The organism is Streptomyces sp. NPDC020747, assembly GCF_044334695.1.
Lineage (GTDB): Bacteria > Actinomycetota > Actinomycetes > Streptomycetales > Streptomycetaceae > Streptomyces.
In genome coordinates, this window is sequence record NZ_JBIRTJ010000014.1 from 113559 (window position 1) to 170021 (window position 56463).

At 69.7% G+C, this 56463-nt stretch carries 51 protein-coding genes and 1 tRNA gene (2 of these 52 running past the window's edge); 21 read left to right on the plus strand and 31 right to left on the minus strand.

The features are described from left to right. The 3 genes in view from ACH4YP_RS32915 to ACH4YP_RS32925 are tightly spaced (at most 54 nt apart) and all read left to right on the plus strand, a layout consistent with a single transcriptional unit that may run on beyond the window. Positions 1-971: the 3' portion of a sensor histidine kinase gene (locus ACH4YP_RS32915; RefSeq protein ID WP_398494409.1), read on the plus strand. The gene continues 319 nt to the left of window position 1, outside the view; only the last 971 of its 1290 coding nucleotides appear in the window; its start codon lies beyond the left edge, outside the window; it ends in the stop codon at positions 969-971. Beyond that, positions 968-1618: a response regulator transcription factor gene (locus ACH4YP_RS32920; protein ID WP_361056857.1), complete on the plus strand. Its 651-nt coding sequence runs from the start codon at positions 968-970 to the stop codon at positions 1616-1618. The genes ACH4YP_RS32915 and ACH4YP_RS32920 overlap by 4 nt, the downstream gene beginning before the upstream one ends. A gap of 54 nt (positions 1619-1672) precedes the next feature. After that, entirely contained in the window at positions 1673-3124 is a 1452-nt protein-coding gene (locus ACH4YP_RS32925) for a peptidoglycan D,D-transpeptidase FtsI family protein (RefSeq protein ID WP_398494411.1), read from the plus strand. A 93-nt stretch (positions 3125-3217) separates the two neighbouring features. On the opposite strand, the gene ACH4YP_RS32930 is transcribed toward ACH4YP_RS32925, so the two are convergent. Continuing rightward, entirely contained in the window at positions 3218-4669 is a 1452-nt protein-coding gene (locus tag ACH4YP_RS32930) for an NCS2 family permease (protein ID WP_361056863.1), read from the minus strand. 271 nt (positions 4670-4940) lie between these two features. Between ACH4YP_RS32930 and ACH4YP_RS32935 the strand changes: the two genes are divergently transcribed. Further along, positions 4941-5507: a SigE family RNA polymerase sigma factor gene (locus ACH4YP_RS32935; RefSeq protein WP_361056866.1), complete on the plus strand. Its 567-nt coding sequence runs from the start codon at positions 4941-4943 to the stop codon at positions 5505-5507. After that, complete coding sequence (locus ACH4YP_RS32940; RefSeq protein WP_361056869.1) at positions 5504-6340, plus strand: hypothetical protein; 837 nt, start codon at positions 5504-5506, stop codon at positions 6338-6340. The genes ACH4YP_RS32935 and ACH4YP_RS32940 overlap by 4 nt, the downstream gene beginning before the upstream one ends. A 301-nt stretch (positions 6341-6641) precedes the next feature. Here ACH4YP_RS32940 and ACH4YP_RS32945 read toward each other — a convergent pair whose 3' ends face one another. The 16 genes from ACH4YP_RS32945 to ACH4YP_RS33020 form a co-directional block, all read right to left on the minus strand. After that, complete coding sequence (locus ACH4YP_RS32945; protein WP_398494414.1) at positions 6642-7754, minus strand: pectate lyase; 1113 nt, start codon at positions 7752-7754, stop codon at positions 6642-6644. Between the two features lie 128 nt (positions 7755-7882). Beyond that, positions 7883-8917, minus strand: a complete 1035-nt coding sequence (locus ACH4YP_RS32950; RefSeq protein ID WP_398494416.1) for a pectinesterase family protein — start codon at positions 8915-8917, stop codon at positions 7883-7885. 1 nt (position 8918) lies between these two features. After that, positions 8919-10037 (minus strand): pectinesterase family protein, encoded by a 1119-nt coding sequence (locus tag ACH4YP_RS32955; RefSeq protein WP_398494418.1) that lies wholly within the window; start codon positions 10035-10037, stop codon positions 8919-8921. A 2-nt stretch (positions 10038-10039) separates the two neighbouring features. After that, positions 10040-11383, minus strand: coding sequence for a polysaccharide lyase family 1 protein (locus tag ACH4YP_RS32960; protein ID WP_398494420.1), 1344 nt, complete (start codon positions 11381-11383; stop codon positions 10040-10042). Between the two features lie 138 nt (positions 11384-11521). Beyond that, positions 11522-12325 (minus strand): rhamnogalacturonan acetylesterase, encoded by an 804-nt coding sequence (locus tag ACH4YP_RS32965; protein WP_361056944.1) that lies wholly within the window; start codon positions 12323-12325, stop codon positions 11522-11524. A gap of 150 nt (positions 12326-12475) precedes the next feature. Beyond that, positions 12476-13834, minus strand: a complete 1359-nt coding sequence (locus ACH4YP_RS32970; RefSeq protein WP_361056883.1) for a sugar ABC transporter substrate-binding protein — start codon at positions 13832-13834, stop codon at positions 12476-12478. Between the two features lie 65 nt (positions 13835-13899). Continuing rightward, positions 13900-14982 carry a polysaccharide lyase family 1 protein gene (locus tag ACH4YP_RS32975; RefSeq protein ID WP_398494421.1) on the minus strand — a complete coding sequence of 361 codons (1083 nt, stop codon included), beginning with the start codon at positions 14980-14982 and terminating at the stop codon, positions 13900-13902. 42 nt (positions 14983-15024) lie between these two features. Then, positions 15025-16575: a family 43 glycosylhydrolase gene (locus tag ACH4YP_RS32980; RefSeq protein ID WP_398494423.1), complete on the minus strand. Its 1551-nt coding sequence runs from the start codon at positions 16573-16575 to the stop codon at positions 15025-15027. Continuing rightward, the gene (locus tag ACH4YP_RS32985; protein ID WP_398494424.1) at positions 16572-17414 is read right to left on the minus strand and encodes a PmoA family protein; all 843 of its coding nucleotides are present in this window, start codon (positions 17412-17414) and stop codon (positions 16572-16574) included. Before ACH4YP_RS32985 ends, ACH4YP_RS32980 begins: the two co-directional genes overlap by 4 nt. Further along, entirely contained in the window at positions 17414-18601 is a 1188-nt protein-coding gene (locus ACH4YP_RS32990; protein WP_398494426.1) for a Gfo/Idh/MocA family protein, read from the minus strand. The genes ACH4YP_RS32985 and ACH4YP_RS32990 overlap by 1 nt, the downstream gene beginning before the upstream one ends. Before the next feature lie 190 nt (positions 18602-18791). Then, entirely contained in the window at positions 18792-19694 is a 903-nt protein-coding gene (locus ACH4YP_RS32995) for a carbohydrate ABC transporter permease (protein WP_361056895.1), read from the minus strand. Beyond that, complete coding sequence (locus ACH4YP_RS33000; protein ID WP_055616478.1) at positions 19691-20626, minus strand: carbohydrate ABC transporter permease; 936 nt, start codon at positions 20624-20626, stop codon at positions 19691-19693. The genes ACH4YP_RS32995 and ACH4YP_RS33000 overlap by 4 nt, the downstream gene beginning before the upstream one ends. Positions 20627-20809: 183 nt before the next feature. Continuing rightward, complete coding sequence (gene araD / locus ACH4YP_RS33005) at positions 20810-22570, minus strand: L-arabinonate dehydratase (protein WP_398494611.1); 1761 nt, start codon at positions 22568-22570, stop codon at positions 20810-20812. A gap of 47 nt (positions 22571-22617) precedes the next feature. Further along, complete coding sequence (locus ACH4YP_RS33010) at positions 22618-23535, minus strand: dihydrodipicolinate synthase family protein (protein WP_398494429.1); 918 nt, start codon at positions 23533-23535, stop codon at positions 22618-22620. Further along, the gene (locus ACH4YP_RS33015; protein ID WP_361056903.1) at positions 23532-24188 is read right to left on the minus strand and encodes a GntR family transcriptional regulator; all 657 of its coding nucleotides are present in this window, start codon (positions 24186-24188) and stop codon (positions 23532-23534) included. Before ACH4YP_RS33015 ends, ACH4YP_RS33010 begins: the two co-directional genes overlap by 4 nt. A gap of 396 nt (positions 24189-24584) precedes the next feature. Next, positions 24585-25187, minus strand: a complete 603-nt coding sequence (locus tag ACH4YP_RS33020) for a TIGR03086 family metal-binding protein (protein ID WP_398494431.1) — start codon at positions 25185-25187, stop codon at positions 24585-24587. A 172-nt stretch (positions 25188-25359) separates the two neighbouring features. On the opposite strand from ACH4YP_RS33020, the gene ACH4YP_RS33025 reads away from it, so the two are divergent. Both ACH4YP_RS33025 and ACH4YP_RS33030 read left to right on the plus strand, forming a co-directional pair. Then, positions 25360-26328 (plus strand): NAD(P)-dependent alcohol dehydrogenase, encoded by a 969-nt coding sequence (locus ACH4YP_RS33025; RefSeq protein ID WP_398494433.1) that lies wholly within the window; start codon positions 25360-25362, stop codon positions 26326-26328. Between the two features lie 172 nt (positions 26329-26500). Further along, the gene (locus tag ACH4YP_RS33030) at positions 26501-27757 is read left to right on the plus strand and encodes an MFS transporter (RefSeq protein ID WP_398494435.1); all 1257 of its coding nucleotides are present in this window, start codon (positions 26501-26503) and stop codon (positions 27755-27757) included. Here ACH4YP_RS33030 and ACH4YP_RS33035 read toward each other — a convergent pair. Together ACH4YP_RS33035 and ACH4YP_RS33040 are read right to left on the minus strand one after the other, a co-directional pair. Continuing rightward, positions 27691-28860 (minus strand): hypothetical protein, encoded by a 1170-nt coding sequence (locus ACH4YP_RS33035; RefSeq protein ID WP_398494437.1) that lies wholly within the window; start codon positions 28858-28860, stop codon positions 27691-27693. The genes ACH4YP_RS33030 and ACH4YP_RS33035 overlap by 67 nt on opposite strands. Continuing rightward, the gene (locus ACH4YP_RS33040; RefSeq protein WP_398494438.1) at positions 28857-29798 is read right to left on the minus strand and encodes a 5-dehydro-4-deoxyglucarate dehydratase; all 942 of its coding nucleotides are present in this window, start codon (positions 29796-29798) and stop codon (positions 28857-28859) included. The genes ACH4YP_RS33035 and ACH4YP_RS33040 overlap by 4 nt, the downstream gene beginning before the upstream one ends. A 293-nt stretch (positions 29799-30091) precedes the next feature. On the opposite strand from ACH4YP_RS33040, the gene ACH4YP_RS33045 reads away from it, so the two are divergent. The 9 genes from ACH4YP_RS33045 (at position 30092) to ACH4YP_RS33085 (ending at position 39396) form a co-directional block, all read left to right on the plus strand. Then, positions 30092-30916, plus strand: a complete 825-nt coding sequence (locus tag ACH4YP_RS33045) for an NAD(P)-dependent oxidoreductase (protein WP_361056920.1) — start codon at positions 30092-30094, stop codon at positions 30914-30916. A 314-nt stretch (positions 30917-31230) separates the two neighbouring features. Next, the gene (locus ACH4YP_RS33050; RefSeq protein WP_398494440.1) at positions 31231-32001 is read left to right on the plus strand and encodes a DeoR/GlpR family DNA-binding transcription regulator; all 771 of its coding nucleotides are present in this window, start codon (positions 31231-31233) and stop codon (positions 31999-32001) included. 113 nt (positions 32002-32114) lie between these two features. Next, positions 32115-33485, plus strand: coding sequence for a sugar ABC transporter substrate-binding protein (locus ACH4YP_RS33055; RefSeq protein WP_361056926.1), 1371 nt, complete (start codon positions 32115-32117; stop codon positions 33483-33485). Beyond that, positions 33482-34420, plus strand: a complete 939-nt coding sequence (locus ACH4YP_RS33060) for a sugar ABC transporter permease (RefSeq protein WP_361056929.1) — start codon at positions 33482-33484, stop codon at positions 34418-34420. The genes ACH4YP_RS33055 and ACH4YP_RS33060 overlap by 4 nt, the downstream gene beginning before the upstream one ends. Next, a complete protein-coding gene (locus tag ACH4YP_RS33065; protein WP_359725924.1) occupies positions 34417-35298 on the plus strand; it encodes a carbohydrate ABC transporter permease in 882 nt (293 codons plus the stop codon). The genes ACH4YP_RS33060 and ACH4YP_RS33065 overlap by 4 nt, the downstream gene beginning before the upstream one ends. Further along, a complete protein-coding gene (locus tag ACH4YP_RS33070) occupies positions 35295-36284 on the plus strand; it encodes a zinc-dependent alcohol dehydrogenase family protein (protein ID WP_398494443.1) in 990 nt (329 codons plus the stop codon). Before ACH4YP_RS33065 ends, ACH4YP_RS33070 begins: the two co-directional genes overlap by 4 nt. Before the next feature lie 122 nt (positions 36285-36406). Then, positions 36407-37591, plus strand: coding sequence for an RNA-guided endonuclease InsQ/TnpB family protein (locus ACH4YP_RS33075; protein WP_398494445.1), 1185 nt, complete (start codon positions 36407-36409; stop codon positions 37589-37591). Between the two features lie 257 nt (positions 37592-37848). Beyond that, positions 37849-38070 carry a hypothetical protein gene (locus ACH4YP_RS33080; RefSeq protein WP_398494447.1) on the plus strand — a complete coding sequence of 74 codons (222 nt, stop codon included), beginning with the start codon at positions 37849-37851 and terminating at the stop codon, positions 38068-38070. Between the two features lie 114 nt (positions 38071-38184). Then, positions 38185-39396: a TerD family protein gene (locus ACH4YP_RS33085; protein ID WP_361056953.1), complete on the plus strand. Its 1212-nt coding sequence runs from the start codon at positions 38185-38187 to the stop codon at positions 39394-39396. Between the two features lie 70 nt (positions 39397-39466). Here ACH4YP_RS33085 and ACH4YP_RS33090 read toward each other — a convergent pair whose 3' ends face one another. The 4 genes from ACH4YP_RS33090 to ACH4YP_RS33105 all read right to left on the minus strand — a co-directional run bounded on the left by ACH4YP_RS33090 (position 39467) and on the right by ACH4YP_RS33105 (position 43520). Next, positions 39467-40345, minus strand: coding sequence for a carbohydrate ABC transporter permease (locus ACH4YP_RS33090; protein ID WP_361071414.1), 879 nt, complete (start codon positions 40343-40345; stop codon positions 39467-39469). Continuing rightward, entirely contained in the window at positions 40335-41366 is a 1032-nt protein-coding gene (locus tag ACH4YP_RS33095; RefSeq protein ID WP_398494449.1) for a carbohydrate ABC transporter permease, read from the minus strand. The genes ACH4YP_RS33090 and ACH4YP_RS33095 overlap by 11 nt, the downstream gene beginning before the upstream one ends. A 1-nt stretch (position 41367) precedes the next feature. Continuing rightward, complete coding sequence (locus ACH4YP_RS33100) at positions 41368-42657, minus strand: extracellular solute-binding protein (RefSeq protein ID WP_361071408.1); 1290 nt, start codon at positions 42655-42657, stop codon at positions 41368-41370. A 509-nt stretch (positions 42658-43166) separates the two neighbouring features. Beyond that, the gene (locus ACH4YP_RS33105) at positions 43167-43520 is read right to left on the minus strand and encodes a hypothetical protein (protein WP_398494451.1); all 354 of its coding nucleotides are present in this window, start codon (positions 43518-43520) and stop codon (positions 43167-43169) included. A 170-nt stretch (positions 43521-43690) separates the two neighbouring features. Here ACH4YP_RS33105 and ACH4YP_RS33110 point away from each other — a divergent pair, with 170 nt between their 5' ends. Further along, positions 43691-44227, plus strand: a complete 537-nt coding sequence (locus ACH4YP_RS33110; RefSeq protein ID WP_361071403.1) for a SigE family RNA polymerase sigma factor — start codon at positions 43691-43693, stop codon at positions 44225-44227. Next, complete coding sequence (locus ACH4YP_RS33115; protein WP_361071400.1) at positions 44217-44810, plus strand: hypothetical protein; 594 nt, start codon at positions 44217-44219, stop codon at positions 44808-44810. Before ACH4YP_RS33110 ends, ACH4YP_RS33115 begins: the two co-directional genes overlap by 11 nt. A gap of 27 nt (positions 44811-44837) precedes the next feature. Here the strand turns inward: ACH4YP_RS33115 and ACH4YP_RS33120 are convergent, their stop codons facing one another. The 5 genes from ACH4YP_RS33120 to ACH4YP_RS33140 all read right to left on the minus strand — a co-directional run bounded on the left by ACH4YP_RS33120 (position 44838) and on the right by ACH4YP_RS33140 (position 49762). Then, positions 44838-45878, minus strand: coding sequence for a LacI family DNA-binding transcriptional regulator (locus tag ACH4YP_RS33120; protein WP_361071397.1), 1041 nt, complete (start codon positions 45876-45878; stop codon positions 44838-44840). Positions 45879-45972: 94 nt separating this feature from the next. Next, entirely contained in the window at positions 45973-46989 is a 1017-nt protein-coding gene (locus ACH4YP_RS33125; protein ID WP_361071394.1) for a 1-aminocyclopropane-1-carboxylate deaminase, read from the minus strand. 14 nt (positions 46990-47003) lie between these two features. Beyond that, positions 47004-47654, minus strand: coding sequence for a GntR family transcriptional regulator (locus ACH4YP_RS33130; protein WP_361071391.1), 651 nt, complete (start codon positions 47652-47654; stop codon positions 47004-47006). 85 nt (positions 47655-47739) lie between these two features. Next, complete coding sequence (locus ACH4YP_RS33135) at positions 47740-49323, minus strand: TROVE domain-containing protein (protein ID WP_361071387.1); 1584 nt, start codon at positions 49321-49323, stop codon at positions 47740-47742. Between the two features lie 369 nt (positions 49324-49692). Then, positions 49693-49762, minus strand: a tRNA-Arg gene (locus tag ACH4YP_RS33140). Between the two features lie 207 nt (positions 49763-49969). On the opposite strand from ACH4YP_RS33140, the gene ACH4YP_RS33145 reads away from it, so the two are divergent. Then, complete coding sequence (locus ACH4YP_RS33145) at positions 49970-50740, plus strand: SDR family oxidoreductase (RefSeq protein ID WP_361071384.1); 771 nt, start codon at positions 49970-49972, stop codon at positions 50738-50740. A 5-nt stretch (positions 50741-50745) separates the two neighbouring features. Here ACH4YP_RS33145 and ACH4YP_RS33150 read toward each other — a convergent pair whose 3' ends face one another. Next, complete coding sequence (locus tag ACH4YP_RS33150; protein ID WP_398494455.1) at positions 50746-51654, minus strand: LysR family transcriptional regulator; 909 nt, start codon at positions 51652-51654, stop codon at positions 50746-50748. A 96-nt stretch (positions 51655-51750) separates the two neighbouring features. Beyond that, a complete protein-coding gene (locus ACH4YP_RS33155) occupies positions 51751-53211 on the minus strand; it encodes an alkaline phosphatase PhoX (RefSeq protein WP_398494457.1) in 1461 nt (486 codons plus the stop codon). A gap of 331 nt (positions 53212-53542) precedes the next feature. Here ACH4YP_RS33155 and ACH4YP_RS33160 point away from each other — a divergent pair, with 331 nt between their 5' ends. Next, positions 53543-53737 (plus strand): hypothetical protein, encoded by a 195-nt coding sequence (locus tag ACH4YP_RS33160; RefSeq protein ID WP_398494459.1) that lies wholly within the window; start codon positions 53543-53545, stop codon positions 53735-53737. A 175-nt stretch (positions 53738-53912) separates the two neighbouring features. Here ACH4YP_RS33160 and ACH4YP_RS33165 read toward each other — a convergent pair whose 3' ends face one another. Continuing rightward, entirely contained in the window at positions 53913-55340 is a 1428-nt protein-coding gene (locus tag ACH4YP_RS33165) for a hypothetical protein (protein ID WP_361065791.1), read from the minus strand. Between the two features lie 458 nt (positions 55341-55798). On the opposite strand from ACH4YP_RS33165, the gene ACH4YP_RS33170 reads away from it, so the two are divergent. Then, positions 55799-56463, plus strand: partial view of an endonuclease/exonuclease/phosphatase family protein gene (locus tag ACH4YP_RS33170; protein WP_398494461.1) — the beginning only. 1168 nt of this gene lie beyond the right edge of the window; only the first 665 of its 1833 coding nucleotides appear in the window; the start codon lies at positions 55799-55801; the stop codon falls past the right edge of the window.

A 56463-nucleotide genomic window follows, 5' to 3' on the forward strand; every position in this document is an offset into this window, starting at 1 on the left:
CGGCGGTGTGGTTCACGCTGCACCTGGGGTTCGGCGGGGTGATCGCCGGAATGTCCCTGGCGACGCCGCCCTTCGCGGTGGTGCTGATCGTGCTGCCGCTCTACGTGTGGCTGCGCGGCTCCCGGCTCGATCTGCCCGAACTCTTCGACCACGCCTGGGTGTTGGCGCTCTCCCCGGTCGCGGGCGCGGCGACGCTGGCGGCCCTCGCCGGCTGTGCGGCGGGCGCGGGCGCGCTGCTGGCCCGCTGGGCGCCGGAGTTGCTCGGGCCCACGCCCGAGGATCGGCTCGCCGCCGCGGAGGCCCGCGCCGCCGACCTCGCCGTACGCAACCGGCTGGCCCGCGAGCTGCACGACTCCGTCGGCCACGCGCTGAGCGCGGTCACGCTCCAGGCGAGCGCGGCCCGCCGGGTCCTGGACAGCGACCCGGAGTTCGTGCGCGAGGCGCTGGCCGCGATCGAGGACACCACGCGGCGCACGGTGGGCGAACTCGACGCCGTACTGGGTGTGTTGCGCGATGCGGGCTCCTCCGGCGGCGCACCGGGCTCCCCGGGCACGACCCCGGCCCCCGCTCCCTCGCCCACCCTCGCCGCCGATCTCGACGGACTGCTTCGCCGCACCCGCGCGGGCGGCCTCCGCGTGACCGCCGCTGTAGAGGCCGACTCCGAGGCGCTGCCCCCGCTCGTCTCCCGCGAGGCGTACCGCATCGTGCAGGAGGCGCTGAGCAACGCCCTGAAGCACGCCGGTCCCGGGACCTCCGTGGCCCTCCGGATCAGGGTGGTCCGCGACGGCGAGGAGCTGGCCATCACCGCCGAGAATCCCGCGCCGACGGCCGCGGTCCCCCGCCCCGGCGGCGGCCACGGCCTGCGCGGCGTCGCCGACCGGGCCCGGCTCCTGGGCGGCAGCACGGAGTGCGGCCCGGTGGACGGGGTGTGGCGGCTGCACGTACGACTCCCCCTGGAAGGACCCGTATGACCATCCGGATCGTCCTCGCCGACGACGAGCGCATGGTGCGCACCGCGCTGCGCGCGATCCTGACGGCCGAGCCCGGTCTGGAGGTCGTCGGCGAGGCGGCCACGGGCGCCGAGGCCGTGTCCGTCGTCCGCGAGCTGGCGCCGGACGTCGTCCTCATGGACGTCCGCATGCCCGAGATCGACGGCATTCGCGCCACCGAGCAGATCCTGGCGACGCTTCCCGATCCCCCGCGCATCGTCGTGGTGACGACCTTCGAGAACGACGCGTACGTGTACGAGGCGCTGCGCGCCGGGGCGTCCGGGTTTCTGCTCAAGCGGGCCGACGCCGACGCGCTGGTCCAGGCCGTCCGGCTGGTCGCGCGCAGCGACAGCCTGCTGTTCCCGGCGGCCGTGCGGGCGCTCGCCACCGAGTACGGGCGGGCGAAGGCGGCGCCGCCGGCCTGGGTGGCGCGGCTGACCGGCCGGGAGAGCGAGGTCCTGCGGCTGATGGCCGCCGGGCTCACCAACGCCGAGATCGCCGGCCGCATCGGCGTCGGGCCCGCGACGGTGAAGACCCACGTGGCGGCCGTCCTGGCGAAGACGGCGACCCGGGACCGTACACAGGCGGTGATCGCGGCGTACGAGGCGGGCTTCATGAAGGGTGTATGAGAAATCCGGGTGGGTGGGAACGATCGGGTCCGTCCCGGTCGTCGTCCATATGGGATGAACAAAACGATCAGGCGCGCGTCCGTCTTCACCCTGCTGCTCGTCCTCGCCCTCCTTGTCCGGGCGACCTGGGTGCAGTTCTACGAAGGCCAGGCGCTCGCGGACAGCAAGGACAACCGACGGAACGCGATCGAGCAGTACGCGTACCCACTCGGGAACATCATCGTGGCCGGCGACGCGATCACCGGTTCCGCGCAGACGACAGGAAGCGACCTCAAGTACAAGCGCACGTACACCGACGGCAGCCTCTACGCGGCGGTCACGGGCTACAGCTCGCAGGTGTTCGGGGCGACGCAGTTGGAGGGCGTCTACCAGGATCTGCTCGACGGCACGGACAACCGCCTGAAGGACCCTCTCGACACGGTCACCGGCAAGCGCGCCGACCCGGGTGACGTGGTCACCACGATCGACCCGGACGTGCAGAAGGCGGCGTACAACGCGCTCGGTGACAAGAAGGGCGCCGCCGTCGCGATCGACCCGAAGACCGGCAAGATCCTCGGCGCCGTGTCCACCCCGTCGTACGACCCCTCGGTGCTCAGCGCGGGCGACTCCGCCGCCTGGAAGAAGCTGACGAAGGACCCGGAGAAGCCGATGACGAACCGGGCGCTGCGCCAGCCGCTGCCGCCGGGCTCGACGTTCAAGCTGGTCGTCGCGGCCGCCGCGCTGGAAAACGACCTGTACGCCTCGGTGGACACGAAGACCGACAGCCCGAACCCGTACACACTGCCGGGCACGACCAGGGTCCTGGAGAACGAGAGCAAGTCCGCACCCTGTGAGAACGCGACGATCCGGGTCGCCCTCCAGTACTCGTGCAACAACGTCTTCGCGAAGATGGCCGTCGACCTGGGCCAGGACAAGCTGAAGGCGATGGCCGAGAAGTTCGGCTTCAACGACACGTCGCAGGACGTGCCCGTGCGGGCGTACGAGAGCGTGTATCCCTCGGACATGGACCGGTCGTCCACCGCGCTGACGGGCATCGGCCAGTTCGACGTGACCGCGACGCCGTTGCAGATGGCCATGGTGTCGGCCACCATCGCCAACGGCGGGAAGCTGGTCTCGCCGCACATGGTGTCGCAGATCAGTGACTCGGACGGCAACGTGCTGGAGAACTACGACGACTCGACGGACTCGACGGAGATCGTCAGCTCGTCCACGGCCGAGCAGCTGCGGTCGGCGATGCAGACGGTCGTCGAGGAGGGCACGGGAACGAACGCCCGGATCTCCGGGGCGACGGTGGGCGGCAAGACCGGCACGGCTCAGCACGGTGAGAACAACAGCCAGACGCCGTACGCGTGGTTCACGTCGTACGCGAAGGACGACTCCAGCGGCAAGGAAGTGGCTGTCGCCGTGCTGGTCGAGCAGTCGGATGCGGCACGGTCGGAGGTCAGCGGCAACGGGTTGGCCGCGCCGGTCGCGAAGGCGATGATGCGGGCCGCGCTGAAGAACTGACGGTTCGCGCAGTTCCCCGCGTCCCAAAAGGCTGCGCAGTTCCCCGCGCCCCTGAGAAGGGGCGCGGGGAACTGCGCAGTCTGGCGGTGACCCCTACTTCACGCCCAGGATCTGTTCGATCGGGTCGATGGCGAAGTAGATGAGGAACAGCACCGACGTTCCCCACAGCAGCCAGTGGACCTCCTTCGCCTTGCCGAGGACGGTCTTGATCAGGACGTAGGCCAGGAAACCCGCGCCGATGCCGTTGGTGATCGAGTAGGTGAAGGGCATCACGGCGATCGTCAGGAACGCCGGGATGGCGATCTCGTAGCGGTCCCAGTCGATGTGCTTGACCTGGGTCATCATCAGGAAGCCGACCGCGACGAGGGCGGGCGCCGCCGCCTGGAGCGGGACGATCGTCAGCAGCGGGGTCATGAACAGGGCGAGGGCGAAGAGCCCGCCGGTGACGAGGTTCGCGAAGCCCGTGCGCGCACCCTCGCCGACGCCCGCCGCCGACTCGATGTACGAGGTCGAGGAGGAGGCGGAGGCCGCGCCGCCCGCGACCGCCGCGGCGCCGTCGATGAGCAGGACGCGGCCGAGGTTGGGAACCTTGCCCTCCTCGTCCAGGAGGCCGGCCTCGGCGCTGATGCCGACGACCGTGCCCATGGTGTCGAAGAAGTCCGACAGGATCAGCGTGAAGACCAGCAGCACGACGGTGATCACGCTCGCCTCGCCGAAGGCGCCGAACAGGCTGAAGTCGCCGAGCAGCCCGAAGTCGGGCGAGGCCACGATGTCGTCGGGGATCTTCGGTGTGGTCAGGCCCCAGCTCTTGATGTCCGCGATCTCGTTGATGACGATCGCGACGACCGTCATGGTCACGATGCTGATCAGGATCGCGCCCTTGACCTTGCGGGCGAGCAGCCCGATGGTCAGCAGCACGCCGAGGCAGAAGACGAGGACCGGCCAGCCGGCCAGCGCGCCGGTGCCGCCGAGCTGCACCGGGACCGTGGTGTTCGCGACGTCGGGTATGCGGGTGACGAATCCGGCGTCGACGAAGCCGATGAAGGCGATGAACAGACCGATGCCGACGCTGATCGCCTGCTTGAGCGGCTGCGGTATCGCGTGCATGACGGCCTCGCGCAGCCCCGTCACCACCAGGACGCAGATCAGCAGGCCCTCAAGGACGATCAGGCCCATCGCGTCGTCCCAGCTCATCAGCGGGGCGATCTGGAAGGCGACGACGGCGTTGAGGCCGAGCCCGGCGGCGAGCGCGAGCGGCAGGTTGCCGCCGACGCCCATGATGACCGTCATCACGGCGGCCACCAGTGCGGTGGCGGTGACCAGTTGGACGTTGTCGAGCTGGTGGCCGAACTTGTCCTTGGCGCTGCCCAGGATGATGGGATTCAGGACAAGGATGTAAGCCATCGTGAAGAACGTGGCGAAGCCGCCGCGTACTTCACGGGCGAAGGTGGAGCCCCTGGCGGAGATCTTGAAGTACCGGTCGACGCTGTTCGCCGGGGGCGGTCCGGCGCTCGGCCGGTCTCCCACCTTCTGAGTTTCGGACATGGCGGATGCTCCTCGTTGCCTGCGGGTTCGGAGTGCGGATGCTGGCTGGATTGTTCCCTCGTTGAACCGTTTTCAGGTTTTCCCCGTGTTACGGAATCGAGTTCGGCCCGCCATACGATGTTCGAAGCGCTGTACGAGCGCCTGATACTCTCTCGGATCTCGCCCCGCAGGACACCGTTCCTTCACACTCGCAACGCAGGGGCCGTATACGTACGTACCCCGTGAGAGCCGTCAGGCGTACCGTGCGGGATTCGACAGGGAGAGGTCGCCCGTGGGCACTGTCGTCGACGACGCCGCCTCTGTGGAGTTCCACGCCTTCTTCGAGCGCCACTACACCGAACTGGCCCGCCTGGCGCATCTGTTGACGGGCGAGTCGGACGCCGCCGACGATCTGGCGGCGGACGCGCTGCTCGCGCTGTGGCACCGCTGGGACCGGGTGCGAGCGGCGGACCATCCGGTGGCGTACGCGCGTGGCGTGGTCGCCAATCTGGCCAGGAGCCGGATCCGCAGCGCGGTGCGTGAGCGCAGACGGATCACGCTGTTCTGGTCGCAGCGCGAGGACAAGACCGAGAACCCCGACATACCGGGCATGGTCGATGTCCAGGAGGCCCTGCGCAGACTGCCGTTCCGCAAGCGGGCGTGCGTGGTTCTGCGGCATTCTTTCGACCTCTCGGAGAAGGACACCGCGCTCGCCCTCGGGATCTCGGTCGGTACGGTGAAGAGCCAGACGTCGAAGGGGATGGCGGAACTGCAGCGGTTGCTGGGGTCCCAGGAGGCCCCGCCGAGGATGCACGCGGCGGCACTGCGCGCCACCGGAGCCGAGGGGAGGGAACGATGAAGGACGTGCACGAGGAGCTGCGCGCCACGCTGCGGGACGCGGCCGAGGCGCACGAGCCCGACCGGGCGCACATCCTGGCCCGTGTCGAACGCGGCATGGCCGGCGCGGAGAGTGCCCGGCATCCCTCCCCGCGGTCGTCCCCGCTCGGCTGGTTCCGCGTCGTCGGCGCCACGGCCGCCGCGGCCGGTGTGCTCGCGGTGGGCGGCTACGCGGTCGCGTCCGCGGTGAAGGACGACAAGCCGGCCGACCAGACGGTCGCGGTCTCCCCCACCCCCGACCCGTCGCCGGAGGCCACGAGCCGCACCCCGGTCCCGCCTGACCCGGCCAGGTCGTCGCCCCCGCCGGACAGGCCGAGCACGCCGAACTCCCCGACGGGCAGGCCGACTCGGACCGCCCCGGTCGTTCCACCCGCGAAGGCCGACAGCGAGGACGGCCCGCTGTGGTCGGACGGCTCGGTCGACCCGCACAGCAACGAGTTCTGGGCGCAGAGCAATGTGACCCTGAAGACGGGCAGGCAACTCACCGCGCTCACCGTCGTGTTGAAGGTCAAGCAGACCGGCGGGGTCACCTCGGCGGGTGCCTGGCGCTCGGCTCCCGAGGACGACTTCACGGTGACGGTCGCAGAGAAGGACGGCTTCCTCGTCTACACCTGGGTGCTCAGGCCGGGCCGCACGGTGTGGCCGGGCGAGTGGGTGTTCGCGGGCCAGTACGACCACGACCGCGGCGGACGCGACGCCGGGGACGACACGTACGCGGTCGGCGCGCGGGCCGGGGATCAACAGCTGGACGTGGCGGGCGACTTCACGCGCGACGCGTCCGACGACGACTCGTAACACCGGGCACGTCACCGTCGCAGGACCAGCCGAAGGCGTGCCGTGTCCGGTGCCGAGACGCACGGGGACGTCTCTTTCCCGGGGAGCGGGGAGAGAGGCGGGGCCGGGGCCGCTTTCCTTACTCGGCCCCGCCTCTGGTTCCTGGTCGCCGCCTGCCCGGAAAAGGTTGCCGGGACCACCCGAAACGAATCGAAACTTTCGCCGGCCCCCGTCCTCACCGCGTTTCGCGGGTGAACGGGCTCCGTTCGGCTCGATCGCGGCCCTTGAGTCGAGCAGGCCCCTGGGCCGGTAGTACCGGCTCTCAGTCCATCGTCGCGCCGATCGTGGTGCTGCCCGTGGTCAGGAACGTGGTCACGGGCAGCGCGCCGTTCGACTGGCGGGCGTTGTACGTGGTCGTCGCGCTGGTGGACCGGAAGGCGGGCGTCGAGACGCCCGAGTCCCAGTTGTTGCCGGACGAGACGACCGACGAGCCCTTGTTCACCGAGCCGCCGCTGTTGCTGACCGCCAGGTTCTTGCCGAGCCTGGCGGCGCCGGTGGCGAAGTAGTAGCCCCACTTGGCGTTGGCGTAGGCGGTGGTGCGGTTGATGACGATGGCGCCCTTGTTGCTGTTCTCGGTGAAGCCGTTGCCCGCGTTGTCCCAGGCCGCCGAGTTGTTGACGACATGGGCGACGACCTCGCCGTCGCCGCCCAGCTTGTAGCCGTTGCCGTCGCCCGCGAACGCCGAGTCCGACCAGCGGTTCCTGCCGTTGCCCATGGCCCAGGTGTGCTCGACGGTGACCGGGGACGAGAACGACCAGAAGTCCAGTCCGTCGTCCGAGTTGTTGTAGAGGCGGGCTCCGGTGACCAGGTTGCCGCTGCCGGAGCCGAACTTGATGGCGATGCCGTCCGCGTTCTCGCCGTGGTTCGCGGCGTCGTAGTGGCCGTAACTGTCGATGTTCCGGACGGTGTTGTTGGTGGTGCTGTCCCCGGTGAGCGTGAAACCGGAGTCGCCGCCGTTGATCGTCTTGATGTTGTCCCAGACGGTCGAGGCGCAGGACTGGCAGACGACCGCGCTGTCCGGGGAGTTCTGGAAGGTGATCCCCGAGACGGTCCAGTAGTCGGCGGTGAGCTTGAAGATCCAGTCGCCGTCGGGGAGGTTCGAGCCGTCGATCTTCACGGTCTCGGAGCCGTAGGGCTGGAGGTAGATACGGCTGGAGGACGTGCCGTTGGCGGTCGACTGGAGAGTGGCCGTCGGGTAGTAGGTGCCGGCGCTCACCTGGATGGTGGTGCCCGCGGTGGCGTTCTTGATGGCGTTGGACAGGTCGGTGGAGTTGCTGACGACCACGGTTGCGGCCTGCGCCTGGGTGGGGATCACGGCGAGCCCGGCACCGAGGGCGAGAACTGCGCCCAAGGACAGAGCGGTTCGACGGGACATGGGTGTGGGGACCTTTCGTCGAGTGGTGTGGGGAGATTGCAGGTCACAGGGCGGGGTTCAGCCATGCGGGAACCTCGTCCTGCTGGGGCCGGGGGCTGCTCAGGACTGGCACTCATGCCGGGGGCCACTCAGGACTGGCACTCGTAAGGCCTCCAGTCCCCGAGATACGCCTCCCGGGTGTGTGATCGCGCCTCCGCGTCCGTGAGCTGCGGCCGGTTCTCCGGCACCGAAATCACCGCGCCGGGCCCGGAGTTGGCGTACTCCCGGAAGCGCATGCTCTGCCACGGATACGCCTCGCGCATGTTGGTGTAGGGCTCCACCGCGTCGATTCCGGGCCCGAGCCAGGTGTCCCGCACGACGAGGGAGGGCCAGGCGGTCGTCTCGTACGAGGGCACCCACGGCCGGGCGATCTTGTACGCGGTGTCCTCGGCACCCGAGGTGATCCGGCACCGCACGGCCAGGAACCCGTACGGATTCGCGCGGGCCGTGGCAGGGGCGAACACCATGCCCTCGGGCCTGAACGTGACGTCCCGGTCGAGGGTGTGGAAGTGGCACCGTTCGAAGACGGCCCGCGCCCGCCCGAACACGAAGTCCACGTCACCCTCGACGTAACAGTCCCGGTAGTACTGCCGGTCGAAGGCGTCGAGCGCGGTGGTGTCGGCGAACAGCGTGTCCTGGTGGCCGAGGAACCGCACCCGCTCGAAGAGCGACCGGTCGCCGGTGACGTACGCCGCCACGGCCTGTGTGCCCGTGATGTCGGGGTGGTCGGCGCGCAGCCAGTCGTTGGCGAGCGTGAGGTCCCGGACGGTCAGGCCGGGCGCCGCCGAGGTGAGGGTGGCGGAGCCCGCGGTGCCGTAGGTACCGCCGCCGGGCCTGGGGGTGCCGTTGGCGTTGTCGAAGACGATCACGGCGGCGCGCGGATCGCGGGACGCACCGCGAAGCGTCAACTCCCCCTTCTCCGCAGGGATGTTGACGACCTCGCGATACGTGCCCGGGTGCACGACGATCGTCCAGCCCTCCCCCTCCACGGCGTCCACCGCGTCCTGGACGGAGCCGCCGGGGCGGACGTGCAGGACACGGCGGCGGGCCTCCGCGAAGGCGGGGGTCGTGCCGACGGCGACCAGGCCACCGGCGATCCCGGTCAGCAGTGTGCGCCGGCGCACGTCAGCATCCCTTCCAGGGGGTCCAGTCGCCGAGGTACACGGCTCGGGTCGCGAACGCGGCCTCCGCGTCGGTGAGTTGGGGCCGGTTCTCCGGTACGGAAATCACGGCGCCCGGTCCCGTGTTGCGGTACTCGGCGAACCGCTGGTCCTGCCAGGGGAAGCCCGACGACATGTTGGTATAGGGCGCGACCGGGTCGATCCCGGCTCCGAGACGGGTCCCGCGCACGGTGAGCATGGGCCGGGCGGTGGTGTCCGAGCTGGGCACCCACGGGCGGGCCAGCTTGTAGTAGGCGTCCGGCGCCTCACTGGTGATCCGGCCGCCGGTCACCAGGTAGCCGCGCGGGTTGGCGCCCGCGGTGGAGGGCGCGAACACGAACCCGTACGGGGCCCCGGTCAGGTCGTTCCTGGTCAGCGTCCGGAAGTGACAGTTCTCGTACACGGCCGTGGCCCGCCCGAACACGAAGTCCACGTCACCCTCGGCGTAACAGTCCCGGTAGTACTGCCGGGCGAAGGTGCCGAGCGCCATCGAGTCGGCGTACAGAGTGTCCTGGTGGCCGAGGAACCGGCAGCGCAGGAACGCCGACCGGTCGCCCTGCACCTTGACGGCGACGGCCTGGGTGCCGCTGATCCCGGGGTGGTCGGCGCGCAGCCAGTCGTTGGCGAAGGTGACGTCCCGCGCGGTGAACCCGTCGGCCTGCACGAGGGTGGTCGCCGACCCGGTCGTGCCGTACGTGCCGCCGCCGGGCTTCGGAGTACCGGCCGCGTTGTCGTACACGACCACGACGTCCCGCGCCTCGCCGGAGGCTCCGATCCAGGTCATCCCCGTACGGGCGACGCTCACCGAGACCGTCTCCCGGTACGTGCCCGGGGCGATGACCAGCGTGTAACCACTGCCGCTCGCGGCGTTCACCGCGGCCTGGACGGTGGTGTGGTCGCCGAGGCCGCCGGGGTGGACGTACAGGGTGCGCTCGTCCAGCCGCGCCGACGGCGAGCCGTACCGCCCGAAGGGGGACCGCCCGCGCGCGTGGGCCTGGGCCTGGGAGGAGAGCCCCAGTGCGAGGGCGGCCCCCACACTCGCCGCCACGAACGACCGTCTACTGACCGGTGCCGGAAGGGTCATGATCAGCAGACCTTTCCGGCACCTGCACCGGCGCGTCCGCCGACGATGCCCGGCACGGCCCGCGGCGAGTCGACCTTCGTCCGCAGGGTCGGGGTCCACCCGGCCCCCGACTGGAGGGTCTCCCCCGGGATCTCCGCGTTGTGGACGGCGATGAGGTCGGTCGGCTTCCCGTTGACGTAGTTGTTCTCGGCGGTGAGCGGGGCCTCGTTCCACTTCTTCAGGGTCTTGGCGGCGCTGACACCGGCGGGCAGCGAGAACGCGTTGTCCGAGGCGTACAGCTGCGAGGAGGCACCGATGCCGAAGGTGTAGCCGTACGACTGCCCCTTCGCCACCACGAAGTGGTTGTTGTACGCGTCCACCTGCCCGAATCGCACGCGCGGCGCACGCTCCACGATGCCCTCGAAGCGGTTGTGGTGAAGCGTGACCTTGAGCTTGCCGGTGTCGGTCGATCCGGCGCTGTCGCTGTTGCCGATCAGCATGGTCTTGTCGTGGTCCTCGACCGAATTCCAGGACACCGTCACGTGGTTGGCGCCGCGTACGACATCGAGGAGACCGTCGTGCTGCTGGTAGGTCTGGCCGTAGTACATGGGCAGGGTGCTGTCCGGGTAGCGGCCGTCGGTCAGGGTGTTGTGGTCGACCCACACATGGGTGGAGCCGTAGACGACGACCGCGTCGTACTCCGAGTTCCACGCGCCGGTGTCGGTGTCGGTCGGGTCCCACTGCGGGAAGCAGTCCAGCGGGGCCTCGATGGTGAGGTTGCGCAGGATGACGTTGTCGACGCCCTTGATCTGCAGGCTGCCGCCTCTGATCCCGGCGTTCTTCCCGACCCCGACGATGGTGGTGTTGGCGGGCACGTTCGCCTTGATCGCCTTGTCCTGGTTGGCGGCGGAGGCGGCCCGCAGGCCCTCCGGGCTGTCGGCGGGCTCCCCGGACAGATCCTTGTCCAGCCCCCAGTTCTCCGGCGAGTACTTCTCCAGATACGCGTCGAAGTCGTACCCCGGCGCCGCGAAGGAGGCACACCCCTCGGCCACCGGGTCGATGACCCCCTTGACCTTGATGATCTTCGGTGCGTCCCCACCGGCCTTCAACGCGGCCTTGAACTCGGCCCAGTCGGCGACGGTGTAGACGTGCTCGGCGGTGGCGGCGGCACCGCCCGTGGTGCCGGTCCCCTCGGACCCCCAGCCGTCACCGACGGCGAGGGTCTCCCGCCCGAGCTCACGGCCCTGAGCGGCCTGGGCGGCCGAGCCGGCCTGGGCATGGGCGACGGTCCCGGTGACACCGAGGACGAGAGCGGTGCATCCAGCAAGGCATGTCATGACATGGGCATGCCATATACGACTACGCATGAGTGCGGGGTTCCTTCCAAACAGAGGGAGGGCCAACTTCTTTTAGGGGCGCGGGGCTGTATCGATTTGCGGCTCCGCCGCGTGGGCGCACCCAGCCACGACGAACCGTCAGCTGTAATCGAACCTTCAGCTGCAGCACTACGACTCAGGCCAACTGATCCAAGACTCTGGAATCACCTCACCGAGCCGCCGAACATCCCGCCGCACCAGAACCCGCCGGCGCAGCAACTCCGCACCCACCATCCGAGCCACAGCAATGGCCCCCGGCGGATTGAAATGCGTGTTGTCCTGCTCGGTGGCGGTCCAGTTGAAGTACTTCTTGGTCTCCTCGACACCGAGCCGCTGCCAGAGGGCAATCGACAGCGCCTGAATGTCGAGCAAGGCCACTCCCTCCTCCTCGGAGAGGGCCCGCACGGCCGCGGGATATTCACCATGGGTGCCCACGGCACCCCCACCGGCGTCGAACTTCCGCCGCTCCACGGACGTGGCCAGCACGGGCCGGGCCCCCCGCGCCCGTGCCCCGTCGACGTACTGACGGAGACAGTCCTGGTACGTCGTCCACGGCTCGGTGTACCGCGTGGGATCTGCGACCTTGGAGTCGTTGTGCCCGAACTGGACGAGAAGGAGATCACCGGGCCGGATCGCGGCGAGGATGACGTCGAGACGCCCTTCGTCGATGAAACTCTTCGAACTGCGCCCGTTCACCGCATGGTTGGCGACGGCCAACCGCTCCCGCAGGAAGAACGGAAGCGCCATGCCCCAGCCGGTCTCGGGCGCGGCATCGGCGTATTTCTGGGCGGCGGTGGAATCACCGGCGATATAGAGCGTGCGCTCTCGGGGCCGCCCCTGCGGGGAGGCGGCGGCAGCGGGCCCCGTCGCCGCGACGGCGAGGGGAACGGCGGCAAGCGCCGCGGTGGTGACCTGTCTGCGGGTGAGTGACACGACGATGTGCCTTTCGGACATGGGAAAGCTGCGGTTGGTGCAGGAGGTGGCGCCCGAATCGCGCCCCTTCGGGGGCGCGGGGAACCGCGCGACCAGCACAACGGCCCCGCAGCTCCCCACGATCGACCCCTGCGAAGGAACGGCGAAGGGCTACCCCTTCTGCTCGTTCCACTCCGTCTGAGCCTCGTTGAGCTGATCGGCCAGGGTGTCCAGGAAGTCCTTGGCGCTCATCGACCCGTTCATGACCTTCTGGAACGCCGGCTCGTTGTCCGTCTTGGAAATGGTGTTCCAGTCGGGCAGGTAGTACGGCAGCTGAACGATGGTCGTGGAACCGTCGGACAGCGCCTCGGCGGCGAGCTTCGTGGGCTCGGCCTTCGAGACCCACGCGTCCTTCGCGGCGTCGTTGTTCGACGGCACCTGTCCCGCGGACTCGTTGAACATGGAGTTCTCCGCCTTCGAGGTCGCGAAGTCGATGAACTTCCAGGCGGCGTCCTTGTTCTTGGAGCTCTTGAACAGGCCAAGACCGTCCACGGGGTTGGAGACCTGGACCCGCTTGCCACCGGGTCCGACCGGCTGCGGAATACCGCGGAACTTGTCGACGCCGAGCGCCTTCACATGGTCCTGGTAGGAGCCCAGGTTGTGGTTCAGCATTCCGATCGTGCCGGAGTCCCACTGGGCGACCATCTTGGTGAAGTCGTTGTTGAGGTCGGCGGCCGGGGTGACCTTCTTGAAGAGGCCCACGTACTTCTCCAGGGCCGCCACGTTCTTCGGGTCGTTGACCGTGGTCTTCTCGTTGCCGGTGTCCCAGAAGGACGTGATGCCGGACTGCCCGTACATCGCGTCGAGCGCCTGGGCGATGGAGCCGGCGCCGCCACGGATGGTGTAGCCGAACTCGTTCTTGCCCTTGGCGGTGAGCTTGTCGGCGGCCTCGTAGAACTTGTCCCAGGTGCTCGGCTCGTCCAGGCCCGCCTGCTCGAACAGGTCGGTGCGGTAGTAGAGGACGCCGTTGTTGGCGGAGGTCGGGATCGAGTACAGCGTGTCGTCCCGGCCGCCGGCGGCCTTCAGCGACTTGACCATGTCCTCGTTGAGCTTGCCGTTGAGGGCGGACTTGCCCAGGCGGTCGTCCAGCGGCTCCAGCGCGTTCTGGGCGGCGAACCCGGCGAGCATCGCCGCGCCGACACCTCCGACGTCCGGCAGTCCGCCGCCCTGGAGGGCGGTGTCGACCTTGGACTGGTACTCGGTGGCGGCGATCCCGACGTACTTGACCTTGATGTCCGGGTTCGCCTTCTCGAAGTCGGCGATGATCTTCTTCCAGACGTCGGTGCGGATACCGCCGTTGTTGTCCCAGAAGACGATCTCGCCCTTGCCGCTGCCGTCGGCGCCCTTGTCACCGGCCGACCCGCTGCCGTCGTCGCCGCAGGCCGTGGCGGTCAGCGCGAGTACGGCGCTCACGGCGACGGCGGCCGAGCGGCGCGTTCCTCTACTGCTCCTGCGCATACTGGTCTTCATGATCGGCTCTCTTCTTCTGGATCCAACGAGGGTTGTGTCGCTGTGACGTTGTGAAGCTGTGGGGGTCAATGAGGGGCGTGCGGCGCCCGGTTGTCGGCGCCGAGCCACTTCTGCGGACCGGAGAACGTGGACACGAGCGCGGGGACGGCCGCCGCCGGGTCGAGCCGGTAGTCGTAGAAGTCCCGCGGGTCGAAGGCCGTGCCCCACGCCTCGTGGCGCCCGCCGGTGTTCTTCAGGATCGTCCCGCGCTGCACCAACTCGGCGGTGGCGTCCGCCTGGTAGGGGTGCTGGACGTCCTGGTAGTAGCTGTTCTCGATCACCATTTTTGTCCTGCCGCGCGACCAGTTGCCGTACGTCCATACGGGGTCGCCGGGGTCCGCCTGGGCGGTCATGTAGTTGTTGTAGAGGTGTGCGTAGGCGCAGTTGTCGGCGGACGGGTTGCGCTGCTTCGTGCCGCGGAACCAGTTGTGGTCGATGGTGATCTGCGTCTTCACGTTCGGCGTCCAGCCGATGCCGAAGGTCTTGTTGTTGTTCTCGAAACGGTTGTAGGAGACGGTGACGTACTCGCTGTCCTTGCGGATGTCGAGCTGCCCGTCGCAGATCCGCGAGAAGCGGTTGTGGTCGACCCAGACGTGGTGGACCGTGTCCATCTGGATACCGTCGAAGTCGGTGTCCTTGCAGTCCCAGTTGCCCTCGACGTACGAGTCACGGACCGTCAGGTTTCGGATGATCACGTTGTGGGTGCCGGGTGTGAGGTGCAGCTCGCCCTGGACGAGTTCCCCGGCCGTGCCGACGCCGATGATGGTCTTGTCCGAGGCCACGACGACGTTCGCGCCGAACGGCTCGGCCTTGATCGTCCCGGCGACCCGGATGACGTACGGCTCCTCGGCGGCCGCGTAGCGCTCCAGGTCGGCCTGGGTGGTCACGGTGACGACCTCTCCGCCGGCGCCTCCCGTCGTACCGCCCTCCAGGGACGCGAAACCGTGGGCCTCGGCGGTCCGGCCGACGCTCTCGGACACCGCCTCGGCCGGGGCGACGACCCCGAGCCCCAGTGCGGCCACCAGGGCGGTGACCGTGATCAGGACCCGGCCGGGGCCAAGCCCTGGCCCCGGTACGGGCAAGCGCTTGCTGCTACGGAAGTGCGTCATTGCGGCTCCCAACAGGCTTACAACGGCGATGACTTGAAGCGGTCAGGCAGGTGGCGCGGTGATGCGGAACCGCGTGAACGTGGCCGCCCCGGCGTGTCCCCCGCCGTTCGGCGCGAGCGCTACGAGGCCGAGCAGGGCGCCGACCCAGCGCCAGGGAGTGGCGGCGAAGACCTGACCGGACGGCTCCCAGCCGTCGCCGAGGTCGTACGAGAAGCGGCAGCGCGCCCCGGCGCCGGCCTCGATCCGCAGCCGTACCCGCCCCTCGGGGGCGAGCCGCGGATGCGCGGCGTCCCGCTCCCGCTCGGCGACCGACTCGGCGAACCGGTGCACGAGGTGGACCGTCCCGTCGACCCCCCGTTCGAGCCCGATCCAGCTGAACGCGTCGCCCAGGACGGCGAGTCCGGCCCGTGCGCCCGGCTCCTCGGCGTCGAGCCGCAGCTCGACCTCGACGGTGCACGGGGTCCCGGGCAGCCGCTGGGTGAGCACGTTCGGTAACTTGCGCAGATCCTGCGCGTCGACCGTCCGTACGCAGGCCAGCCGCAGCCCGTCGCCCGAGTGCTGGGTCGCCCAGCCGTCCTGCGGGTTGGCGGTCCACTGCCACTGCCGTCCGAACCGGCCGCCGGGGAAGTCGTCGTCGGTGGCGGGCGCCGACAGCGGCTGCCGCGGCAGATCGGGCTTGCGGTGTACGGCGACGGGGGCGCCCTCGTCCCCGAGGACCGGCCAGCCGTCCGCGCCCCAGCGCATCGGCTGGAGGTGGACGACCCTCCCGTACGCGCCCTTCTCCTGGAAGTGCGCGAACCAGTGCTCGCCGGACGGGGTGCTCACCCAGCCGCCCTGGTGGGGGCCGTTGACGTCGGTGTCGCCCTGCTCCAGGACGACCCTCTCCTCGTACGGTCCGAAGAACTCGCGTGAGCGCAACGCGCCCTGCCAGCCGGTCGCGACGCCGCCGGCCGGGGCGAAGATCCAGAACCAGCCGTCGTGCCGGTACAGCTTCGGCCCTTCGAGCGTGAACCAGCCGGGTATGCGGTCGCCGTCTACGATCACCTTGCCGTCGTCGAGCAGCCCGGTGGCGTCGGGCCGCATCCGATGGCCGGTGAGCCGGTTCTTGACGCCGGAGCGGGACTTGGCCCAGGCGTGCACGAGATACGCCTCGCCGGTCTCCTCGTCCCACAGCGGGCAGGCGTCGATGAGCCCCTTGCCGGCCTTGACGAGGTGGGGACGGGTCCAAGGGCCGCGTATCTCGGGGGCGTTGACCTGGTGGATGCCGTGGTCGGGGTCGCCCCAGAAGATCCAGAAGCGGTCGTCGTGGTGGCGCAACGACGGCGCCCAGACACCGCGGTCGTGGCGTGGCTTCCTGAACTCCCTTGCTGGTTCCAGGAGTTGGAGGGCGTGGCCGACGAGCGTCCAGTTGACGAGGTCGCGGGAGTGCAGCAGCGGCAGGCCCGGGACGCGGCCGAAGCTGGAGGCCGTCAGGTAGTAGTCGTCGCCGACCCGGATGAGGTCCGGGTCCGACCAGTCGGCGTTCAGTACCGGGTTGCGGTACGTGCCGTCGCCCTGGTCGGCGGTGAAGGCGGGTGCGCTCTGGCCGCTCATGGGCTCACCGCCTTGCGGACGAGGGCCGCCGCCTCGCCCCGGTCGAGGCGGCCGTCGGCGACGACGGTGACGACCCGGCGTACGACGGTCTCCCCGGCCGGGATCGGCAGCCGTTCCTGGTGGGCGAGGGAGGAGCCGACGCCCGGGTACTCGGTGGTGCGCACGAACCACGGGTCTCGGCGGGTCCGCTCGGTGGCCCCGGCGAACACCAGCGTCCAGTCGGTGCCCGCGAGCGCCAGCCAGTCGGCCCGTGTGCCGTGCACGGTCTCCTCGCCCTCGGTGCCGGCCGTGAACACCGCTGGCGTCTCGGCCTCCTTGCGGGCCCGCCAGAAGAAGCCGCCGTAGGCCGCGCCGGGACGGCCGTTGGTCGCCGGGCTGCCGATCGACAGGGGTTCTGCGGTCGTGTTGGTGAGGGAGAACGTGAAGTCCAACGCCCAGGCGGTGTCGGTGAGTTCGGTCGCCGCGGCCGTACGCCGCTCGCGCAGCAGCTCACCGCCCGCCGCGACCCAGCGCAGCTCCTCCACGAAGCCGTCGGGGTCGCTCAGCTGGAACGTGGAGTGCCGCTGGGCTCCGTGGTTGTCCAGCTCGGTCGGCCCCCGGTCGCGTACGTAGGTGCGACCGCCCCAGAAGTTGAACCCCTCGACGTCGGGAACGGCGACACCGACGCCGAGGTGGTGGATGTGGTCGGCGGGGCCGAGTTCCGTGACAGCCGTGCCGGCCAGGGTGGTGACGGGGTGGAAGTACGGACGCGGCGACAGCTTCGGCGGCAGCTCGGGCCGGGTGATGTAACGGCCGACCGGGCGGCCCGCGACGCGCAGGACCAGCGACTCGTTGTGCATCAGGTACTCACCTCTTTCGGGAGCGCCCAGGAGGCGCCCAGCTCGGAGTAGAGGGCGAGGGTGTCGGCGGCGGCCGTGACGAGTCCGTCGACTCCGTGCACGATCCGGCGGTTCTCGTCGACCTTCAGGTACCAGGCGTCGGCGGGCAGCGCGACGGGGTCCGGCGCCTGTCGAATCGCTTCAACGACCTTCATGAAGGCGCCCGTCGAGTCCGGCGCGACCAGCAGTCCCGCCCGGCCTTCGAGATGCTCGACGAGGTTCTCCAGCAGGTCGGTCCTGCCGTACGTGATCTCCTGCGGGCCATGCCCCGACCGCTGGACGAGGACGCGGTCCTGCTTGTACCAGAAGGTGATCCGGCCGCTGGTGCCGTGCACGAGGACGTACGGCTCGTCGGGGTGCTCGGCGCACAGGGTCGCTGCGACGGTGATCCGGTGGCCGGCCGCGGTGGTGACGCGGACGCAGGAGGTGTCGTCGGACTCGATGTCGTTGGCGCGCAGCAGCTCGGTCTCGATGCCGGTGACGTCCTCGGCGCGGGTGGCGCCGTCGAGCGCGAGGGCGGTGGCGACGGCGTGCGCGAGGGGGTTGGTCAGCACCCCGTCGAGGACGTCGGCCCCGTTCATCCGGCGCCGCCCTGCCCAGGGCACGCGGCGGTAGTACTCCTCGGCGCGCGCCCAGGCCCCGGCCCCGCCGATGCCGTCCACCCGGCCGATCGTGCCCTGCGCGATCAGCTCCCGGATCGCGGGCACGGCCTGCGAGCCCAGCGACTGGAAGCCGATCTGGCAGACCACCCCGGCCGCGGCCACCCCGTCGGCCATCCGGCGGAACTCGGCGTACGACGGAGCCGGCGGCTTCTCCAGCAGCAGGTGTACGCCCCTGGCGGCGGCCGTCAGCGCGAGGTCGGTGTGAGTGGGGATCGGCGTGCAGATCACGGCGATCACGGCGCCCGTGGAGTCCAGCAGGGCCCCGAAGTCGGCGGACTGCTCCGGGAGTTCGCCCGGCGCGGTGAAACCGTCCAGCTCCGCCTCGGTGAGCGGGGTCAGCTCGCAGATCCCGGCGAGGCGCACCAGGCCCTTGTCCTGGAGGCGGCGGATGTTCGCGAGATGCCAGTGCCCGTGACCGCGGGCGCCCGCGAGGACGACGGGGAGAGGGGACTCGTAGGAGGGCAGGGACCCTGAGGAAGAGTTCATGGGCCCTATCGAAGCGGTTCCGGGTCCGGTGGCGGCGCTCATCGGGCCGGTGGCGGAGTTCATGGGACCGGTGGCGGCGCTCATCGGGTCCTCCCCGCTCCCGCGCCGAGAGCCGCGTCTCGGTCCGCCTTGGCGGCGCTGTCGACCGGGCCGATCGTCCCCGCGGCCTTCAGAAGGGTGCGTACTGCTCTCATCCCTTCACCGCCCCGGCGCTGAAGCCCGTGATCAGCCACTTCTGGATGAAGGCGAAGACGATCACGACGGGCACGGCCGCGATGATGCCGCCTGCGGCGAGCGCTCCGAGGTCGACGCTGTCGGCGCTCATCAGGCTGTTGAGGCCGACGGGGATCGTCTGCTTGTCCTGGTTGCTGAGGAACATCAGGGCGAACAGGAAGTGGTTCCAGGAGTGCACGAAGGCGAAGGAGCCCACCGCGATCAACCCGGGCCGCAGCAGCGGCAGGACGACGACCCTGAAGCCCGTGAAGCGGTTGCAGCCGTCGACCCAGGCGGCCTCTTCCAGCGAGTACGGCACGTTCCGGATGAAGCCGCTGATCAGGATCATCGACAGCGGCAGCTGGAAGACGGTCTCGGCGATGATGACGCTGCCCAGCGAGTTGATCATCTGGAGCTCGGCGAAGATCTGGAACAGCGGCACCAGGAGCAGCGCGCCCGGCACGAACTGGGAGCAGAGCAGCGCCAGCATGAAGGCGCGCTTGATCTTGAAGTCGAAGCGGGCGAGGGCGTAGCCGCCGGCCAGTGCGACGAGCGTGGTCATGAAGAGCGTGGCGACGCCGACGTAGACGCTGTTCTCGAAGTACGTGCCGAAGCTGCGGTCGTTCCACACCTTCTCGAAGTGCTCGAAGGTCATGGGCCAGGGCACGAGCGAGGTCGAGCCGGGCTTGCGCAGGGCGAAGAGCAGGATCCAGTAGAAGGGGATGAGTGTGAAGAGCAGGTAGATGCCGAGCGGGACGTAGATCTGCCAGCGCGGGGCCTCGTCCCAGGCACGCCTGCGCTTCCCCGGGCGCTGCGGCGGCTCGTCGGCCACCGGTGCGGGCACGGCCGGGGCGACGGTGTCGATGTCCTTGGTGATCACTTGTCCCCGCCTCCGAACTTGCTCAGCCGCAGATAGACCATCGAGAAGAAGAGCAGGATCACGAACGCGACGGTGGTCAGGGCCGATGCGTAGCCGAAGTTGTGTGCGTCGACGCTGGTGTTGGCGATGTAGAGCGGGAGTGTCGTCGTCTCCCCCGCGGGTCCGCCGCCGGTGAGTGTGTAGAGCAGGTCGACGTTGTTGAACTCCCAGACCGCGCGCAGCAGCGTGGAGAGGATGATCGCGTCCTTGAGGTGCGGCAGCGTGATGTGCACGAACTGCCGGAAGCGGCTGGCTCCGTCGACCTCGGCGGCCTCGTACAGGTCCTTCGAGACGGACTGGAGGTCGGCGAGGATGAGGATCGCGAAGAAGGGGACTCCTCGCCAGAGGTCGGCGACCACCGCCGCCGGAAAGACGGTTGAGGTGTCGGACAGCCAGCTCGTGCCGTAGTCCCCGATGCCCATGTCGGCGAGGTAACGGGTGATGCCCGTCTGGGAGTTGTAGAGGAGCACCCAGATCGCGGAGGTGAGCACACCGGACACGGCCCAGGGCGAGAAGACCAGGGCGCGGCCCAACGAACGCCCCACGAAGGTCTGGTTGACGATCAGCGCGAGCGCCAGACCGAACAGCAGCTGCAGCCCGACCTCGACGACGACCCACTTGGCGCTGAAGACCAGCGTGTCCCAGAACTGCGGGTCCTCGGTGAAGGCGTGCACGAAGTTGTCGAAGCCCGCGAAGCCGTTCCGCCACGGCTTGGTGGGGTTGTAGTTCTGCAGGCTGTAGTAGAAAACGCTGAGCACCGGGTAGGCGATGAAGCCCAGCATCAGCAGTCCCGCCGGGGCGATCAGCAGATACGGGAGCCTGCGGGGCGTCGCTGAGCCACGGCGCCGCCGGGGTGGCGCGGGCTTCTTCGCCACGGCTGCGGCTTGGGCCATGACTGTTCTCCGTTCTCGGGGGTGTGCGGGTGGTGCTGTGCGTTCGTTCCGTTCGTTCCGTTCGTTTCTTCGCTTTCGTGGAAGCGCTTGCTATCCGGGCAGTACTGACGGCAGTGCGGGTGAAGCGCTTCGCATACGTCGTTCGGGATCTCGGACAGCAGAGAGTGCCGATGGGCCGGCCCCTCAGCCCGCGTACGGGTCCTGCACCTTGCCCGGCCGCGCCAGGAACGCGAAGTCGCAGCCGGTGTCCGCCTGGGTGATCTGTTCGTTGTAGAGCGCGCCGTAGCCTCGCTCGTAGCGCTCGGGCGGCGCGGTCCACTCCGCCCGGCGCCGCGCCAACTCCTCGTCGTCCACGTTGAGTTGAAGCGCGCGCGACTCGACGTCGAGCGTGATGGTGTCGCCGGTGCGAACCAGGGCGAGCGGTCCGCCGATGTACGACTCGGGCGCCACGTGCAGCACACAGGCGCCGTAACTCGTGCCGCTCATCCGGGCGTCGGAGATCCGCAGCATGTCCCGTACGCCCTGCTTCAGCAGGTGGTCGGGGATCGGCAGCATCCCGTACTCGGGCATGCCCGGACCGCCCTTGGGTCCGGAGTTGCGCAGCACCAGCACGGTCTCGGCCGTGATGCCCAACTCCGGGTCGTTGATGGTGCGTTGCATGGTCCGGTAGTCGTCGAAGACGACCGCTGGGCCGGTGTGCTTGAGCAGGTGGGGCTCGGCGGCGATGTGCTTGATGACGGCGCCGTCGGGGCAGAGGTTGCCGCGCAGGACGGCGACGCCTCCCTCGGCGGCGACCGGGTTCTGACGGGTACGGATGACGTCGTCGTTGTGCACCTGCGCGGGGGCGAGCTGCTCGCGCAGGCTGTCGTGCGAGACGGTCGGCCGGTCGAGGTGCAGCAGGTCGGTGATCCGCGACAGGAACCCGGGCAGTCCGCCGGCGAAGTGGAAGTCCTCCATGAGGTACGTCCGGCCGCCGGGCCGTACGTTCGCCAGCACCGGCACCGTACGGGCGATCCGGTCGAAGTCGTCGAGGGTGAGCCGGACTCCGGCGCGGCCGGCCATGGCGATGAGGTGGATCACGGCGTTGGTGGAGCCGCCGAGCCCGAGGACCGTCGTCACCGCGTCCTCGAAGGCGTCGGCCGTGAGGATGTCGGACAACTTCCGGTCCCTGCGGACGAGTTCGACGATCCTGAGGCCCGAGGCGGCGGCCATCCGGTCGTGCCCGGAGTCGACGGCGGGGATGCTGGAGGCGCCCGGGACCGTGACCCCGAGGGCCTCGGCGGCGGCGGTCAGTGTGGACGCCGTACCCATGGTCATGCAGTGACCGGGCGAGCGCGCGAGGCCGCTCTCCAGCTCGGTCATCTCGCAGTCACCGATGAGCCCGGCGCGCTTGTCGTCCCAGTACTTCCACATGTCGGTGCCGGAGCCGAGGATCTCGTTGCGCCAGTGGCCGGGCAGCATGGGTCCGGCGGGCACGAAGATCGCCGGCAGGTCGACGGACGCGGCGCCCATGAGCAGCGCGGGCGTCGACTTGTCGCAGCCGCCCATGAGGACGGCCCCGTCCACCGGGTACGAGCGCAGCAGTTCCTCGGTCTCCATCGCGAGCATGTTGCGGTAGAGCATCGGGGTCGGCTTCTGGAAGGTCTCGCTCAGCGTCGACACCGGGAATTCGAGGGGGAAGCCGCCGGCCTGCCACACGCCGCGCTTGACCGCCTGGGCGCGGTCACGGAGGTGGACGTGGCAGGGGTTGATGTCGGACCAGGTGTTGAGGATCGCGATGACCGGCTTGCCGAGGTGCTCCTCGGGCAGATAGCCGAGCTGGCGGGTGCGGGCGCGGTGGCTGAAGGAGCGCAGGCCCTCGGTGCCGTACCACTGGTGGCTGCGCAACTGCCTCGGGGCGTCCGGGGTTTGACTCGCGTCCGAGGCTCGGCCGCTGTCGGGCATCGCCGAGCCGGACTCGCTCGCGCCGGAGACCGCTGGGTTGGCGTCGGTCATATGGACCACCCCGCGGCGATGGCGGCGACCTCGGCCCGTTCGGACTCGGGAAGCTGCTTGCTCGGCGGGCGGACCTCGCGGCGGCACAGGCCGAGCGAGGCCAGGGCCTCCTTCACGACCGTCACGTTGTTGGCGGAGCCGTTGGCCGCGCGCAGCTCCTCGAAGCGGCGGATCTGCTCCCACACCTTCATGGCGCCCGCGTAGTCGCCGGATCGAAGCGCTTCGATCATGTTCAGCGAGACGGCCGGGGCGACGTTCACGAGCCCGGACGTGAAGCCCGTCGCGCCCGCCGAGAAGTACGAGGGCGCGTACGGTTCCGCGAGTCCGGCCACCCACACGAAGCGCTCAAGACCGGCGTCCCGCGCGAACGCGGCGAAGCGGGCCGCGTCCGGCACGGCGTACTTCACGCCGATGACGTTGGGGCAGGCGTCGGCCAGTTCGGCGAGCCGGGCGCCGGCGAGTGCCGGGTTGCGGATGTACGGGACGACACCCAGCTCGGGGACCGCCTCCGCGATGGCCCGGTGGTAGTCGACCCAGCCGCCCTCCGAGACGTACGGGTGGACGGGCTGATGGACCATCACCATCTGTGCCCCGAACTCGCGGGCGTGGCGGGCGGAGGCGACGGCGGTCGGCACGTCGTGCCCGACACCGACCAGGATCGTCGCCCGGTCCCCCGCCTCCTCGATGGTCAACTCCGTTACCGTGCGCCGCTCTTCGGGGCTCAGGGCGTAGAACTCGCCGGTGTTGCCGTTGGGCGTGAGGATGCGTACGCCGCCCTCGAGCACCCGGCGCAGCAGGACGCGGTGGACCTCCTGGTCGATGGAGCCGTCCTCGGCGAACGGGGTCACGGGGATCGCCACCACGTCGGCGAGAGCGGCCCGCCCGGCGTCGAACGCGGTCGTGGTCGCGGTCATTCCTGCTCACCCTCTCCCTGGGCCTCGGGGAAGGCCCGTTGCACGAACGAGGCGATGTGCGAGTGCAGGGCGCGCGCCGCGCCGTCCGAGTCGCCGTCGAGGGCGAGCCGCAGGATCTCCCGGTGCTCGGCGGCCTCGCGCTCCCAGGACGGGTTGGCGGCCCAGGCGACCGCGGAGACCAGGGCGGCCTGGTCGCGGACCTCGTCGAGCATCCGGCCGAGCAGCGGGTTGCCGCAGCGGACGTAGAGGGAACGGTGGAACTCGCGGTTGGCAAGGGAGCGTTGGGCGGTGTCGGTGGCGGCGTCGGCGCGTTCGAGCGCCTCGCGCGCCGTGTCGAGGGAGGAGCCGCGCCGGACGGAACGCCGCAGCGCCTCCGGTTCCAGGAGCAGCCGCACGTCGTACACCTCGCGCGCCATGTCCGCGTCCACCATGCGCACCGTGACGCCCTTGTACTGGTTCATCACGACGAGTCCGGTGCCGGCCAGGGTCTTGAGCGCCTCGCGCACCGGGGTCTTGGACACCCCGAACTGTGCGGCGAGCTCGGTCTCGACCAGAGCCTGTCCCGGGGTCAACTGCCCGGTGAGGATGCGGTGTTTGATCCCTTCCTGCACGAACTGCGTGCGGGAGGGGATCGGCGTGGGCACAGAGGTCATGCGCGCCTCTCGGGGTAACGGAGCCCCCAGGGATCGAGGGCTCGCGTATCTGATCTCACGTATCGCGTCTCATATATGACGTACGAAGTACGACGCGATGAAAGTAGGAGCGCCCCTGTGTTTCGTCAACGCTTCTGACAAAAGAAGTTCAAGGCTTCCGGCAGAAGGAGTCCGAGTCGACGCCGGGGCTCGCTGCCGCGCCGGCGCCCTTCCGACGCCCTCGGAAGGCCGGCTGGACCCGTTCGCCCCAGCGACGCCGGCGAGTTGGGGCCTCGTGCACGGCGGGAACGAACCCGCCGCGCACGGGGCCCCTGCTCACCACGAGCCACGCCACGTCCATGCACATCCATGTGCCACTGCAACTCGGCGAAGACACCGAATCGTGGGTCCGCCCTGTCAGTCGGCGGGTGCCCACCCCGGGTCCCGACCGCTCAGCCCGATCACCCGGTCGAGCAGGGGCGCCCCCTCCGGCACGGGCACGGCCGGTCCGAAGATGCCGCGGTCCGGGTCGTCCGCGGTGGGGGCGAGCATCTCGTACGCCGCGTTCAGAGCCGCCGCGTCGGGGGCGTACGGCCGGCCGGTCGCCCGGGCCAGGTCCCAGCCGTGCACGACGAGTTCGTCGGCGGCGACGATGCCCGCGACCTCGCCGGGCAGGTCCACGCCGCCCGCCCGGGTCTCACCCGTCCACGCGGCCGGATCGCGCCAGACCTCGGCCAACTCGCCCAGCACCTTGGGGAGTTCGGCACGCCAGCCGGGCTCCAGGTCCGGCAGCCGGGAGGTGGGGGCGGTGTCCGTCGTGGCCCCGAGGTCCTTGCGCCCGGCGTCCCGGAAGGCCACGGACAGCCCGAGCAGATGCCCGAGCAGGTGACGTACGGCGTACTCCGGACACGGCGTCGCGGCGTCCAGCTGTTCCTCGCCCACCTCCTCCGCGAGGCGTGCCACGATCAGGGTCTGCGGCCCCAGGTCAAGGGTGGTGGGGGTGCTGCCGCCGTCGCCCATGCCGGGCTCCTCTCGTCAGGGGGTCTTCAGGGGGTAGACCGTCGGCCGTACGGAAACTCATCGCTCCCGGTCCCAAGATCGTGCTCAGGAGTCTGGTCAGGCGTTCGAGCCGTCGGGATGCTCGGTGCAACCGGGATACCCGGTGCCGGGGACCGCGAAGGGGAGCCACGCCATGAAGGCGATCGTTCAGGATGCCTACGGATCAGCGGACCTCCTGGAACTGCGCGACATCGACCGCCCCGTGCCCGGCGACGACGAGGTGCTCGTCGAGGTGCGCGCGGCCGGCGTCGGCCCCGAGGTGTGGCACCTGATGACCGGCCGGCCCTATGTGGCCCGCGTCGCCCTGGGACTCCGCAGGCCCAGGAACCCGGTGCGGGGCTGGGACGGCGCCGGACGGGTCGAGGCCGTCGGGGCGAAGGTGATCGAGTTCAAGCCGGGCGACGAGGTCTACGGCAACTGCGAGGGCTCGTTCGCCCAGTACGCGCGCGCCAAGGCCGCGAAGATCACCCTCAAACCGGCCAACCTCACCTTCGAACAGGCCGTCGCGCTCCCCGTCTCCGGCATGACCGCTCTCCAGGCGCTGAGCGGCAAGGGCCGTCCGCAGCCGGGCCAGCAGGTCCTCGTCATCGGCGCCTCCGGCGGCGTCGGCAGCTATGCCGTCCAGCTCGCCGCGATGTACGGCGCCGAGGTCACCGGGGTCTGCGGCCCCACGGGCGCGGACTTCGTACGTTCCCAGGGCGCCTCGCACGTCATCGACTACACCCGCGAGGACATCACGGACGGCCCCCGCCGCTACGACGTCATCGTCGACAACGCGGGCCTTCGCCCTCTGCCCGTCCTCCGCCGCGCCCTCACCCCGCGCGGCACCCTCGTCATCGTCGGCGGCGAGGGCGGAACGGGCTTCTTCGGCGGTATGAGCCGCGGCCTGCGGGCGGTCATGCTCTCGCCGTTCGTCGGCCAGAACCTCAGCAACCTCATCTCCGTCGCGCGCCGCGAGGACCTGCTGACCCTCAAGGAGCTCGCCGAGCAGGACAGGATCACCCCGCCCATCGACCGCACCTACCCCCTCGCCGAGGCGGCCGACGCCATCCGCCACCTGGAGAAGGGCCACCCCCGGGGCAAGATCGTCCTCACCATCTGAACGTCCTCGCCGTCTGAACCGGGCGGGAGCCCACCGAGGCTTCTCCCCGGGCGGGAGCCCACCGGGGCCGGCTTCTCCTCATCCCGACGCCCCCGACGCCGCTTCCCCGGCACCCCGAGTAAGGCACCTGCCCGATGCCTGCCCCAGGGCCTTAGCCCCACGATGACCAGGCATGACGACATCGACACAGACATGGGCGGTGACCCGTGTCCTGCGAGACCGCAACGCGGGTCTGTACCTCGGGGGAGTCGTGGTCTCCGGGTTCGGCTCGTCGGCGATGTGGCTGGTGTCCGGGATCTGGGTGAAGGACCTGACCGGCTCGGACGGCCTGGCCGCCCTCTGCGTCTTCGCCCTCTGGGCGCCCACGCTGATCGGCCCGGTCCTCGGTACCCTCGCCGATCGCACCCGCCGCCGGCCCCTGCTGGTGTGGACGAACCTGGGACTGGCCGCGCTCCTGCTGCCCCTGTTCGCCGTCGACTCCCCCGGCACCCTGTGGATCCTGTTCGCCGTGCTCCTCGTCTACGGAGCGGCCGGTGTCGTCCACGACGCGGCGGAGTCGGCCCTGGTGGCCACGGCCGTCGACAAGCAGCTCCTCGGCGACTTCAACGGGCTGCGCATGACGGCCGACGAGGGCATGAAACTCCTCGCCCCACTCGCCGGAGCGGACCTCTACGCGGCGTACGGGGGCGCCCGCGTCGCACTCCTGGACGCGCTCACCTTCGCCCTGGCCGCCGGCCTCTACACACTCCTCCGCGTACACGAGCCGAAGCCGCTCACGGCCCCAGCCACGTCCGGCTGGCGCACCCAAACCGCCGAAGGCGCCCGCTACTTGTGGGGCCACTCGACCCTGCGCCCGCTCGTCCTCGCGGGCGGCACGACCATGCTCTTCTCGGGCCTCAACGGCGCGACGATCTACGCCGTGGCGGAGGGCCTCGGCCACTCCCCCGCGTACGTGGGTGTCCTGTACGTCGCCCAGGGCGCCGGCTCGGTGGCGGTCGGCCTGGCCGCGGGCCCGCTCCTGCGCCGCCTGGGCGAACGCCGGTTCGCCGGGTACGGGATCGCGCTCACCGCCGTGGCCGTGACGGCTCGCGCGCTCCCCTACGACGCGGTGGTCCTCGCCTCGGCGGCGGCGGTCGGCGTCGGGCTCCCCTGCGTACTGATCGCGGCACTCACCGCGGTCCAGCGCGAGACGCCGGACGCCCTGCTGGGGCGCACGACGGCGACCGCCAACACCCTGCTGTTCGCCCCGACCGCCGTGGGACTCGCACTGGGCGCGGGTCTGGTCGAACTGGTCGACCACCGCGTGCTGTTGGCGGTGCTCGGGCTCGTACGACTCGTGACGGTCGTGCCCCTGCTGCGGTCTCAGCCGAGCCGCGCGAGCGCCTCCGTCACGAGCGACAGGTCCTCGTCGGACGCCAACCCCGCGTGATACAGCCGCACTTCGGTGGCTCCCAGCTCGACAGCCCGTGTCACGTCCTCGACGAGTGTCGCCGGACGGCCGCCCATCCCGCTCACCACGGTGAAGTTGGCCGCCAGCACGGCCCCGTCAACTCCCTGCCCGGCGAAGGGAATCAGCGGCTCGGGCCCGCCGGCGCACGGGACGACCACTCCGTCGGCGACCGACAGGATGTGCCCTGGGTCCACGCCGGCGTTCGCACCGACGCGGTAGGAGACCGGGTCCGCGTGCAGCAGGATCTGGAACCCCTCGGGCGCTGCCGCACGTACGGCGAGGACGGCCTCCGTCTGGAGGGACCGGGCGACCGAGTCACGCCACGCGCGCGTGGCCGTCGCGAGCTCGGCGCCGAGCAGTTTCTCCACGTCCTCCCAGCCCTCGACGGGAGCCTCGCCCCGCCACACGGGCTCCAGGGCACGCCGGACCGAGGCCGCCAACTCGTTGGAATCGAGCCCCAGTTGCGTATAGCCGTCCCCGCAGGAGGGGCAGAAGCACAGCGACATCAGGTACGTGCCGGCGTCCCCGAGTGCCACGCCCGCCGTCTTGTCGTGGGCGTGCAGATGCGGGAGCCCGTACCAGCCGAGGGACTCCAGCTCCGTGCCCCCCGCGCCGGGGCGGATCGCCGCCTCGACGGCCAGCTCGACCAGGTACGCGCGTGTGTCGGGCTGCGCGACGCAGGGCGCCCACGAGTAGCGGTCCCCATAGGCGTTGACCACGGAGGTGTCCGGAAACTCCACGCCCATACGGGAGTTGTGCGCGAGCACCACCCAGGTGTGCACGTCGAGCCCCGCCCCCGCGAGGGCCGACGCGGCCTCCCCGTACGCGTCCCCGGGCGCCCAGTCCCCGGCGGCGTACGGCCGGAGCCTGCGGCCCTGCCAGCGTGCGGCGTCCGTCGGGTAGAGCACGGAGGCGTGCAGCGCGGTGACGATGCGGTGCCGGGGGTGGCGGGGGGTCAGGGCGCGCGTGGAGTGGTAGGCGGAGGCGAGCGTCGCCTGCCGTACGCCGAGCCCGGCGATGCGGGCCGCCGCGTCGGGGTCGCCGTTGACGTCCCACGGATAGACGAAGGTCGATGCCTTCACTTGCCCTCCTCCAGAAGCGCGTAGCCCCGCTCGATCAGCTGGGCGAGCTGCTTGACGTGGTCCTCGGACGGCTCGTGCAGCGGCGGCCGCACCTCGCCCACGTCGAGCCCGCGCAGCCGTACGCCTGCCTTGACCAGCGAGACAGCGTACCCGCGGCCCTGGGCGCGCAGTTCGACGAGAGGCCGGTAGAAGCCGTCGAGGAGCCGGTTCACGGTGGCGTCGTCGCCCGAGCCCAGGGCCCGGTGGAAGGCGAGGGCGATCTCGGGCGCGAAGCAGAAGATGGCGGAGGAGTACAGCGTGATGCCGATGCCGCGGTAGGCGAGGCCGGTGAGCTCGGCGGTCGGCAGGCCGTTGAAGTAGAGGAAGTCGCCCGGGAACTCGGACCGCACGGCGCTCACGATGCGCTGCATCAGGTCGAGGTCGCCGAGCCCGTCCTTGAAGCCGATGATCCCCTCGGCGCGGGCCAGCGAGACGACGGTCTCGGGCGTGAACACGGCGTTGTCGCGCTGGTACACGATGATGTCGAGCGAGGTGGCGGCGGCCAGTTCCGTGTAGTGCCGCAGCAGTCCTTCCTGCCCTGCCACGACGAGGTAGGGCGGCATGGCGAGCAGCCCGTCCGCGCCCGCCTCCTCGGCGAGCCGCGCGTAGCGCACGGCGAGCGCGGTCCCGTACCCGGCGCCCGCGACGACGGGTACGCGGCCCGCCGTCTCCTCGACGGCCGCCCGTACGCACTCCTGGAACTCCTCGGGCGTGAGCGCGTGGAACTCCCCGGTCCCGCAGCAGGCGAAGACGGCGGCGGCCCCGGCCTCGACGCCCCGCCGGACGTGCTCGCGGTAGACGTCGAGGTCGACGGCTCCGTCGCGGTCGTACGCGGTGACCGGGAAGAACAGCGGCCCGCTCGGGATACTGAGTCGAGCGGCAAGGGGGGCTGACGTCACGGGCTCTCCCTAGAGCATGAGCATGCACGCACACGCCGGATCGTGCACGGTTCTGATCCATGTCCATATCTCTGAACACTTCCACGCTAAGGCGCCCTCTTGGGGGCGGTCAAGCGGGCCGGCACGCATTACACGCGCGACAAGGGAGCAGAAAGAGCACGGAAAGACCACGGACGGGGAGCGGATCTCACCACACCGCGCGACACTTGACGCGGTCCGCCGACGATCCATAGCGTGTCCACAGATGTGAATGCCGTACACGATGACGGCTGCCGATTCAAGGAGATCCGAGGATGCCCGCTCCCCGCACCGTTCTGCTCACCGGCGCCGCCGGCGGCCTCGGCACCCTGATGCGCGCACTGCTGCCCGCCTACGGCTACGAGCTGCGACTCCTCGATCTGCTCCCGATCGACGGCGAGCCGGGCGCGGTCACCGCGGACCTCGGCGACAAGGAGGCCCTGCGCGAGGCCGTGCGGGGCGTGGACGCGATCATCCACCTCGCCGGCATATCCCTGGAGTCCACCTTCGAGAAGATCCTCAAGGCGAACATCGAGGGCACGTACAACCTGTACGAGGCGGCGCGCGAGGAGGGCGTGGGGCGCGTCGTCTTCGCCTCCTCCAACCATGCGGTCGGCTTCGCCCCGCGCCCCGAGGGCGAGGCGCCGCACGCCCCGGACACGCTCATCCCCATCGACACCCCGCGCCGCCCCGACACCTTCTACGGACTGTCGAAGTCGTTCGGCGAGGACCTGGCGCAGTTCTACTGGGACAAGCACGGCCTGGAGACCGTCTCCGTGCGGATCGGCTCCTGCTTCATGGAGCCGACCAGCGTGCGCATGCTGTCGGTCTGGATGAGCCCCGGCGACGGCGCCCGCCTCTTCCACGCGGCCCTGACCGCCGAGGACGTCGAGCACACCGTCGTCTACGGCTCCTCCGCGAACACCCGCCTGTGGTGGGACCTGACCACCGCCCGGGGCCTCGGCTACGAGCCGCAGGACGACTCCGAGCAGTACGCCGAGAAGCTGATCGCCGAGCAGGGCGAGCTGGACCCGCGGAACCCGGACCACACCCGCCTGGGCGGCCATTTCGTGACCAACCCGCCGGTCTGGCCGTACTGACACTCGCGTGCGGGCCGGGGCTCCCGGTCTGTCTCACCGGCCACCTCCGGCACATCCGGCGCATCCGGCCACCGCGCACGGACCGCCTCACGGGACGAGCGGGCACCGAACGGGCCCGCCCGCCCCGCCGTTCGGGCATGCCCGCTGCCCGAATTACGCTCCACCGCAGGTCCCCCGCGGGCAGCCGTCGCTCGTCGCGGGCGCATACGGGCACCATCGGGCCCGCAACAGACCTGGTCAGTGGTGCGCACCCGCTGTAGAACTTCCCCCATGGGCCCCACCGGGCCCGAACGGGCAGTGAGCACGGAGAGCGGGTGTCGGGCATGAGCGCGGAGGAACGTCAGCGGGAGATCGTGAAGAGCGCCCGTCGCACCGGCGCCGTCGACGTGAACGTGCTCGCCGCCGAGCTGGGCGTCGCCAAGGAGACCGTACGACGGGATCTGCGCGCCCTTGAGGACCACGGCCTGGTCCGCCGCACGCACGGCGGCGCCTATCCGGTGGAGAGCGCCGGCTTCGAGACGACGCTCGCCTTCCGCGCCACCAGCCATGTGCCCGAGAAGCGCCGGATCGCGGCCGCCGCGGCCGAGCTGCTCGGGGACGCCGAGACGGTCTTCGTCGATGAGGGGTTCACCCCGCAGCTCATCGCCGAGTCGCTGCCCATGGACCGGCCGTTGACCGTGGTCACCGCGTCCCTGGCCACCGCGGGAGCGCTCGCCGAGGCCGACAACACGACGGTGCTGCTGCTGGGCGGCCGGGTCAGACCCGGCACCCTCGCGACCGTCGACCACTGGACGACGAAGATGCTCGCCGGGTTCGTCATCGACCTGGCGTTCATCGGCGCCAACGGCATCTCGCGCGAACACGGCCTCACCACCCCCGACCCGGCCGTCAGCGAGGTCAAGTCACAGGCCATCCGGGCCGCCCGGCGCACGGTGTTCGCAGGCGTGCACACCAAGTTCGGCGCCGTGAGCTTCTGCCGGTTCGCGGAGATCAGTGCACTGGAGGCGATCGTCACCAGCACCCTCCTGCCCACGTCCGAGGCCCACCGCTACTCGATGCAGGGCCCCCAGGTCATCCGGGTCTGAAACAGAGACCGCATCCCAGCCCCCGAAGAGTTCGAAAAACCAACTGACCCACCACAGAGGCATCACACTCCCCTGCGCCACCCCATATGTACCGATACATCCAGGAGCGATCCATGCGAACCCAGAGCCGACGGAGGCCGCGCGCGACGCTCGTCGCGGCCGCCGCAGGGACGCTGCTCGCCCCGCTGCTCTCCGGTTGCTGGGCCGGAGCGGGCGGAGCGGGCTCCGGTGGCAACTCCATCAACGTCCTCATGGTCAACAACCCGCAGATGGTGGAGCTGCAGAAGCTCACCGCCGCCCACTTCACCAAGGACACCGGCATCAAGGTGAACTTCACCGTGCTGCCGGAGAACGACGTCCGCGACAAGATCAGCCAGGACTTCGCCAACCAGGCCGGCCAGTACGACGTCGCCACCCTGTCCAACTACGAGATACCGATCTACGCCAAGAACGACTGGCTGCACGAGATGGACTCGTACGTCGCGAAGGACCCGGGCTACGACGAGCAGGACGTCCTCAAGCCCATGCGCCAGTCCCTCACCGCGGACGACGGCAAGCTCTACGGACAGCCCTTCTACGGCGAGTCGTCCTTCCTGATGTACCGCAAGGACGTGTTCGAGGCGAAGGGCCTCACCATGCCCGAGCACCCGACCTGGACCGAGGTCGCCGACCTCGCGGCCAAGGCCGACGGCGCCGAGTCGGGCATGAAGGGCATCTGTCTGCGCGGCCTGCCCGGCTGGGGCGAGGTCATGGCCCCGCTCACCACGGTCGTGAACACCTTCGGCGGCACCTGGTTCGACAAGAGCTGGAAGGCGCGGCTCGACTCCCCCGAGTGGGAACGGGCGGTGAAGTTCTATGTGGACCTCGTCCGCGACCACGGCGAGGCAGGCGCACCCCAGGCCGGCTTCGCCGAGTGCCTCAACAACATGACCCAGGGCAAGGTCGCCATGTGGTACGACGCCACGTCCGCGGCCGGTTCCCTGGAGTCCGCCAAGTCCCCGGTCAAGGGCAAGATCGGCTACGTACCGGCGCCCGTCGAGGAGACGAAGTCCTCGGGCTGGCTCTACACCTGGGCCTGGGGCATCCAGGACGCGTCCCGGAACCCCGACAAGGCCTGGAAGTTCGTCTCCTGGGCGTCCAGCAAGGAGTACGAGCAGCTGGTCGGCGACGAGATCGGCTGGTCCAACGTCCCGGCCGGCAAGCGCGCCTCCACGTACACGAACGCGGACTACCGCAAGGAGGCCGGCGCCTTCCAGGAGATGACCAAGGAGGCCATCGAGGGCGCCCGGCCCACCGACCCCGGGGTGCAGCCGCGGCCCGCGCCCGGCATCCAGTTCGTCGGCATCCCCGAGTTCACCGATCTCGGCACCAAGGTCTCGCAGGAGATCAGCGCGGCCATCGCCGGACGCCAGTCCGTCGAGTCGGCCCTGAACAAGTCCCAGAAACTGGCCGAGGAGATCGCCGAGGAGTACGAGGGACGATGACCGCCACAACGACGGCTCCAGTAGCCGCACCATCCGTACACGCCGAGAAGCGTCCCGCGGGCCGCATGCGCGCCTGGGCGACCCGGGCCCCGCTCCTCCCCGCCCTGATCTTCATGATCGCCGTGACCCAGCTCCCCTTCGTGGCCACGCTGGTGATCTCCTTCTTCGACTGGAACTCCCTCTACCCGGACGCCCGCAGCTTCACCGGCTTCGGCAACTACTCCGAGGTCCTCACCGACGCGGCCCTGCGCAAGTCGGTCTGGACGACCATCCTGCTGACCGTCACCGTCGTCCTGGCCAGCCTGATCCTGGGCCTGGTCCTCGCCCTCCTCCTGGACCGGAGGTTCCGGGGCCGCGGCTTCGTCCGTACGCTCCTGATCGCGCCCTTCCTCGTGGTCCCCGTGGCGGCGGCCCTGCTCTGGAAGCATGTGCTCTACAACCCTGAATACGGCCTGCTCAATGGGTTGTTGCACTATGTGGGCGGACCACAGCCGGACTGGATCTCCAACACCCCGCTGCTCGCCGTCGAGATGTCCCTCGTCTGGCAGTGGACGCCCTTCATGATGCTGATCCTGCTCGCCGGCCTGCAGAGCCGCGACCACCAGCAGATCGAGGCCGCGAAGGTCGACGGCGCGAGCGACTGGCAGGTCTTCCGTTACTTGACCCTCCCCCACCTGCGCCGCTACCTCGAACTGGGCGCCCTGCTGGGCTCGATCTACATCGTCCAGAACTTCGACGCGGTCTTCACCATCACGTCCGGCGGCCTGGGCACCGCGAACCTGCCCTACACCGTCTACCAGAGCTTCTACCAGGCCCACGAGAACGGCCTCGCCTCCGCGGCCGGCGTCCTGGTCGTCATCGGCTCGATCATCATCGCGACCTTCGCGCTGCGTGTGGTCTCGTCCCTGTTCCGCGAGGAGGTGGGCCGCGCATGAGCGCCACCGCGATCCGTGTACGTCCCCGCAGTACCGAGTCCGGCAACCCCGGCCCCCGCCGCCCCAGGGGAAGGGGCCTCGGCCTGGTCGCCTGGCTGGCCGGGATCGTCTTCTTCCTGCCCATCGCCTGGATGGCCCTGACGTCCTTCCACTCCGAGGAGGACGCGGCGACCAACCCGCCGTCCTTCGGAGCCGCGCTCACCCTCGACGGCTACCGCGAGTTCTTCGGCACGGGCGGCGGGGCGAGCCCCTGGCCGTCACTGATCAACTCGACGGTGGCCTCGCTCGTATCGACGCTCCTCGTCCTCCTCCTGGCCCTCCCCGCGGCCTACGCGCTCTCCATCCGCCCGGTGAAGAAGTGGACCGACGTCCTGTTCTTCTTCCTCTCGACGAAGATGCTCCCGGTGGTGGCGGGCCTCCTGCCGATCTACCTCTTCGCGAAGAACACGGGGATGCTGGACAACATCTGGCTCCTGGTCATCCTCTACACCTCGATGAACCTGCCGATCGCCGTGTGGATGATGCAGTCGTTCCTCTCAGAGGTCCCGGTGGCGATCATCGAGGCGGCGCAGATAGACGGCGCGAAACTGCCCACGATCCTCGCCCGGGTCGTGGCCCCCATCGCCCTCCCGGGCATCGCGGCCACAGCCCTGATCTGCTTCATCTTCAGCTGGAACGAGCTGCTGTTCGCCCGGGTCCTCACGGGCGTGGTGGCGGAGACGGCGCCCGTCTTCCTCACCGGCTTCATCACCAGCCAGGGCCTGTTCCTGGCCAAGGTGTGCGCCGCCTCGCTCGTCATCTCCCTGCCGGTGCTCGCCGCGGGGTTCGCCGCCCAGGACAAACTGGTCCAGGGCCTGTCGTTGGGAGCCGTGAAATGAAGGCCGCAGTCATCGAGTCCGTGGGCCGTGCCGTCGTGGCCGAGGTCCCCGACCCGACGCCGGGCCCCCGCGAGGTCGTCGTCGAGGTCGCCGCCTGCGGCCTGTGCGGCACCGACCTGCACATCCTCCAGGGCGAGTTCGCGCCCAAGCTGCCGATCGTGCCGGGCCACGAGTTCGCGGGCGAGGTGGTCGGGGTGGGCACCCTGGTCACCGAGCTGTCGCTCGGCGACCAGGTGGCCGTGGACCCCTCCCTCTACTGCTACGAGTGCCGTTTCTGCCGTACGGGCCACAACAACCTCTGCGAGCGGTGGGCGGCGATCGGCGTGACGACGGCAGGCGGCGCGGCCCAGTACGCGGTGGCCCCCGTGGCGAACTGCGTGAAGCTCCCCGAACACATCCGCACCCAGGACGCGGCCCTGGTCGAGCCCCTCTCCTGCGCGGTCCGCGGCTACGACGTGCTGAACTCCCGCCTGGGCGCCCATGTCCTGATCTACGGCTCCGGAACCATGGGCCTGATGATGCTGGAGCTGGCGAAGCGGACGGGTGCGGCGAGCGTGGACATCGTCGACATCAACGCACAGCGGCTGACGACCGCCGAGCGGCTCGGTGTCTCGGCGTCCGCCACGAGCGCCGACGAATTGGAGCGACCACAGGGGTGGGACCTGGTGGTCGACGCCACGGGCAACGCGGCGGCGATCCAGGACGGTCTGGGACGGGTGGCCAAGGCCGGCACGTTCCTCCAGTTCGGCGTCGCCGACTACGCGACGAGGGTGACGATCGACCCTTACCGCATCTATAACTCGGAGATCACCATCACCGGTTCCATGGCCGTCCTCCACAGCTTCGAACGCGCGGCGGAGCTGTTCGCGAATGGAGTTCTGGATCCGGAGACCTTCATCAGCGACCGTCTGCCTCTGGACCAGTACCCCCAAGCGCTGGAGCAGTTCGCGTCTGGTGTCGGCAGGAAGATCGTGGTGCTGCCGTAGAGATCACGACCCACGCTGTTTCAAAAATACAGCGTGACTTTCCTACCGATGACGCGTTGTTCCAGGCGAGCCACAGGATTTCTGTTCGCATTCAGGTCTGACGTTCGCCGGGGGAGGGACTCATGGAGTTGCGGTACGCGTTCCGTCTGGAACCAGGCCCGGCCGCACACGCAGCCCTCGCACGGACCTTCGGATGCGCACGGGTCGTATGGAACGACGCTCTGGCCGTCCGCCGGGCCGCACACGAGCGTGGTCTGCCGTTTCCGAAGACGGGAGAGCTTTCGAAGCTGCTCATCACTCAGGCCAGACGGACTGATGAGCGGGCGTGGCTCACCGAGGTCTCCATGGTGCCGTTGCAACAGTCACTGCGGGACCAGGACAAAGCGTGGACGGCGTTCTTCAATTCGCTGACGGGCTCTCGAAAGGGTTCGAAGGTCGGTGAGCCGGGGTTCAAATCACGCAAGGATCACCGTCAGAGCGTGCGGTTCACCAACAACGCGGGATGGAAGATCACCGCGGCAGGGCGGCTGAGGCTTCCAAAGATCGGAGAGATTCCGGTGCGCTGGTCCCGGAGCCTGCCTTCGATCCCGTCCAGCGTCACAGTGATCAGAGATGCGGCAGGTCGATACTTTGCCTCGTTCAAGGTCACAACCGATCCCGACACCGATCGGACCTCGGCCCCGGATGCAGAAGGCGATCTGGGCGTCGATCTCGGGCTGACGCACTTCGCCGTACTGTCCGACGGCTCGCGCGTAGCCTCACCGCGATTTCTGCGCCGAGCAGAGAAGAAGTTGAAGAAGCGGCAGCGAGAGCTGGACCGCAAACAGAAAGGGAGCAAGAACCGGGAGAAGGCCCGTGCCAAAATGGCGCGGGCGCATGCAGCAGTGGCCGATGCACGCAAAGACTTTCATCACCAGCTGTCCACGAAACTGATTCGAGAGAATCAATCGATCAGTGTGGAAACACTCGGTGTGAAGGCACTGGCGCGCGGCAGGCTCGCCAAGAGCGTGCATGACGCAGGCTGGGGCCAGTTCTTGGCAATGCTGGACTACAAGGCGAAACGCTACGGGCGCGAACTCACTCGCGTGGCCCGGAACTTCCCCTCCAGCCAACTTTGCTCTTCCTGCGGGCACTTGGATGGGCCCAAGCCACTGGCGGTCCGACTCTGGATCTGTTCCCTCTGCGGGACGACACAGGACCGGGACTGGAACGCTGCGAAGAACACTCGAGACGAGGGCCGTCGGATCCGGGCGGCCCAGCCCCAAGAACCACCCACCCCCGGGCCGGGGGCCCTCACCGTAGCGTGAGGTAAACGCCTGCGGAGCACATGTAAGTCCCTGGTCGGTAATCAGGGCGAAGCGCAACGAAGCAGGAACCCGTCTCAAGCTGGACCGCGATTCGGCGGCTCGGCAGGGAGGAATCTACCGCTTGTCGGGCGGGAGAGGAGGCCAAAACCAGGAGATCACCATTGCCGGCAAAGCGGACAACCTCGTCGGCTCACCGTCTGCGCCGGAGAGAGCAAACTCGTTAGGGCCGACCACCGGTGAGTCGTAGCATCCTGGACATGCCACGCCCCCAGGGATTCTCGTACACAGAGCAGCCCGACGGCACCGTGCTGATCGCGCACCAAAGCCGCCCCGCCACCACCCTCCGCGGCCCCAGAGCCACCCAGTTCCTCGCGGAAGTGGAATCCGGCGACCCCCAACTGGTCATGGCCCGCTGGACCGGCAACTACAAGCGCGGCAACGAACGAACGGCCCGCAACCACCCCCGAAACCGCCACTGACCGCCCCCGACCACCGCTGCGGGCCCCTGACCAGTACAAACCCGCACTGACCCAATTGGCGGTCAGGTAAGGGAACGGTAAAGCGGGCCCGGTCGTTCACGGGTCATGACAGCTATGACCCCCGGCTCGAACATCCCTCTCCCCGTCACCCGCGTGACGGTGGACGTCGCCGCCCCGGTGCGGCTCGACGTATCGGGCCTGCTGCTCACCGCCGACGGCAAGGTGCGCTCCGACGACGACTTCATCTTCTACAACCAGCCGACCGGCCAGGGCGTGACGTACCGCTCCGGCGGCGGCACGAGCCCCGACTCGATCACGGTCGACACGACGGCCGTGCCGCCGGGCATCGAGAAGATCGTCGTGACCGCGAGCCCGGACGCCGCGGGCCAGACCTTCCAGGGCGTCGAACCGACGGCGACGATCCGCAACGCCGACGACAACTCCGTACTGGCCTCGTTCACCCCGCCCCAGCTCGGCTCGGAGACGGCCCTGGTGATCGTCGAGGTCTACCTGCGCAACGGCGCGTGGAAGGCCCGAGCGGTCGGCCAGGGGTACTCGAACGGCCTGGCGGGCATCGCCACGGACTTCGGCGTGACGGTGGAGGAGCCGGCCGCCCCGGCAGCGGCCCCGGTCGCCCCGCCGACCCCCACGGTCCAGACCCCGGTGGCGCCCCCGGCCCCGCCCGTCACCACCCCGGCGGCCCCGCCCGCGCCTCCGGCGGCGCCTGCCGCCCCCGCCCCGGGCGCCGGGAAGATCAACCTCGACAAGGGCCGCGTAAGCCTCCAGAAGAACCAGACCGTGTCCCTGGTCAAGGGCGGCCGCCCGTTCCTCTCCCAGGTGAAGATGGGCCTGGGCTGGGAGCCGGCGTACCGGGGCAAGGACATCGACCTCGACGCCTCCGTGATCGCCTACGGCCCGCAGCGCAACCACATCGACAGCTGCTACTTCGGAAAGCTCTCGATCGTGAACGGCGCGATCAAGCACTCCGGCGACAACCTCACGGGCGAGGGCGGCGGTGACGACGAGGTGATCGTCGTGGACCTGGGCCGCCTCCCCCAGGAGGTCACCGGCCTGGTCTTCACGGTGAACTCCTTCTCGGGCCAGAAGTTCACCGAGGTCGCCAAGGCCTACTGCCGCCTCCTCGACGCCGCCACGGGCGAGGAGCTGGTCCGCTTCGACCTCACCACCGCCGAGCCCCAGACCGGCGTGATGATGGCCAAGCTCATCAAGCAGTTCTCCGGCGAGTGGGAGATGACGGCCCTCGGCAACTTCGTCAAGTCCCGCACGGTCCGCGGCATGGTGAAGCCGTCGGCGCAGGCGCTGTAGCCCACCGGCCCACCACGAACGCGAGGGGCGCCCCCACCGAGTGGGGGCGCCCCTCGCGTTCGGCGCCGGGTCACATCTTCGTGGCCCCCGCGGCAAGGTCCCTGAGGAAGTGCCGCGCCCCGATCAGGAACACGATGATCAGCGGGACGACGCTCATCAACGCACCGGCCATCACCAGGGAGTAGTCGGTGTTGTAGAGGACGTTGAGGTTCGCCAGGGCGACCTGAAGGGTGACCCTGTCGGGGTCGATCATGACGACCAGCGGCCAGATGTAGTCGTTCCAGAGGCTGATGAAGGTGAAGATGCCCAGGAACGCCAGCGCGGGCCGGAACAACGGCATCGCGATCTGCCAGTAGAGCCGGAAGAAACCGGCGCCGTCGATCCGTCCGGCGTCGAGCAGTTCGTCGGGCAGCGAGTTCTGCGCGTACTGGCGCATCCAGAAGATGCCGAAGGCGTTGGCCGCACCGGGAATGATCAGCGCCGTCAGCGAGCCGGCCCAGCCGAACCCCGCCATGGTGACGAACTGCGGCACCAGGGAGAGCTGCGCGGGGATCATGTACGTGGCCAGCAGGGCACCGAAGAGGAACTTCTTGCCCGGGAACTCGTACTTGGCGAAGGCGAACGCGGCCAGCGAGTCGAAGACCAGCACCAGCGCGGTCCCGACCACGGCGACGACGACGGTGTTGAACAGCGAGCCGAAGAAGTCGACGGTGTCGAGCACCCGCCCCATGTTGTCCAGGAGATGCGGTCCCGGGATCAGCTTGGGCGGGTAGCTGTAGATGTCCTGGGTGGTGCCGGAGGCCATCACCACCAGCCAGTAGAAGGGGAACAGCGAGATCAGCACACCGAGCAGCAGCACCACCCGGACACAGATCCGGGTGAGCCGGCTGCCGGAGCCGATGGCGAGCCCCGCGCTGCCGGTGGCCCTCTCCTTCTCGTCAACGGCCATTGCGGGCCCCCTTGCGTCGCAGCAGCGACCGGAGGCCGCCGCGGTCCTCGCGGTCGGATCCGGAGACCAGCCGCCAGTTGATGAGCGTGAAGATGGCGATGATCGCGAAGAGGACCCAGCCCATCGCGGCCCCGTAGCCGAACTGGTGGTCCTTGAATGCCTTCTGCCACAGATAGAGCACGATGGTCGTGCCTTCCTGACCCGGTCCGCCGATGGTTCCGACATCGGTCGACTGGAACAGCACCTGCGACTCGGTGAAGATCTGCAGGCCGTTGATGGTGGACGTGACGGCGGCGAAGAGGACCACCGGCCGCAACTGCGGCAGCACGACCCGGAACAGGGTCTGCCAGCTGTTCGCCCCGTCGACCCGGGCGGCCTCGAAGTGCTCGGTGGGAATGGCCTGGAGACCCGCCAGGAAGATCAGGGCGTTGTAGCCGACCCACCGCCAGATGATCATGGCGGAGAGGGACACCTTGATCCCCCACTCGGAGGACAGCCAGCCGACGCCGTCCATCCCGACCATCCTCAGCGCCGAGTTGGCGAGGCCCGTCTGGGCGAAGACCGAGCCGAAGACGACGGTCATGGCGACCATTGAGGTGACGTTGGGGATGAAGTACGCCACCCGGTACGCGCCGGAGAACCGGACCTGCGAGTGCAGCAGGAACGCGAGCACCAGGGCCAGGAACAGCATCGGCACCGTGGACAGGAACCAGATCTCGAAGGTGTTGAGCACCGAGTGCCAGAACACCGAGTCCTCGAGCAGCCAGCCGTACTGCTTGAGGCCGACGAAGCGCATGTCACCGATGCCGTCCCAGTCCTGGAAGGACAGGTACAGCGAGAAGACCACCGGAAAGGCGCCGAAGACGGCGAACAGCACATAGAACGGCGAGATGGCGAGGAGGGGCGGGCCATGCCGCCGGCGCCCGCCCGGGACGGTGGCTCGGGAGCGGCGGCCGTCCGCCCGCTCACGGCCGTCGGCCGCGGGGGTGCCGGCCTCCGCCGGGTCTGCGACTGTGGCCATGTCAGTTCACCCCCAGCCGGGACAGCGTGGTCTCGGAGGTGTTGACCGCGTCGCGCCAGGCCCGGTCGGGTTGCTTGCCGAGCGATTCCACGTTGGTCAGCTCCTGGAAGAACGGGGTGTTGGCGGTCTCCTCGTACGGACTGAAGTAGACGACGGGAGCCTTCTGGGCGGCCGGGCCGAAGACGTCGATGGGCCGCTGACCGCCGAAGAAGGGATCGGGCTTGTGCATCGCGGGGTCGGTGTAGGCGGCCGGAGTGGTGGGGAACAGCGCCATCTCCTGGTAGCTCTTGAGCTGGTTCGCCGGGCCGAGCAGCCACTTCAGGAAGGCGAAGGCGCCCTCCGGGTCACGGCAGTAGCGGGTCAGGGTGGCGTACGACCCACCGTAGTTGGCGGGCCCGTCCGGCATGGTGGTCAGCCGCCAGTCCCCGGACGTCTTGGGCGCGGTGTCCTTCAGTCCGTTGATGGCCCACACCGCGGTGGTCATCGAGGCGACGCGGCCCCCGCCCATGGCCGCGTTGTAGTCGGGCGTGCCGTCCACGACCCGGGCGCTGAGTCCCTGCCGGAGCATCTCCACGGACAGGTCCCAGGCACGCTTGACGTGTGCCTGGTCGCCGATGAACCGGTTGTCGGCGTCCACGAACTGCTTGGGGCTCTGGAGCAGGACCTGCTGGAAGACGTTGCCGATGTTGCTCACCAGGTACGGCTTGCCGGGCCCCTTCCGGAGCGTCCGCCCGGCGGCGAGGTACTTCTCCCAGGTGGAGATCTCCTCGGCAACGGCTTGCGGCTCGTCGGGCAGCCCGGCCCGCCGGAAGAGATCCCGGCGGTAGTACAGCGCGGTCGGTCCGGCATCGAGGGGGAAGCCGATCATCCGCCCCGACGGGGCGAAGCATCCCTTCCACTTCCAGTCGAGGTACTGATCACGGATGCTCTCCGCACCCAGGGTCCGCAGGTCGAGGAACTCGTTCTCGTCGGGGAAGAACGTGGCGAGGTTGTCGGAGTTCACGACCGTCATGTCCGGCACGTAGGCACGGGCGGCGAGACTGGTGCGTACCTTCGAGTCGATGTCCCCGTCGGGGATCTGGGAGCCCTTCACCTTCACCCCCGGCACACCGGGTACGGCACGCCTGGCGGTGGCGAGCAGCTTGTCGCTCAGCGAGCCCTTCCAGTACCAGAGGCTCAGATGATCGGTGCCCGCGGAGGCGGAGCCGTTGCCCGCCCCGCATCCCGACAGGCCGAGCAGCGCGGCGCCCGCACCGCCCAGCGAGGTCCCCAGCAGACGTCTGCGGGACATCGTTCGATGTTCCATTTGGCGCGCACTCACTTTCAGGGCGCGGCGCGGCCAGGGCATGGCACCACGTCGGGCCCGTTTTGCGGGGGTTGGGGAAGACAACGATGTCGGCGGGGTGGGTCCCTTGGCTCGGGCCGACAGCGTTCTCAGCATCCGTGAGCGTTCACGTGAACGTTGCCGTCGAGTATCAGGGCGGCTCAAAACCGCTGTCAAGGGACGTACACGGTAGATGTGTTGACCGGCCCGGGCCACGAACGAGCAGAAGCCGGTGCGGCTGCAGCCGCACCGGCTTGGCGCCACTCCCTCAGCTCGACGAGGGACCGGCACGCTCCGAACCCCAGGCCCTGCCGTCCGGCCTGCCGTTCAGCCTGGGATTCGGCTGCGGTTCGGCCTGGGGTTCGACCTGGGATTCGGATGAGGATGAGGTCGCCCGTGAAGGGTCGTGTGCCGCTACGGCGCCCCGGCGGCCCGCCACAAGCACTCCCCGCCCATGTGCTCGACTATGGGACTGATCAGCCCTTCGGCGCGTGAGCCATCGCGACCAGCTTCATCTTCATGGCGCGCACCGCCGCGGGGTCCGTCACGGGCCGGGAAGTCTTCTCCTTGGCCTCGGCGACCGTCTTCGCCTTCAGGGCGCTATCGGCTTCGGAGTTCGCGGAGTGAGAAGCCTTCTCCGCGGACGCCATGACCTTCTGCTTCTGCGTGCGCACGGAGTCGTCGTCCGTCGCGGAGTGCGAGGTCGCCGTGGCCGCGTGGACCTGCGCCCCGGCCGCCACCGTCAGACTGCCGAGCGCGAGAGCACCGACCGCGGCCGTCCTCAATTTCGTTCCCATCTTGCTGGACTTGCGGGGGGCGGCATGGCGCATGAGAGTTCCTCTGCTGTCGGTTCGGCTTGGACAGCTGGACTACGCAGCGCGGGGGCCCGGCCGCGACACCCGGACGCCGTGACTCGGATCACAGAGAATCGCTGTAGCGAGGGACCGGCGCCAGTGCGTATTCCCTGTGCAGAGGACCCCTGGCCGTTCTGTGGACGGATATGAATGGCGGAAGAGTGGCGAGAGGCACGGCGGAAGAGGATTTCGATGAATTCTACGCACTGGCCTACCCCAGGCTCGTTCGGCAGCTTTACGCGATGACCGGCGATCTGCCGGAGGCCCAGGATGTCGTGCAGGAGGCATTCATAAGGGCCTGGGGCCGACGTGGGATATTCACGAGCGACGGTTCCCAGGAGGCGTGGATCCGCACCACGGCCTGGCGGCTTGCCGTATCGCGCTTCCGGCGTCTGCGGCGCGGTGCGCAGCTCATGCAGCGCCATCACGAACAGCACGAACAGCGCCACGCCGAAGGCCCGTCCCCCGAACACGTCGCTCTCGTCGAGGCGCTTCGCACTCTTCCGAAGAAGCACAGAACTGTCGTTGTCCTCCACCATTTGTGCGACCTCGGCGTCGAGCAGATAAGTGCCGAGACGGGCTGGCCGGCCGGTAGCATCAGGGTTTGGCTGGTCCGTGGGCGCCTGTCACTCGCCCGCCACTTTTCCTCCCTGCCGGACCAGGAGGTGGACCATGTCGGATGAGTACGAGCGTCCTGTCTGGCTTACCGAGAGCATCACCCAGTTGGAGAATGTTCGGGTGGACCGGCCGTTGCCCGCACAGGAGTTGCGTCGCCGAAGCGTCCGGCGCCGTCAACGCCGTACCCGTTCTGCCGCCATTGCGGCGATTACCGTGACGGCACTCGGTGCGGGCGCCTACTGGAATTCCATGAGCGCGGACCGATCGGCGGAAAATCCCTCCCAGCACGGGGAGGTTTCCCAGATATCGGCGGCCCAGGAGAAACTGCGGGCCTACTACTCGGTTCTGCCGGAGGCATTTACCACGCGGGATTCGACGTCGAAGCTGCAGAAGCTGATGACCGCGCATTTCACGGACACGGCACTGAAGCGAGAAATCGTTCTCGAAGGCGACGGAGCCGCCGACGTGGCGGCCACGTGCGGGCATGTGGAAACTGCCACCACCTTCACCGTCGGCGCCCCCCGCAGCACCGGGGCCGACACCGTCCGCGCGCGCGTGACGAGCAGCAGCACACCGGAATCGATCGAGGTCGTTTTCGATCTCCGCACCATGAGAATCTCGAAATGGTCCTGCCCCGACAGATCCTGACCTCTACCGACCGTCACGGGACAGCCCTCAGGCGGAAGCCCGCACCACAAGTTCGGGTACCACCCAGGCGTCGGCGCCCCTCAGGGGCTCCTCACCCGCACGCAGCCGGGCCACCTGCTCGACGGCCAGCCGGCCCAGCCGGCGCTTGTCGATGTGCAGGGTGGTCAGGGAGGGCTCCACCAGCTCCCCCAGCGAGAGCCCGTCGAAGCCCATGACGGCCACGTCGTCGGGCACCCGCCGTCCGCCGCGCCGAGCGGCGCGCATCGCGCCGATGGCGATCAGGTCGTTGAAGCCGAAGACAGCGGTGACCTCGGGCCGAGCGTCCAGCAACCGCTCCATGCCCACCTCGCCCGCCGCGACGCTGTGTTCGGCGCACGTCACCACCCAGTTGTCGTCGACGGGCAGCCCGTGCTGCCGCACCTGGGCCAGAAAGGCCTCCCGGCGAGGGCCAGGGACCCCCGTCCGATCCCCGTCCAGCATGCCGATCCTGCGATGCCCCGCACGCACCAGATGCGCGATGCCCTGCTCCACGCCGACAGCGGCGTCGATCCCCACGGCGGCGAACCGGGTCTGCTGCGGCCCGCGTTCCAACAGCACCAGCGGCACACCGCCCAACTGCCGCGCGAGAACGTCGTCCTCGTTCTTGAAGTACCCGATGACCGCGTCCGCCTGATGGGACAGCACGTCGAGTGCCACCCGCTCCCTGGCGTCATCGGTACGGGAGTCCCACACGACCACCTGCCACCCGCGCTGCTCGGCCGCCTCCAGCACACCGGCGGCCACCTCGGGGAAGAACGGGTTCATCAGATCCGGAATGACCAGACCCGCCGTCACCGTCCCCTTGCGCACCAGCCCCCGGGCGAACCGGCTCGGCCGGTAGTCCAGCAGCCGCGCCGCCTCCAGCACCCGTTCCTTGGTGCCCGGGTCGATCTCACCCTTGTCGTTGACGGCCCGGGACACCGTCTGCCGCGACACTCCGGCCAACTGGGCCACATCATGGATGGTGGCCCGCCGGCGAGGGCCGTCAGACTGTCCGGTACGCGACTCCTGCTGCTCATCGGCCCACACGCTGAGCACTGTATCCGCCCAGCGCCGAAGGAACCCAGGACGCGGCCCGCCGCAGCGCCGCACCCACACACGCGCCCAGGCGCAGACACAGGCCTCAGAACAGGGCGCTGTACGCGTTCAACGCGGGCTGCCCGCCGAGATGGGCGTACAGCACAGTCGACTCCCGCCCGATCTCCCCCCGGGTCACCAGGTCGACCATCCCGGCCATGGACTTCCCCTCGTAGACGGGGTCGGTGACCATGCCCTCGGTCCGCGCGGCAAGCCGCATCGCCTCCAGCGTCACCTCGTCGGGAATGCCATAGGTGCCCGCGTGATACCGCCCGTCCAGCTCGACGTCGGCCTCCGTCAACTCCTTCTGTACGCCGATGAGTTGCCCGGTGCTCCGCGCGATCCGGGCGATCTGGTCCCGGGTGCGCTCGGGCTCGGCGGACGCGTCGATGCCGATGACACGCCGTTGCCGCCCACCGGCCTCCTCCAGCACACGGAACCCGGCCACCATCCCCGCCTGGGTGGACCCGGTCACCGAGCACACGACGACGGTGTCGAAGAAGACCCCCGACTCCCGTTCCTGCTCGGCCACTTCATAGGCCCATCCGGCGAACCCGAGCCCGCCGAGCGGATGGTCGGAGGCGCCGGCGGGAATGGCGTACGGCTTCCCGCCCGCGTCCTCGACCTCCCGCAGCGCCCGCTCCCAGCTCTCCTTGAACCCGATCCCGAACCCGGCCCGCACCAGTCGCACATCGGCCCCGGCGAGCCTGCTGATCAGGATGTTGCCGACCTTGTCGTACACGGAGTCGGGCCAGTCCACCCAACTCTCCTGCACCAGAACACACTTGAGCCCGGCGCGGGCGGCGCAGGCCGCGACCTGCCGGGTGTGGTTGGACTGCACCCCGCCGATCGAGACCAGCGTGTCGCACCCCTTGGCGAGGGCGTCCGCGACGAGGTACTCCAGCTTGCGGGTCTTGTTGCCCCCGTACGCGACACCGGAGTTGCAGTCCTCCCGCTTGGCCCAGAGCGAGGCCCCGCCGAGGTGCGCGGTCAGCCGCTCCAGCCGGTGCACGGGCGAGGGCCCGAAGAGAAGGGGGTAACGGTCGTACGAGGAAAGGGACATGGGTCCTCCACGGATCAGGTGTCGGGATCGGCCAGGTCTTCGAGGCCACGCCAGATCTCCGCCGTGACGCGGACGGCCTCGTCCGCATCGCCGGCGGCACAGGCGTCGATCAGCGCGTCGTGCAGCCCGGCCGAACGGCAGTTGCCGCCCTCGCCGAACCGGCGCCGCTCCAGGCGCCGGATCAGCGGGGTGTAGCGCGCGACGGTGGCGGCGGCGGCACGATTCCCGCTCACCCGGACCAGTACGTCGTGCAGCGCGTCGTCGGCACGCAGCGCGGCGGCCACGTCACCGTCGCGCACGGCCGTGGCAAAACACTTGTTGGCCTCCCGCATGGCACCGATGTGGTCGGGGCGAAGCCGGGGCAGCGCCGCCCGAGCGACCAGCTCGTGCATGGCGCCGACGACGGCCGCGGCGTCCCGCACATCGGCGGCCACCACAGGGGTCACACGTGTGTAGCTCTGCGGCTTGGACTCCAGCAGGCCTTCGTCGACGAGCCGTGAGAAGGCATCCCGTACGGGCGCCCGCGAAAGCCCGAGCCGCTCGGCCAGCTCGGCGTCCCGCACGACGGCGCCCGGCGCGATGTCGCCGGCCACGATGGCGTCCCGTATCGCCTCGTACGCGCGGTCCCTGAGCAGGGTCCGGGGCACGGGCCGTATCGCTTCCACAAACTGAAATGTTAGATGTCAACCAGATCCCGACACAAGAGTGCGACCCGCACCGAAGTACGGGCCGCACTCACACGGGCCTCACTCAACAGGCCCACGGCCAGTCCGCGTCCCGGGCGCCCTCAAGCAGCGGAACCATCCGGAACGCCGCGTCCGACAGCCCCCCGAACACATGCCGGTTCCCCGCCCCCGACGGACCATGGCCCGCCCGGTACCCGGCAAGGTTCCAGGTGTAGACGGGCACGTGCGCAGGAACCTGCTCGGTCGGGTCGCCGTAGTGGCTGTACGTGGCCTGCTCGTCCGTGACGATCAGCACGCGGTCGTGCTTCTTGTAGTGCTTCCGTACGGCCTCGGTCGTATCCGTCCCGCCGAGGTCACCGAAGCGCTCCAGCACCTTCAGCACCGACTCGCCCCGACGGAACTTCACACGGCTGCTGCTCGTCCCGAACTCGACGAGGTCCGCGTCCGCCGCCCGCAGCGCGAGCGCCGTACCGAAGATCGCCGCCGCGTCGGCCCGGTTGAGCTCCGAGCGGTCGGACAGCCGCGAGTAGAACATCGACCCGGACCGGTCGACGAGCACGAGCGTCCTGCCGCCCAGCGCCGGCACGTTGGCCAGCGAGTGACCGAGCGCCTGCTCCAGCGGGTACGACCAGCGCAGCGACGGAGCGTGCTGGTACGCGGCGAGGTACCGGAACGGAAACTGCCGCGACCGCGCGACCTCCGCGGGGTCGCTGATACGGGCGGCCACCTGGGCGGCCATCTCGTCGGAGACCCCGGCCTCGTCGAAGTTACGCAGGTTCCGCACCAGCGCCATCGCACCCATGGACGGGATGACGGCCTCCCAGGCCGCCTTGTCCATCGGGCCCTGCAGCCAGCCGGCCAGCGCCTCCCAGGTCATGCCCGCGTCCGCGAGGCGCTGCGCGCCGTGCGCACCGGTCACCACCTTGCGCCGCTTGGCGGGCCGCAGTGCCATCAGGTCACGGTGGGCCGCCAGAACGGGCAGCGACTTCGGCACGACCGCGGTGTCCGGGTTGTGCCGCCGGTCCAGCGCGTACTGGAACAGCTCGCCCTGCCACGGCTTGTCCGGGTCCGGTGCCGCGTGCACGAGGTTGAGGATGTCGCCGAAGCGGTAGCCCTTGGACGCCGTGTCGTACTTCAGCAGCGACTTGCCGCTGTAGAGCCGGCGCACGGCGTCGGCGATGCCGCGCTTCACGGGCTTGGGGATGTTGCGGCCGTACAGCGCGGTCCAGTACGCGAGCAGCTCGCCGGGCTCGTCCGGGCGCCGCAGCACGGAGGCGACGACCTGCCGGTTCGCCGGGCCGTCCGTGGCACCCGCGTCGAGGCGTGCCTTGACGTACTCGGCGGCGCCGACGATGGACGCGGTCCGCATGTTGCCCTCGCCACGGAGCCAGGCCAGCATGCTCGCCGTCCACGAGGGGTCGCTGACGGCCAGCTCACGGACGAGCGCGGCGAACCGGTCGTCCCGGGCGTCGCCGGTCTCGTAGAAGGTGTTCTGCGAGACGAGGTTGGCGATCGCGAGCAGGAAGAGCTCGGAACGCGCGTCGCGCTCACGGCCGCGGCCGCCCTCGTAGGTGCGCAGTACGCGGCCGGTAGAGGTGACCCGCGAAGTGCCCTGGGCCTTCGCCGCCTTGGTGTTGAATCGCGCCATGATGAATTCCCCCGAATTCAGTGATGTTCCGGAGGGAAGCACAGCAAATGAAGCGTGCCCGAGATCGAGGTCGGCGGCGGTCTTGTCACTGGGCGCGTCTTCCAGTTCCGCCACATCGCCCATAGCGATGACGGGATTCGAACCCGCACGGTTTCCCACCAAGTCCCCGAAGTATCCGCTGCCTTCGCACCGGGCACACATCATTTGCTGCGCCTCCCGAGATCAAGTCGGTGGCGGCCTGGATTCTTTGGAAGAGAAGTAGCCGCCACCATCGCACCGGGAGGTGCATGAAGTTGTGGTGTCCAGAGTTCAAGGCCGGCGGAACCGACGTAGGTGCTCTAACCCCTGAGCTACACCGGCGTGTTGTGCCGGTGACGGGACTCGAACCCGCGACCTCCCCATTAGGAGTGGAAGTAGGTCCTGCCTTCGCACCTGGACGTTCATCACTCTAGGACGTGTACCGCGGGCCGGGCGAACGATTATTTCCGGACGGACGTACCGGACAGGCGGCACAGGCGCCATAGGAACTCCCTATACCACCTGCTGACTTTGCGTCTTTGCCCCTCGTTCTTTTCCGAACGTACGGTGAACCGACTCGACGAGGTACGCACCACGACGTATCCGCACAACTGGAAGAGCAGGCGGCATGACTACGATCGAACCCGAATCAGGAACGCAAGAACTCAAGGGAAAGCGGGCCCTGGTCACAGGTGGTTCTCGCGGAATAGGAGCGGCCGTCGTGCGCCAACTCCTCGACACGGGCGCCGAGGTGCTCACAACTGCCAGGTCGGCGACGAGCAAGGTTCCGGAGGGAGCCGCCTTCGTGACGGCCGACGTGCGGACACGGGCCGGCGCGGAGACGCTCGCCGCGGCCGCGCGGGAGGTGCTCGGCGGGGTGGACGTACTGGTCCACAACGCGGGTGGGGCGCAACCGTACGCGAGCACCTCCGCCATCCCCGACGAGGAGTGGCAGGACCAGCTGGACCTGAACTACCTGGCCTCGGTACGGCTGGACTCCCTGCTGGTGCCGGGGATGCGGGAACGGCGTTCGGGGGTGATCGTGCACGTCTCCTCAGCCGCGGTCCCCGCCACGCCACCCCCGTTCCTGCACTACACGGCGGCGAAGGCGGCTCTGGAGAACTACAGCCGGGGCCTGGCCCTGGAGCTGGCCCCGTCCGGAATCCGGGTCAACACCGTGACTCCCGGCAGGACGGCCACCCCCGGCGGCGAACTGACGCGGGAGCAGTGGGCACGCCTGGACCCGGGGCAGGGCCAGAACGGCGCCACCGTGCCGCTGGGACGCGACGGCCGGCCCGACGACATCGCCAACGCGGTGCTGTTCCTCGTGTCCGACCGGGCGAGCTGGCTGACCGGAAGCAATCTCGTCGTGGACGGCGGAGAATTCTCCAGGGGCTGACTCCGTCAGGACACCGGCGAGAAGGAAGGTGAGAAGGCAGCGGACTCGGACCAGGTCTCCTTGCGCAGGAGTTCGAGCAGGGCCGTCTCCGCCGGGCCCGCGCCGGGCCGGAGCACGGCGATGACGGGCTGGGACACGACCGGGAACACCGGGCGCGCGAGGTGCTCGTAGCCGTGGGGCACCGCGGAGGCCGGGACGAGCGTCACTCCCAGCCCGTGGGCGGCCCAGCGCACGGCCGTCGCCGTCCGGGACACACGGGCGGCCGTGGTCGGGGCCAGGTCGTTGTCCCGGAGCACGTTCAGCAGCACGCCGTCGAGCGCGCTGTCGCGGTCGAACCTCACCCACGGCTCCCCCGCCAGTTCGCGCAGCTCGACCCGGTCCGCGGCGAGCAGCCGGTGCCCGGCGCCCAGCACCACCACGAACTTCTCGTCGCCGAGGTGGTGGGCGTCGGAGGGGCTCCGCTCGCACCCCGCCATAAGGGCAAGGTTCAGCACGCCCCGGCGGCACAGCCGTTCCAGCTCGGCGGAGCTCGGCTCCTCGAAGACGGTGACCTCCAGCAGCGGGAAGCGGCGACGCAGCGTGCCCAGGGCGCCCGGCAGCTGCCGCGTGCCGAAGCCCATCTGCGCCGCGACCACCAGCTCGCCCACGAGCTCGTCGGCACCGGCCCGTGCCGTCGCCCTCGCCCGCCGCGACGCGCTGACCGCGACCTCCGCCTCCCGCAGGAAGGCGCGGCCGACCACGGTGGGCACCAGTCCGGTCGGTGTGCGGGCGAACAGCTGCACGCCGAGTTCCCGCTCCAGGCCGCGGATCTGCTGGGACACCGACGGCTGAGCGACGTGCAGCAGCTCCGCCGCCGCCGTCACCGAGCCCTCCTCGGCTACGGCCAGGGCGTACTCGTACTGGCGAAGACTCATCGGCTCCCGTCCCCTCCCACGTGGCAACAGGTGTCACAACACGGGAGGCGACGGGTTTACTCCACCGTCGGAGGGGCCCTGCGTACGAACCGGAGTTCAGCCGCGCTTCTGACGCCGCCAGGGACCGGTGACAGCCAGCATGATGCCCGGCTCCTGGATGTTGGCGTACAGCGTCCTTCCGTCGGGCGAGAAGGTGACGCCGGTGAACTCGCTGAACTCGGGCTCCTCCTCGGTTCCGATGTCGAGGTCGTTGCGGGCGATCGGGTACGTACGGCCGCTGTCGGTCGCGCCGAAGAGATGCGAGACGCCCTCGCCGTCCTCGGCGATGACGAGGCCGCCGTACGGGGAGACGGTGATGTTGTCGGGACCGTCGAAGGCGCCGTCCACCGACGGGTCGGGGTTGACCCCGAGGAGGACCTTCAGGGTCAGCGTGCGGCGCTTGGGATCGTAGAACCAGACCTGGCCGTCGTGCTGGACGGGGCTCTCCGCGCGTGCGTACGAGGAGACGATGTACGCGCCACCGTCGCCCCACCACATGCCTTCGAGCTTGCGGGCGCGGGTGACCTCGCCGGCGGCGAACTGCTTGCGCACGTCGATGGTCTTCGCGTCGCGGTCGGGGACGTCCACCCAGTCGACGCCGTACACCGTGCCGATCTTCGTGGCGCGGGAGAGGTCGTCGATGAAGTGGCCGCCGGAGTTGTAGCACTTGGGGGCCTGGAGGACGCCCGCGTCGTCGGCGAGGGTACGGAACCTGCCGGGGCCGTAGTGGAAGCCCTTGGGCGGGGTCCAGCGGTAGAAGAGGCCGTTGGGGCCGGACGCGTCCTCGGTGAGGTAGGCGTGGCCGCGCTTCGGGTCGATGACGACGGCCTCGTGGTCGTACCGGCCGAAGAACTTCAGCGGCTTGGGGTCGCGGTTGGCGCGGCGGTCGCTCGGGTCGACCTCGAAGACGTAACCGTGGTCCTTGGTCATGCCGTTGACGCCGGCGCGGTCGGAGTTCTCCTCGCAGGTGAGCCAGGTGCCCCACGGGGTGCTGCCACCCGCGCAGTTGGTGGAGGTGCCCGCGATGCCGACCCACTCGGCGACCGCACCGCCCGGACGCACCTCGACGACCGTGCAGCCGCCGGACGCGGCCGGGTCGTAGACGAGGCCCTCGGTGAGCGGGACCGGGTACGTCCAGTTGGCGCGCGGGCCCTTCAGCTCGTGGTTGTTGACGAGGAGGGTCGTGCCGCGCGGGCCGTCGAAGGTGGCCGTGCCGTCGTGGTTGGAGGGAGTGAACTCGCCCGACTCCAGCCTGGTCTTCCCGCTGTGGGTGATGACGCGGTACCGGAAGCCGGCGGGCAGCGCGAGGATGCCCTTCGGGTCGGGCAGGAGGGGCCCGTAGCCGACGGCTCCGCCGTGCCGGTCGGCGTCGTCGGCGTCGGCATCGCCCGCGGTCTCGGTGTCCGTGGACGCGAGGGCGCCGGGCGCGGTGGCGAGTGTGCCGACGCTGCCGATCAGGGCGACACCGGCACCGGTGATCGCGGATCGTCTGGCGAAGTCCCTGCGGGTGAGCGACATGCTGTCTCCTGTGACGGTGGAGTGTGACCGTGGCGAGGCGGTGACGCGTGGAGGGTGGCGGACCCGGCTGTCGGCCACACGGTCCCGCCCGTGACTGAACGCCGGTTGAACGCGGGCCGACTTCCCAGGGTCCCCTTGCGTGAACCCGGGCGGATCCCGCCTGATCCAGCCGCTTCCACCCGTCCGGAGCAATGTCGCCCCGTACGGCCCATCAGTCCTCGCATACGAACTGTTGGTCGGAATAATCTCCATACCAAGGACCCGCACGACCCATGGGAGGCGAGCCGAAGTGGACGCGCGTCAGGCAAGCCACCGCCATGAGGAACGGCTGATGGCGCTGGCCAATGTGAGCGGTGTCGGCAGTGGGCGCGACGAGGAGTCCGGCGAGGACGTCATCGTCGTCTTCGTCACCCGCAAGGTCCCTCGCGACCGGCTCCGCCCCGAGGACGTGGTCCCGGACGAGCTGGAGGGCATCCCGGTCCGGGTCTTGGCGATGGGCGAGGACGAGGACGGGGACGAGTCCTGACGACCTGGGTTTCCTTCGCCCCCGCCGCCCCTACCCGTTCCCTTCCCCTGGGGGCTGACGCCCCCAGACCCCCACTGAAATCCAGCCCCTCCGGCGTTTGAGGAGCGGGGGTTCGGGGGCGGAGCCCCTGAGTAAGGGACGGGAATGGGTAGGGGCGGCGGGGGCGAAAACCCCCCTACCCCCCTTGCTGCGACCGAGCCTTGAACGCAGCCTTCCGCGCCTCCTTGGCGACCTTCTTGTCGGGGTGCAGCCGCCCCATCGCCTCCAGCACATCAGGCGTGGCAGGGTGATCCACCCGCCAGGCCGCCGCGAAGAACCCCCCGTGCTGCGCGGCAAGCCCCTCGACCAGCGCCTGCAACTCCGCCGAGTTCCCCTCCGCGGCCAGCTGCGCGGCAATCGTGTCGACGGTCAGCCAGAACACCATCCCCTCGGACGGCGCGGGCACGTCCGAGGCCCCCCGCTCGGTGAGCCAGACCCGCGCGAGCCCGCCCAGCTCGGCATCGTCGAGCACCTCACGTAGCGCGGGCGAGGCCTCCGTACCGACCAGCGAAAGGGCCTGCTGGCAGCGCAGCCGCCGCAGCGGCGCCCCGGCGTCGGAGCCCTTCGCCGCCGCGAGCAACTCCCGTGCCGCGGCGAGGGGTTCACGCCGGTCGAGCCACTGCTCGGTCTCGGCCTGCGCCGCCGCCGGCGGAAACGCGGAGGTGCTGTCGAGCAGCACGTCGGCCCCCTTGTCCGCGAGGTCGCCCACCGCGGGCGCCACGAACCCGGCTTCGAGGAGCCGTGCCCGGATCCCGTACACCCCGAGGGGGGTGAGCCGCACCATCCCGTACCGCGAGACGTCCGTGTCGTCGACCGGCGCCGCGGGCTCCTCGTCGGCGTCGGCCATGAGGGCCTCGTCGACGGGCTGGAAGTCGACGAGCCCGATCGGCTCAAGGAGCCGGAACTGGTCGTCGAGCCGCATCATCGCGTCCGACACCTGCTCCAGGACGTCGTTGGTGGGCTCCCCCATGTCGTCCGGCACGATCATCGACGCGGCGAGCGCGGGCAGCGGCACCGGGCCGTCGCCGGGCCCGTCCTCGCTGGAGGTCAGCAGGTAGAGGTTGCCGAGGACCCCGTCGAGGAACTCCGCCTCGGCCTCCGGGTCCCAGTCCAGCGCGGAGAAGTCGATCTCGCCGCCCTCACCCATGGCCTCCACGATGTCGTCGAGGTCGGGCACGCCGGCGTCGGCGAGCACCGTCTCCAGGGCGGCGAGCCACAGCCCCAGTACGTCCTGTGGCGCCCCGGAGAGGACGAGTTTCAGGTCGGCTCCCGTGGTGACGGTGCCCTCCTCCTCGTCCACGACCTCGACGAGCCCGGTGTCGACGGCGACCCGCCAGGCCTCGCTCGCGTAGGCCGCGGCGTCCCCGCCGTCGAGGCCGAGCTCGGCGGCGGCGGCCGGCAGCTGTTCCTCGACGAGTTCGCCGCCGGCCCCGACCCGGGTGTCCGGACCGGCCCAGCGTGCGAGGCGCACGGCACGCGAGAGAAGCGGCGTGGCGAGGGCGTCCCGCGCGAGCTCCGCTTCGGAGTGCAGACGCACCGGCGGCAGGGGGGAACTGTCTGACATCGGCTGGTTCTCCTAGGACGAACGTTCGGGCGTACATCTCGGACGTACACGAGGCCCGCGGGCCGCCCGGGAAAACGCCTGCCGGCCGCCCCGGACACGCGACCTCAGCCTAGACGGATTTGGACCCATGCCGCCCGGTTCATGAACCTGTCAGAAGTGTTAACTCGGGAAACCTTGACAAGTGCCGTGGCCAGACACGAGATTGACGCGCGTAGAAACTCGCGAGTAGCAGTGCATCGCGGCTTCTACGCGCGTCACGGACCGCCCCACCGGTTACGGCTCCACCCTTGCTCTCGTCCGTCCTCGCCCCACAGCTCCACCCCCGTCCTCGCTCCACCGCTCCACGCACGTACGCGTTCCACCGCTCCACCCGCATACGTGTTTCAACAGCTCCACCCTCGTCCGTTCACCGCGCCACCCTCGTCCCGGCGCCCACGCACGTCCCCGGAGGGATCCCGTTGCCGAGCAAGTCTTCCGCACGCATAGCCGCGCTCACCGTCGCCGCCGTCTGTTCCACGGTCTCCGCGGTGGTCGTCACCTCGCCCGCCCACGCGGACGCCGTGGCCGTCCACGACATTCAGGGCTCCACCCGTACGTCCCCGCTCGCGGGCCAGCAGGTCACCGACGTGGCCGGCATCGTCACGGGCACGAGAACCTACGGTTCGTCCCGCGGTTTCTGGATCCAGGGTCCGTCCGCCGACGACGACCCGGCCACCAGTGAGGGCGTCTTCGTCTTCACCAGCTCCTCGCCGAAGGTCGCCGTCGGCGACTCGGTCACCGTCTCGGGCACGGTCACGGAGTTCGTGCCGGGCGGCGCCTCGACCGGCAACCAGTCGGTCACGGAGATCACCCGGCCGACGGTGACGGTGGTGTCGAGCGGCAACGCGCTGCCCGGGGCCACGGTCATCGACAGCCGTTCCGTACCCGCCGCGTACTCGCCCGAGGGCGACCCGGCGGCGAGCGGTTCGGTGGGCGCCCTGACGCTGCGGCCGAAGAAGTACGCCCTCGACTTCTACGAGTCGCTGGAGGGCATGAACGTCGCGATCGGCTCGTCCCGTGTGGTCACCGCGACCGACCCGTTCTCCGAGCTCTGGGTGACGGTCAAGCCGCACGAGAACCCGAA

What these genes read in the sequence shown, in the direction of transcription:
- ACH4YP_RS32920 (WP_361056857.1), top strand. Translation starts at nt 968, where the DNA reads ATGACCATCCGGATCGTCCTCGCCGACGACGAGCGCATGGTGCGCACC.
- ACH4YP_RS32925 (WP_398494411.1), top strand. Translation starts at nt 1,673, where the DNA reads ATGAACAAAACGATCAGGCGCGCGTCCGTCTTCACCCTGCTGCTCGTC.
- ACH4YP_RS32930 (WP_361056863.1), bottom strand. Translation starts at nt 4,669, where the DNA reads ATGTCCGAAACTCAGAAGGTGGGAGACCGGCCGAGCGCCGGACCGCCC.
- ACH4YP_RS32940 (WP_361056869.1), top strand. Translation starts at nt 5,504, where the DNA reads ATGAAGGACGTGCACGAGGAGCTGCGCGCCACGCTGCGGGACGCGGCC.
- ACH4YP_RS32945 (WP_398494414.1), bottom strand. Translation starts at nt 7,754, where the DNA reads ATGTCCCGTCGAACCGCTCTGTCCTTGGGCGCAGTTCTCGCCCTCGGT.
- ACH4YP_RS32955 (WP_398494418.1), bottom strand. Translation starts at nt 10,037, where the DNA reads ATGACCCTTCCGGCACCGGTCAGTAGACGGTCGTTCGTGGCGGCGAGT.
- ACH4YP_RS32960 (WP_398494420.1), bottom strand. Translation starts at nt 11,383, where the DNA reads ATGCGTAGTCGTATATGGCATGCCCATGTCATGACATGCCTTGCTGGA.
- ACH4YP_RS32970 (WP_361056883.1), bottom strand. Translation starts at nt 13,834, where the DNA reads ATGAAGACCAGTATGCGCAGGAGCAGTAGAGGAACGCGCCGCTCGGCC.
- ACH4YP_RS32975 (WP_398494421.1), bottom strand. Translation starts at nt 14,982, where the DNA reads ATGACGCACTTCCGTAGCAGCAAGCGCTTGCCCGTACCGGGGCCAGGG.
- ACH4YP_RS32980 (WP_398494423.1), bottom strand. Translation starts at nt 16,575, where the DNA reads ATGAGCGGCCAGAGCGCACCCGCCTTCACCGCCGACCAGGGCGACGGC.
- ACH4YP_RS32985 (WP_398494424.1), bottom strand. Translation starts at nt 17,414, where the DNA reads ATGCACAACGAGTCGCTGGTCCTGCGCGTCGCGGGCCGCCCGGTCGGC.
- ACH4YP_RS32990 (WP_398494426.1), bottom strand. Translation starts at nt 18,601, where the DNA reads ATGAACTCTTCCTCAGGGTCCCTGCCCTCCTACGAGTCCCCTCTCCCC.
- ACH4YP_RS33000 (WP_055616478.1), bottom strand. Translation starts at nt 20,626, where the DNA reads ATGGCCCAAGCCGCAGCCGTGGCGAAGAAGCCCGCGCCACCCCGGCGG.
- araD (WP_398494611.1), bottom strand. Translation starts at nt 22,570, where the DNA reads ATGCCCGACAGCGGCCGAGCCTCGGACGCGAGTCAAACCCCGGACGCC.
- ACH4YP_RS33010 (WP_398494429.1), bottom strand. Translation starts at nt 23,535, where the DNA reads ATGACCGCGACCACGACCGCGTTCGACGCCGGGCGGGCCGCTCTCGCC.
- ACH4YP_RS33015 (WP_361056903.1), bottom strand. Translation starts at nt 24,188, where the DNA reads ATGACCTCTGTGCCCACGCCGATCCCCTCCCGCACGCAGTTCGTGCAG.
- ACH4YP_RS33020 (WP_398494431.1), bottom strand. Translation starts at nt 25,187, where the DNA reads ATGGGCGACGGCGGCAGCACCCCCACCACCCTTGACCTGGGGCCGCAG.
- ACH4YP_RS33025 (WP_398494433.1), top strand. Translation starts at nt 25,360, where the DNA reads ATGAAGGCGATCGTTCAGGATGCCTACGGATCAGCGGACCTCCTGGAA.
- ACH4YP_RS33030 (WP_398494435.1), top strand. Translation starts at nt 26,501, where the DNA reads ATGACGACATCGACACAGACATGGGCGGTGACCCGTGTCCTGCGAGAC.
- ACH4YP_RS33045 (WP_361056920.1), top strand. Translation starts at nt 30,092, where the DNA reads ATGCCCGCTCCCCGCACCGTTCTGCTCACCGGCGCCGCCGGCGGCCTC.
- ACH4YP_RS33055 (WP_361056926.1), top strand. Translation starts at nt 32,115, where the DNA reads ATGCGAACCCAGAGCCGACGGAGGCCGCGCGCGACGCTCGTCGCGGCC.
- ACH4YP_RS33060 (WP_361056929.1), top strand. Translation starts at nt 33,482, where the DNA reads ATGACCGCCACAACGACGGCTCCAGTAGCCGCACCATCCGTACACGCC.
- ACH4YP_RS33065 (WP_359725924.1), top strand. Translation starts at nt 34,417, where the DNA reads ATGAGCGCCACCGCGATCCGTGTACGTCCCCGCAGTACCGAGTCCGGC.
- ACH4YP_RS33070 (WP_398494443.1), top strand. Translation starts at nt 35,295, where the DNA reads ATGAAGGCCGCAGTCATCGAGTCCGTGGGCCGTGCCGTCGTGGCCGAG.
- ACH4YP_RS33075 (WP_398494445.1), top strand. Translation starts at nt 36,407, where the DNA reads ATGGAGTTGCGGTACGCGTTCCGTCTGGAACCAGGCCCGGCCGCACAC.
- ACH4YP_RS33080 (WP_398494447.1), top strand. Translation starts at nt 37,849, where the DNA reads ATGCCACGCCCCCAGGGATTCTCGTACACAGAGCAGCCCGACGGCACC.
- ACH4YP_RS33085 (WP_361056953.1), top strand. Translation starts at nt 38,185, where the DNA reads ATGACCCCCGGCTCGAACATCCCTCTCCCCGTCACCCGCGTGACGGTG.
- ACH4YP_RS33090 (WP_361071414.1), bottom strand. Translation starts at nt 40,345, where the DNA reads ATGGCCGTTGACGAGAAGGAGAGGGCCACCGGCAGCGCGGGGCTCGCC.
- ACH4YP_RS33095 (WP_398494449.1), bottom strand. Translation starts at nt 41,366, where the DNA reads ATGGCCACAGTCGCAGACCCGGCGGAGGCCGGCACCCCCGCGGCCGAC.
- ACH4YP_RS33100 (WP_361071408.1), bottom strand. Translation starts at nt 42,657, where the DNA reads ATGTCCCGCAGACGTCTGCTGGGGACCTCGCTGGGCGGTGCGGGCGCC.
- ACH4YP_RS33105 (WP_398494451.1), bottom strand. Translation starts at nt 43,520, where the DNA reads ATGCGCCATGCCGCCCCCCGCAAGTCCAGCAAGATGGGAACGAAATTG.
- ACH4YP_RS33110 (WP_361071403.1), top strand. Translation starts at nt 43,691, where the DNA reads ATGAATGGCGGAAGAGTGGCGAGAGGCACGGCGGAAGAGGATTTCGAT.
- ACH4YP_RS33115 (WP_361071400.1), top strand. Translation starts at nt 44,217, where the DNA reads ATGTCGGATGAGTACGAGCGTCCTGTCTGGCTTACCGAGAGCATCACC.
- ACH4YP_RS33125 (WP_361071394.1), bottom strand. Translation starts at nt 46,989, where the DNA reads ATGTCCCTTTCCTCGTACGACCGTTACCCCCTTCTCTTCGGGCCCTCG.
- ACH4YP_RS33135 (WP_361071387.1), bottom strand. Translation starts at nt 49,323, where the DNA reads ATGGCGCGATTCAACACCAAGGCGGCGAAGGCCCAGGGCACTTCGCGG.
- ACH4YP_RS33145 (WP_361071384.1), top strand. Translation starts at nt 49,970, where the DNA reads ATGACTACGATCGAACCCGAATCAGGAACGCAAGAACTCAAGGGAAAG.
- ACH4YP_RS33150 (WP_398494455.1), bottom strand. Translation starts at nt 51,654, where the DNA reads ATGAGTCTTCGCCAGTACGAGTACGCCCTGGCCGTAGCCGAGGAGGGC.
- ACH4YP_RS33155 (WP_398494457.1), bottom strand. Translation starts at nt 53,211, where the DNA reads ATGTCGCTCACCCGCAGGGACTTCGCCAGACGATCCGCGATCACCGGT.
- ACH4YP_RS33160 (WP_398494459.1), top strand. Translation starts at nt 53,543, where the DNA reads ATGGCGCTGGCCAATGTGAGCGGTGTCGGCAGTGGGCGCGACGAGGAG.
- ACH4YP_RS33165 (WP_361065791.1), bottom strand. Translation starts at nt 55,340, where the DNA reads ATGTCAGACAGTTCCCCCCTGCCGCCGGTGCGTCTGCACTCCGAAGCG.